We start from the raw sequence: 57,671 nt of genomic DNA, 5'->3' as shown, positions 1-57,671 counted from the left end.
ATCGGAATTGCCAATAAAATGTTGTCTTCAATTGATTCTGTCAGGTCAAGTTTTGCATCTTCGATTAACAAAATCTCTTCTGCAGACAATTGGTCATCTCTGAGTTGATATTGTTCTTTTGTCATAAACAATTCGTCAACAGCAAAGTCCATCGGTAATTCAACCGGTTCTAAAGAACGCGTAGATGGAACAGTCAGAGTCGTCTGCACAGTGTAATGAACCAGATAGCCTTTTTTATCAACTGAGACTAACCCTTGGACTGCAACAGGCGCAACATCTAGTATTAAATTGTCTCGCTCCATGAGTTCCGCTTTAAGATCAAGGGTCTCATGAAATGTTAACGGTGTCTCTTGGTATTTTCTCAATTCGAGTAAGGACCATTTCATTTTTCATCACTCCTAAGCAACAAAAGCAATTATACAGGGCAAAAAGGTCCTTGTCAATGAAATTTTCTTGACACCTTACACTTCATTAAAAAACATTTTTTTTATTTATTCGTTATGTTGTCTTATTTTTATTTACGAACAAATTTCCATGGCAACCCGCAACTAATAGAGAATCCATTTTTTTAACTAAACTTTTTCTCTATTACGTGAAAGACTCTCTGTAAATTTTGACTTTTTCTCCTTATTGTTTCGTAAACTCTATGTTTACCCCAAAAATTAACTGATGATTTTTAGAATAACATTCGATCATTCCTACAGAAGAACGATTTTTACTAACCAAGAATGATAACTAACGGTATAAAAACAGCAGTTTTGATCGTTTATCCGGCTAAATTCTTCTACAAGTTGTTCTGTGGCTTACATACTTGATGGTTTCTATTTGCTCAAGTATTCAAGATGAACTACAATAAACAATATTTATAAGAAAAAGGAGCAGACGCTTGTTATGAACACACGAGATATCGAATATTATGTTCAAATCGTCAAGCAAAAGAATTTTACCAAGGTAGCCAAGTACTTTCAAGTTAGTCAACCGACGATCACTTATGCACTTAAGCGCCTGGAAAAAGAACTTGACGCAGTTCTTATCACGAGAGATCGTTCACACCACGAATTAGTGATTACCCCTGCTGGCAAACAGTTATTTATCCATGCACAATCTATCTTGCAAGAGATCAAGATGGCAAAAGCAGAGATTACGCAATTACAGAAAAAGAAATTACGATTTGGAATGCCACCAATCATTGGCAATGAATATTTCCCGAAATTATCCAGTTATTTTATTAAATCTCAGCTAATGGACCAAATTGAGATTACAGATGGTGGTTCGAGAGATTTGTATGGCATGATCCACCAAGGAAGAATCGATTTAGCGATCCTAGGCTCCACCCAACCAATTATCGATCAAAAATTAGAGATCGAATTACTTTTAGACAAGCGTTTCATGATTGTTGTTGCTCCTACTCATCCTTTCGCTGACCGACAAACGATTTCTTTTAGCGACCTAACAGCTGAACAATTCGTTTTATTGAACGAGCATTACGTTCATCCTGCAGCTTTTAAAAAGTTAGCTAAACAGGCACATATTGAACCTAAAGTTGTTTACCAAAGCAATGACTTAGCCATATTGAAAAGCATGATTCGAGAAAATATCGGGATTGGTTTTTTAACTGAAATTGCTATTCACCCTGAAGATCATCTCGTATCGATCCCACTTTCCGATCAGCTCCAGCCGCACTTTCTGATTTCACTTGCTAAGCGTACTCAGCAAATTCCGACTCCTTTACAAGAAAATGTGGTTGAGGTCATCCAACAATTTATGAAAACTCAAAAGAAGAACAAATCTTAATTGAATGGCTATTAATAGAAATGAATAATAATTAACACTTTTGAATAAACAATAAATTATGATTGGACGGTAGTCTGCTGGTCCTCTCTAATTGACACCTTAGGTAACATCAGAAAAATTTCGTTTTAAACCCGTAGACTAAACACTAGAACGATCATTCTGCCACAATGAATGTTGTCTCATGATCCCTCTAAAAATCAACAAAAAAAGGATAAGACCTAGGTCTTATCCTTTTTTGATGATCAGCGAAGCCAATTAGATTGCTGTTGTTTCGCCACGGTATACAATACCACGACGTGAGTCTACAGTTACTAACTCGCCATCAGTGATTGTTGAAGTTGCATCTTGTGCACCAACGATTACAGGAATGTCTTGTGCAATTCCTACAACTGCTGCGTGTGAAGTCAATCCGCCTTCTTCAACGATAACTGCTGCTGCTTTTTCAATTGCAGGCATATATTCTTTATCAGTTGTTGGAACAACTAAAACCATGCCGTCTTTTGCTTTTTTGATTGCTTCTTCAGCTGATGAAGCAACAACTGCATTTGCAACGACTGATTTTTGACCAACGCCTTGAGCTTCTAATAATTTTGAACCAATCATTTGAATTTTCATTACGTTAGTTGTTCCACGTTCACCAACTGGTACACCAGCAGTGATCAAGATCAAATCGCCTTCTGAAGCAAAGCCTAAGTCAACTGCTTTTTGAGCAGCTAATTCAAACATTTCGTCAGTTGTTGTTGGTTTTTCAGCAACTGTTGGGTAAACACCCCAGTTAAGCATCAAACCACGTTTTGTACGTTCGTCAAAAGTAACAGCCAAGATGTCAGCATCTGGACGGTATTTTGAGATCATTTTAGCTGTATAACCAGATTCAGTTGCAGCTACGATTGTTTTAACGCCTAAGTTTTTAGCAGCGCGTGCTACAGATAGACCGATTGTTTCAGTCACATCAGTTTTATCAAATTCGTTTAATTGGAAAGTACCTAATTCTGATAATGCATTTTCAGCTTGTTGGTCAATACGAGCCATTGTTGCAACAGCTTCTACAGGGTAGTCACCGTTTGCTGATTCTCCTGATAACATTGTTGCATCAGTTCCGTCAAATACGGCATTGGCAACGTCAGAAGCTTCTGCACGTGTTGGACGTGGGTTTTCTTGCATTGATTCCAACATTTGTGTTGCTGTGATTACTGGGATACCAGCTGCATTACATTTTTTGATAATGCGTTTTTGAACCATTGGAACTAATTCGGCAGGAATTTCAACACCCATGTCACCACGAGCGATCATTACACCATCAGAAACTTTGATGATTTCGTCGATGTTGTCGATTCCTTCTTGTGATTCAATTTTAGGGAAGATTTGAACGTGTGTCATATCTTTTTCTTCTAAAATTTCACGAATATCTAAAACGTCTTGCGCTTTACGAACAAAACTTGCAGCGATAAAGTCGATATCGTTATCTAGACCAAAACGAATATCATCTGCATCTTTAGGAGTAATCCCTGGTAAGCTGATTGAAACGCCTGGTGCATTAACCCCTTTACGAGATCCTAGCATTCCAGCATTCTTCACTTCTACAACTAATTCACGAGTTGCTTCGTCTTTTTCAATGATTTCCATATCGATCAAGCCATCATCGAATAAAATGTGTCCACCTACATGAACGTCTTCAAATAGTCCAGGGTAAGTAACAGCGATTTTTTCTTTTGAACCTACATGTTCAGGATCCATTGAGATACGAGTTTTATCTCCTACTTCAAATTTGATGTATCCTGCACGACCAAAATCAGCTTCAGTTGTGCCTTGAACAGTTGTACGAATTTCAGCACCTTTTGTATCTAAAAGGATACCTACATCTTTACCTGTTTTTTTAACTGCTTCACGGACCATTGTCATACGTGATAATTGTTCTTCATGATCACCATGTGAAAAGTTAAAGCGGAAGACATTTGCCCCAGATTCAATCAATTTAGAAATAGTTTCTACTGAATTACTTGCTGGTCCTAATGTACTAACGATTTTGGTTTTTTTCATTTTACAAAACTCTCCCATTCAATTTTGTTTATTTAAAGCTGGTTAAAGCCTAAATACAAAGATAACAAGCTATACCTATTTTTAACTATAGCTTAAATTTAAAATAACAGGCTTTCAATCTTAGAATGAAAGTGAGTTATTTAAGTCATAAAGTGATAAGTCTGGTTTGTGTTTGTTGCTTTCTAGTGTTTCGATGATATCTGCAGCGACCATTTCATTGTCGCGGATACCCACACATAGACCACCTTTACCTGCACGAAGCAAGTCAACAGCATAAGCACCAAATTTGCTTGCTAACACACGGTCACGTGCGCTAGGTGAGCCACCACGTACTACGTGTCCTAAAATGGATACACGTGTATGGTAATCACCATATTCAGAAAGTTTTTCGGCAAATTCATTTCCGCCCATTACGCCTTCTGCTAAGATGATCAAGCAATGTTTTTTACCACGATCGCGGCCTTCTTGGATTTTTTTAGCCACAGATGCCATATCAAAATCATGTTCAGGAATGATAATTTCATCTGCGCCACCGGCAACACCTGACCATAATGCGATATCGCCAGCGTTACGTCCCATTACTTCAATAACAAACGTACGAACGTGTGAAGTTGCTGTATCACGAATGCGGTCGATTGATTCTAAAACTGTGTTGATTGCTGTATCAAAACCGATTGTGAAATCAGTTCCTGGAATATCGTTGTCAATTGTTCCTGGAACACCAACAGCTGGAAATCCACGTCTTGTCAATGCCATTGCTCCATGGTAAGAGCCATCTCCACCGATAACAACTAAACCTTCGATACCGAATTTTTTCAATTGTTCGATCCCTTTTAATTGACCTTCTTCAGTCGCAAATTCAGGGTAACGTGCAGAGTACAAGAATGTCCCACCACGTTGGATTTTATCACCCACATCTGCAACATCTAGACGACGAATATCTCCTGCAACTAATCCAGCAAATCCATAGTTGATTCCATATACTTCGAGCCCTTCATAAATCCCTTTACGAACAACGGCACGAATAGCAGCATTCATTCCAGGTGCGTCTCCGCCACTGGTCAAAATTCCAATGCGTTTCATAATAATCATTCACCTCATTAAAATACTTTATCCTAAGCAATGCTTAGGTTAATAACCTTCTTTGCGTTAACCACGACTAACATTCTAACATTATTTTTAGCAATTGTCTTGATTTACTGATAAAAAAATGAAAAAAAATGAAAGCAAATAGTATATTTTACCGTAAGTTATTTGAAAACAACATTTTCTGGTTGGAGCAAGTAAGCTAATTGACTCTTCAAGCTCTTACTTCCATCGACCCAATAAGCTTCTGCCAGCACTACTTTCCGTTGATTCTTTTCATGGTACATCACGACTGGAATGTACCCAGAATGTTTCTGAAAAATAGTTTGCAATTGTTTCATCGTTTGCGGATCATCAAATTCTTCTTTGATTCGTAAGTAGCAAGTCTGATCTTGATATTGTTCTTCTAATTCTACAGGATCAGCAAAATTTTCGCCAATCAATTGCAACTCTTGGTTGTATTTACTCGTTTCTGTTCGTCCTTGAACAAAGATCACTTTATTCAACTCAAACAATGAACGAAATTGTCGATAGGATTTGGGGAATACAGTGATCGTGATTTCTCCACTGATATCTGTTCCTTCAACAAAAGCCATCAACTCCCCTTTTTTAGTTCTGATTTCACGGATATTTTTAATCATCACTAATACACTGACTGTTTGTTTCGGAATAACTTCAGTAATTAACCGGATTTTTTTAGCTAATTTCAAGCGCTCATAGCCTTCTGTTGGGTGCCCTGAAAGATAAACGCCTAAATATTCCTCTTCTAATTGCAGCTTTTCTTCTAAAGAATAGTCAGCCACTTCTTCTTCTTTTAAAGCCATGATCCCTAGGAGATCTAAGCTTCCACCACTATAAATAATGTTTTGTATTTTTCCTTCTAAATCGAGCATCAATTGTTTTCGATTCGGTGCCAATTCATCAAATACGCCCACCGCTACTAATGACTGGATCAACTCTAATTTTAGCCAGCGTTTATCTAAACGAATCAAGAATTGATCCACTGATTGATAAGCGCCATTTTCTTTTCGATCTTTTAAGATATCCTCAATGAAGTCTTTTCGGACACCTTTGATCGCAGTTAGACCAAAACGAATCTCTTCTGGATTAATCAGCTCAAAGCCATAATAGCTCTGATTAATGGAAGGTGCTGCTAGTTTTAATTTTTTCTTTCTTGCCTCAGCGATGTATTCTTTTAATTTGGTCGTATTGTGTCGAACCGAATTTAGTAAACTAACAAAAAATGCGCCTGGATGGTGGGCTTTGAGGTACGCCATTTGAAACCCAACAAATGAATAAGCAAACGCATGCGAGCGATTGAAACCATAATTGGCAAAACGTTCGATATAGTCATAGACTTCGACCGCTTTTTCTTTCGAATAGCCCTGACTTACTGCCCCACTGACAAAGTGTTCCCGCTCTTTGTCAATCACTTCTTTTTTCTTTTTACTGATTGCTCGACGCAAAATATCCGATTGGCCCAAAGAAAAACCAGCCATCTTTGCAGCGATTTGCATAATCTGTTCCTGATACACGATGACACCATATGTGTTTTTTAAAATAGGCATTAAGGAATCATCAGGATAATGGATCGTTTCTTTTCCTTTTTTGCGGGAAATAAACGTATCGATATTTTGCATTGGTCCTGGACGATATAACGCATTGACCGCCGCAATATCTTCAATTGTTTCTGGTCCTAATCGGCGTAAAACATTGCGAATACCTGCCGATTCAAATTGGAAAACCCCTGTAGTGTCTCCTTGTTGAAAGAGAAAAAGTGTCTTAGGATCATTTAAAGGAATTTGTTTCAATCGAATTTCTTTCTTTTCTACTTTTTTAATAGCTTTCAATGCGTAATCAATGATCGAAAGATTTCGCAATCCTAAAAAATCCATTTTGAGTAGTCCGATTGCTTCCACGTCATTCATCGTATATTGAGTTAAAAATGCTTCATCTGATCCTTTTTGTAATGGAACCAGATCTAATAGATTCTTATCACTGATCACAACACCCGCTGCGTGAGTCGAGACATGTCGAGGCAATCCTTCTAAAATCGAAGCTGTTTTAAATAGTAATTGATTTTTTTCACTTAACTGAACTAACTCCACTAAGGGTTTCGATGTCCGATATGCTTCGGGTAAGGTAATTTTCAACTGATTAGGGATCGCCTTTGACCATCGATTGGCTTCGCTTTGTGATAAACCAAAGACACGAGCCACGTCCCTTAACACCATCTTAGCCGCCATCGTCCCAAACGTTGCAATTTGCGCCATATGGTATTGTCCATATTTTTCTCTGACATAATTCAAGACTTCTTCTCTACGATTATCAGGGATATCCAAATCGATATCTGGCATCGTATAACGTTCTGGGTTTAAGAAACGCTCAAAAAGCAAATCATATTGCAACGGATCGACATCGGTGATCTCCAAGATATATGCAACTAATGAACCAGCCGCTGATCCTCGTCCAGCGCCAGTCACGATTTTTTCTCGATGAGCAAACGCCATGACGTCCCACACGATCAAGAAATAATCATCAAAGCCCATTTGATGGATAATCGACAACTCATATGCTAGACGCTCTTGATATTCAGGAGTGATTTCTTCGACTCGCTCTGCTAATTTTGCGTGGCACAATTCATCAAGGTACTGACCAGCACTTTTCTGATCTGGTACTGGGTAATGAGGCAGCAGCTTTTGATGAAATTGAAATTCAAAGGAAACCGATTGAACTAAACGTTGCGCACCCTCTAGCGCATCAACCAACTGTGCTTCATTAAACCGTTGGATCATTTCATTTTCAGCAAGTAAAAAACCTGTTTTAGTTTCTATCTTTTGTTGGTTGATTGCTTCCATAGAAAGTTGGCTCCCAGCTCGAAGATGTTTCATCGTCTCAAGCGCAAACAGTTCTTCTTGTCTTAAGCTGGCAATAGGTTGTAATGCACATAAGGAATAATTGTTTTCTGCTAGGAACGTTACCCAACCACTTGGTAGTTCTGAGAAACTTTCAGTGATTCCAACATAAAAATCTTGTCGACCTACTTTTTCTTTGAGTGCTTGCCAATGGGCAGTAAAGGTCTCTGTTTGATTAAATTCAGCTACCACAGAACGTTGGGGAGGAACGACGAAAATCAAATGATCTGATTCTGTAAATTCTGATAATGCGAGACTTTCTTGAATCATTTTTTTACTCGACAGCTTCATCAATTGCTGGTAGCCAACGCCATCTTTCGCATATACCAATAAATCAAAAGCTTGGGACTCATAAGTATAAGTAAGGAGCATGCCGACAATTGGCTTTATTCCTTCTTTGATACATGTTTGATAAAACTCGGGTATCCCATACAGTACATCTTGATCAGTTATTCCTAGGACTGTATAACCTAGTGCTTTTGCCTTTTGGACATAATCTTGGATCCTGATCGTGCTTTGCAACAGCGAATAGGAGGTTTTTGTATATAATTGTGGGAAAAACATGGTCATTCCACCTTTTGTATAGTTAGACAATTAATCAATGCGTTCATTTATCTACTATGAGTATAGGATAAACGACAACGCATTTGTAATCATTCTCTTTGATTTGCATTTTTATTATTTTATCACATGGACTGGTTAAATCATAAAACTTGTTTTTTTACAACTAGCTTTCTTTACATTCAGCAAAATTCTGGTAAACTAAGCTTAGAAAAGAGGTGTTCTTTATGCGATATATCGTCACATTATTTTGGTCATTTGTCTTAGGTCAAGTCGTAGGTTACATTGGTGGGGCTCTTACAAGCGGTGGCTATGATTTTACTTTAACAACGATTATTTCATTGGTTGCAGGCGTTGTTGTCATTTTACTTGGTGCATTGGCAACTCCTAGAAAAGAAGCCTCATCACATTCATAAAAGCCAAATGAGGGTGGGACGCAGTCTCATCCTTTTTATGTATTTTGATAAAATCATTTCGCTTTCCATTAACTTTTTGGAGTGGAAAAGTTAAGCCTGGGACAAAAGATCGTCCCGGGCTCTTTATCATGCGCAAAAATGAATAATTGTTGTTCCTTGAAATAAGCCTGAATTTCTCAAAACATGAGCGGTTATTTCAACAAATTCTTCCCTAGTGTCATCGGAACTGCGAGGTTTTAAAGACAGCGACACACGATCTTTTCATCATCTGATCAGAAGCGTTGCCGAAGAACTTTTCTGAAGTTAAATAAAGATAATAGGATATTAGATAAAACAAAGAGGCTTGTAGCAATGAACACTGCGCGATAGTTAAAGGCATGCGCAACCGTCGAGCCCACCATCGGTCCAAAGACTTGTCCAAAATTACTACACATTTGATTGTAACTATAGATTCGACTCACTCCTTCTGGCGGCGTGATCTTACTGATGAGTGTATTGATGGATGGCATTAACGCTCCCGTCGAAAAACCAAGAATAAACCGTAAGATCCCCAACTGTAAAGGGGTCGCTACAATAGCCATGGGCAAGTAGCAACAAAAAGATAAGGTTAGCCCTGCAAGCAGTACTTTTTGGTTCCCTATTTTATCCCCTAATTTCCCTAGTTTAGGAGATGAAAAAACTGCAGACACACCTGAAACCGAAACGATTAACCCACTAACAAATAAAATATTTCCTGAATTCCCGCTTAGCTCACGAATATATAAGGTCAAAATAGGACTGATAGTTGTGATACCAATTTGAAGAATCAAAGTGGTCACAAATAATCCGATCAGAATGGATAAATGATCCATTTTGGCAAAGATTTCTTTTGTACTGATCATATCATTTTTTTCTACTGGTTGAAAATCTTCTTTTACCAAGAAAATGGTTAAAAGTGTTGTTACAAGTAATAATACCCCAGTAATCAAGAAAACATTCTCCATACCAAACCACTGTGCCAGCGCACCTCCCATAGATGGCCCAATCAAACTGCCGGCAATCGCTCCAGTCGATAAAGTTCCTAATGCCCAACCACTTTTTTCTTTTGGCGCTTGTGAAGCAATCATCGCAGTCGCGTTAGGAATATAACCTGATAAAATGCCATTTAAAAAACGCATGACCAGTAACCAATACGCATTGGGAACAAAGGCCAACGATCCCATCGTTACCGTCATCCCTGCGGCAGCTCGGATCATCATGAGCTTTCGTCCTTTACGATCTGCCAAATTCCCCCATATTGGCGCTACGATAGCTGAAGCAAAGGCAGTAACAGATATCGCTAGACCGGAAAACAACTCAACTTGATCACTTGGTGTACCCAATTGTTCTACATATACAGGAATAAATGGCATAACTAAACTAAAACTAGCCCCTGTAAAAAAGCAGCCGATCCAAGCCACGAATAAATTTTTCTTCCATTGTATCTTCATTGATCATCCTCATTTCTTTATGTTTCTTTGCAAAAAATTTCTTTTTGAAACAGCATAAATTATGTATTGTTACTATATAGACGAAAGGTTTTGTTCCGAGCAGTACTATCTTCTACTTATTTACTATCTTAACAGTGAAAATCTTATGTTACAAAAAAACACTCTTAACAACTATATAAAATCGTTAAGAGTGCAAATACTACTTTTTTCGAATCATTCAAATGGTGATGGCAAAAAGCGTTTTTTCTTATTAAATTTGTGCTACTTTTTATTGTAAACTTACTCATGTTGCTGTTTCCTGACTTTTTAGCTGGTTCTTTAAGAAAATAGTTCAGCTACCAGTTGGGCTGGTTTACATCGTTGCTAAAATAATAAAGTTAAGGATAAACAAGACCACAACGATCCATAATGGAATTGAAATTTCTTTGAATTTCCCTTTGATTACTTTGACGATCGTGTAAAAAATGAAGCCGACAGCAATCCCATAAGAGATGCTATAACATAATCCCATAAAGATTGAAGCAAAGAATGCTGGTAGTGCTTCTTCCAGGTCAAGCCAATTGATATCTGTGAATGAAGCCATCATCATCACACCAACTAAAATCAATGCAGGTGCAGTTGCTTGAGTTGGAACGATAGAAATCAATGGTGAAAAGAAACTACTTAATGCAAATAAGACTGCAACCACTACTGAGGTCAAACCTGTTCGTCCACCAGCACCGATACCTGCAGCAGATTCTACATAAGTCGTCGTATTTGATGTTCCAAAGATTGCTCCTACAGATGTCGCAATGGCATCGGCAAAGAGCGCTTTATCCATTTTTGTCTTGAAACCTTTGCCATCTTCTAATGCTTCTTCATCTTCTTTTGAGAAGATCCCCGTACGGCGACCTGTTCCAATGAACGTCCCAATCGTATCAAATGTATCCGATAAACTAAACGCAATGATTGTCATGATTACTTGTGGAATCTTTGAAGAATCACTAAATAATGATTGCATCCCCTCTGGTCCAAAAGCAGCACCAAAAGTCGTGCCTAATTCTTTGAATGAACTTCCTAATGAATTAGCTTGCCAATCAATCGTACTTAAATCAACGACCCCCATCATAATCCCTAAGATAGTGGTTGCCACGATCCCGATCAACATCGCACCACGAACATTTTTTACCACCAGGATCGCTGTTAAAATCAAACCGATCACAGCTAATAAAATCGGTGCATTATTGAAGTTGGCTAAAGCTGGAACGATCCCACCATTGATTGTGACATTCGTTGCCTTGCCTCCGTCAACCACCGAACTAGTGATTGCTGCCTGATCAGCTGAAAAAGAGAGAAATCCTGCATTTTTGATCCCAACATAAGCGACAAAGATCCCGATCCCGCCTCCAATCGCATGTTGTAGACTTTCAGGAATGGAATGAATGATCAATTTTCGTATTTTGGTCACAGTAATAAAAATGTTGACCATCCCACAAATAAAGACCATCGCTAAAGCTTGTTGCCAAGAATAACCTAATCCAAAAACTACTGTAAAAGTAAAAAAGGCATTTAATCCCATTCCAGGTGCTTGCGCATACGGTACATTTGCAAACAACCCCATTACCAAAGTACCAATGATCGAAGCGATGATTGTTGCTAAGAACACTGCCTGAAAAGGCATCCCTGATGCTGACAAAATGGTTGGATTTACAAATAAGATATAACTCATTGCAAAGAATGTCGTAACCCCAGCCATGATTTCTGTTGGTACATTTGTCTTATTTTTCTTTAATTGGAAAAACTTTTCCATAAAAAATTTCCACTCCCTGAATTTTTTTGACGTAAAATCAAATAATAAAATAAAATAAGTCAACTATTCCGTTTACGTCGAACAATTATTGATTATAATTATAATTCGTTCGCTTTTCAATAAAATCATTAAAAAAAGCAATAAAAAAATGCTTAATGTTCGTGTTTTTCCTTATAAATGGTTATTGAACAAAATGTATCCGTTCTCTTTAATTTAAAAAAGACTTCTTTTTCCCTTACATTTGCACCTTGTTAAAAAAAATATATGTGCTAGACTGAAACACATACTAGCATTGAAAGGAATGACATTTTTGAATAGAAAGCTCATTGCCATTGATTTAGACGGAACAACTTTAAATCCGGATTCAATCATTACTTCAAAAACTGAAGAAACATTAAAAAAAGCGATTAACGCTGGTCACCATGTCAGTATTGCTACTGGGCGCCCCTTCCGAATGAGTTATCATTATTATCAGCAATTAGGATTGTCTACACCGATGGTCAACTTTAACGGTGCTTTAGTACATATCCCTAATCAATATTGGGCTCATGAAAAAGAAACATCGATCGATAAACGCATCGTATTCGAGATTTTAGCTCAAAAACGCCAATTGAATTTAGATTTCATTGCTGCAGAAAATCGTGAAACTTATTTTATTGACAGCTTTGATTTTTTTGATGAAAAAATTTTTGCTGCATCAAATCCTAGCCCTCAAAATTTATTATCGCCTAAAAATCTGACAACTGATCCAACCTCTTTACTGGTTCGAACAGAAAAATGCTATGCTGAACAAGTTTCAGCTGAATTAACCCGTCAATTCGGTCATTTTGTTGATGTTCGTACTTGGGGAGGACCAATGGCCATTTTAGAAATCGTTTCTAAAGGAATTGAAAAAGCCAAAGGCGTTCATCGCATTGCCAATTACCTTGATATCGATCAAAAAGATGTCATTGCTTTTGGTGACGAACATAACGATTTGGAACTATTAGAATATGCTGGCTGGGGAGTTGCAATGAAAAATGGTACCGATCAATTAAAAGGCGTTGCTAACGATGTCACTGAACACACCAACCAAGAAGATGGCCTAGCTACGTATTTAGAAGACTTATTAGCCCTTTAAAATCAAAAAAATACCGTTCCAGAGAAAACAAATTGTATTTCTCTGGAACGGTCTTTTTAGTTGTTGGTCTTTTTATTTTGCCATGAACATATCGTAGTAAGTGTCCATGATTTCTTTTGCAATGACTAGATTCATATGATCTTTTTCATCTAATAAGTTCGGTAGAACGACACTAATTGCAATTTGTGGGTTATCACTCGGACCATAGGCCACGATATTACTATTTACTGTGGTAATATCTGGATGACCTTCAGCTACAGTTTCGGCTGTACCAGTCTTAGCAGACAAATCCATTTTTGCACTAGCTAAAGGTTTAGCTGTCGTATACGCATCTGTTCCATGAACAACTTGATGGAATCCTTCACGAAGGATCGACATATCAGCTGGAGAAATATCAACGGTATCTTCGACTTTTGTTTCCAGCTCTTTTTTCACCGGACCAAGGTTCCCATTTTCATCATTTCCATAGATTCCCTTGACTAAACGAGGTTGGATTCTCTTACCACCATTGGCTACAGTTGAAGCATATTGCGCTAATTGGATCGGTGTATAGGTATCAAACTGACCAAAAGCTAAGTCAGTAAAGTTACCTGGTGTGTACCATTGAGCACCATTATCTGCATTAAATTTCTTCATAAAATCAACAGAACGAGAAATCCCTGGTGATTCATTTGGTAGATCAATCCCAGTTTTTGTTCCTAAACCAAACTGTTTGAACGCTTTACGTAATTCTTCATAGGCTTTTGACTCTTCATTTAATGAAGGAAGTCCCATATTTGGTGTATATTCCAATCCCAGCATTTTCAACGCAACTTTGATCATATACGTATTCGATGATAGTTCAAGTGCTTTGACTGCATTGATTGCAATACGCCCGCTTCGGTTAAAGACCGAGCTCTTTTCAGAAGAGCCTTGTAATTTGATTGGCTCATCGACTAATACTTGGTTACCTGAGATCACATTCGTTTGCCAACCAGCAGTTAACGTACCTGCTTTGACTACTGACCCTGGAGTAAAGGCGCTAGTAATATTCCCCAAAGCATTTTCTGTCAACTCTTTGGACCCTTCTTGGTGGCTAAATCCTGTCATAGCCAATATCTCACCGGTTTGTGGATTCATCGCTACTGCATACGCCCCTGGCGAATAAGTTGCTTTTCCACTATCCACTAATTTTTGGTAGTTTGTCTTTAAGATATTTTCGACTTTGGCTTGGAAATCAGCGTTAAGAGACAACATGAGGTTGGACCCTTTTTCACCAGCAAAGATTTCTTTTTGATTCGTTACATTCCCATTACTATCGAGGGTTACTTCATATTGGGTTTTTGTTCCTTGTAAAACATCTTCATATTGCTTTTCAAGGTAACTTTGTCCCACACGATCATTACGAGAATAGCCTTTAGCTAAGTATTCATCTACTTCATCAGCTGGTAAACCTTGTTTTTCTGTTGTCACACTACCTAAAATACTTTTGATTGAGTCAGCAGCCGTGTATTGACGTGTCCAGTCGGTTCCTGTGGATACTCCAGGTAGTTCTGAAGCATGTTCGGAAACAACCGCTAATTCTTGATCAGTCACACCTGAATTTTTGATAAATACCGTGTTCAACTCATACGCACTATTCATGCGTTTAAAAATCGTCGCGATTTTTAATTGTTCTTCATTGAAGTTGATTTCACTATCGGTTACTTTATCAACTAACGCTTTGTATTGATCGCTGGAATCAAGTTGTTTTTCCTTTGCTGTTAAGCGTTCCGTTGCTTCTTTCAAATGCTTAGGATCAGCTAACCAAAAGTCTTTTTTATCTCGTTCAGTTAAATTTTCATCAACTGGCACATTGATTAATTGATTTAGTCTTGTCGCTACTTTAAGCAGATCCTCTGCCGTCATTTTTGTTCCTCTGGTGAAAGTAATTGCTTGATTCGCTTGGTTCGTCACCAATGGTTTACCTGTCGAATCGTAAATCATCCCCCTCGGAGAACTGGTTTGGATCGTTAGTGTCGATGATGATTTCACTTTGGCTTCCATTGCTTCGCCATTAACGATTTGTAGATAACCTAATCGTGCAATCAATGCGACGAATAATGTAAATATGATGAAAAAAAGAAAATTCAACCGAAAAGGGACATGTGAACGTCGAAATGTTTTGTTTTTCGGCTCTTGTGCACCTTTTTTCAATTTATCCATCCATGAATTGTTTAATAGTTTTTTCATAAACTCTCTCATCATTCCTATCTTTTTCCTACTTACGGTTATGTTTCATTGTACCTAAATTTCTTGAAATAAAAAAGAAGAAACGAAAATCACTAATAAATTCTTTAACTTATTTCAAGTTGATATTCTTTTTTTGTTTCACAGGATAAAATCGTGTCAAGTTTTCAAACAATTCAAACCTTTAAAAAATAAAGTTTTTTATTTAATTTATCATTTTCTTATCGTGAAACACAACAAATGATATTTTTACTGTGGAAAACTTTTTATAATGCTCTTACCGTTTTGAACCAAAGTATCCTTTAATTACTTGTCTGGTTTCACGAACTTTTTCCCCCAACTGTTCATTCTTTGTCATATATAAATAAAAAATAATATCGATAGTAACAAACTGAGCCAGCAAAGAATTTGTAGCAGCGCTTCGATTGGTAATTTCCTTTGGACGTGAGGTTTGTACAACAACATCCGCCAACTTACTTAAAGGATTATTTCCAAATTGCGTTAAAGCAATTACCTCAATGCCTAAATCTTTTGCGATTTCTCCAACTGCTACGACATCCGCGCTACTACCAGAATTGGAGACTAACCATAATACTTTTTTGGTTTCATTGCTTACTAATTGAGGAAGTAAAACATGGATATCTTTTTCAAAAATAATGGGTTTGCCTACTCTAGACCATTTTTGCAAAATGTCTTCCACCACTAAAGATGAAGCGCCCACGCCATATAGAAAGACTGTTTCAGCACTTTCTAGAGTCTCAACCACTTCTTGAATTTTTTCTTCATTTAAAATGTCCACCGTTTCTTTGATTGCCACTTGCGCATTATTTCCCAAAATGTGTTTGATCGAATAAAAAGATTCGTTTGGATGAATATCACTGAAGCCTTCAACGATACCGGTTTGTAACTCGGTCGAAATATTTATTTTGAAGTCAGTCAAACTTTGAAACCCAATTTTTTTAGAAAATCGGACAACTGTGGGCGCACTTAACCCAGCAGCTTCTGCTAACTCGTTCGCAGTCATCGTGGGAATTTTTTCTACATTTTTGATGATATAATCAGCGAGCTTTTTTTCAGTTGAAGAATACTCCTCCATCATGCTCTCAATACGGCTAATAACGCTCATTTGTCTCACTTCCTTTTTCTCTTCCAGTCTAGCTAAGTATACCATATCCCACTAATAAGATCGTGACGTCTGACAAGAAAATTTTGTCATCATCTGTAAATAAATGTTGGAGAAAAAGTATGAGGCTAAAAAATAATTGATGAGGTTCGGCTACAGCAATAGAGCCCAAGGCAAGCCTTGGACTCTTAGATAAAAGATTAATTTTTCAAGAAGAATGGACGATTGCAGCTCCTGGTTATCCTACCATTCATATGATAGTTGCACACTTTATCATGAAAATTTTGTTGTCTCACGTTGAATACTCTTGATAGAAGTCACGAGTATTTAACTCTAATTTATAAATGATGTCATGACAGAACTTTTAGAGTTGGTGTTCCGCATGTGCTGCTCCTAATTGATTCCTAGAAGTTGAGAAGTTCATAGCATGTTGGATTTTCTCACTTATTTGTGCTAGTCTTTCTTCCTTAGTATTCTCGAATGGTTGTATTGATCGACTGAAAAGTTGTTCTGGCATATTATTTCTATTTGACGATCTTGCTAATATTTGTTCCATTGTTAACAACACTTGTTTTTCTTCATATTTTTCTTGCTGTATTTTTTCTACTACTATTTTGTTTAGGTCTTGATTCCTCATTTTTTGGCTATTGGAATATAACAGTCGGTTGAAAAACTGCTTAAACAAATTTTTTCTGAGACCAAGTTTAGTCTGCTCTTCATTTCTTTGTTTCATTTTGATTTTCGTTATAGGTAAAATATTCTCCATTTCAGTCTTAGCACGAGGAGCTATTTCGATTTGATTCGTAAAATTACTTTTATGAGTAATCAAAGTTGTTTTGAACGCACGAATTTTTGTTGCCATTCTTTTCCGATCGTTTCTTATGTAACTGATCATTTTTGTTCTGAAAGAGCGGTCAAGCTTATGGATTTCCTGGTAAGTATTATTCAGTACTTTCTCAAGCGTAGAAAAATCTCGCCTAATCAATTCCAACATTCGTTTAGCGGGACCAACGGACTTCGAATTTTTTTGATTCGTGGATTTATGTTGACTCCTTTGTTTAATCGCATGTTCAATTTTTACGATTAAATTTACTGCTAAGTTCTTTTTTTTACGATTGGCTTGTTTTGACTGCATTTCGTTTGTTTGCTCGCTTAACTCATTTTGAGCTACGTTATTTCCTTTTTTATTTAGCCTTTTATTTGTAAAAAAAGTTCCCATTTTCAGCCCTCCTTTTTTCCTTTTCAACCTAATAATAGCATAAGATGAAAGGCTTGCTTATTCATCTTTTCGTAATTTCAGAAAAAAAGATTCTCATTATCGCTTTGTTGTTTCAAATTGCATGCTTTAGCTTTGACTCTTAAAAAGATATGGGAGAAGCGTAATAATCCGCTTAGTAAAAAAACGATGGTATCAAAAATCGTTTTCGATTTTCGACACCATCGGTTTGATCTTACATTCTAGGGTAGTCAAGTCACTTTTCCGACTATTGAAATTAACCTTGTCTACTATAATTTTGGACTTCAGCAACCATCGCATCAACGAACATGTTGAGATCTTCAACTGAAGTTTCTTTGCTTCCATATCGGCGAATATTGACCGTTGCATCAGCTACTTCTTTATCACCAACGACTAGTTGATATGGTATTTTTTGTGTTTGTGATGCACGAATCTTATAACCCATTTTTTCATTGCGGTCATCTACTTCGACACGTAGACCTTTCATTTGTAGACGTTCCTTGATTTCATAAGCATAGTCACTATGCGCTTCAACTGAAACAGGAATGATTGTTGCTTGGATCGGTGCTAACCAAGTTGGGAAAGCTCCTTTGTAAACTTCAGTTAAATAAGCAACAAAACGTTCCATCGTTGAAACGATCCCACGGTGGATAACTACTGGACGATGTGTATTTTCGCCATCTTCACCAACATAAGTTAAATCAAAGCGTTCTGGAAGCAAGAAGTCTAATTGGATCGTTGATAATGTTTCTTCTGTTCCTAAAGCTGTTTTGACCTGAACATCCAATTTTGGACCATAGAAAGCAGCTTCTCCTTCTGCTTCGAAGTAATCCAATTCCAATTCATCCATTGCGGCTTTTAACATCACTTGCGCTTTTTCCCACATAGCATCATCATCAAAATATTTATCCGTGTTGTTCGGATCGCGATAGCTCAAACGGAAACGATAGTCTGTAATATTGAAGTCAGCGTAAACTGCGACCATCAATTCCAACGTACGTTTGAACTCATCTTTGATTTGATCAGGACGTACAAAGGTATGCCCATCGTTCAATGTCATTTCACGAACACGCTGTAAACCTGATAGCGCACCTGATTTTTCGTAACGGTGCATCATGCCTAGTTCAGCGATACGGATTGGTAATTCGCGGTAGGAATGGATCGCATTTTTATAGACCATCATATGATGCGGACAGTTCATCGGACGAAGAACTAACATTTCACCATCACCCATATCCATTGGTGGGAACATGTCTTCTTGGTAATGATCCCAGTGACCTGATGTTTTATACAATTCTACATCTCCCATGATTGGTGTGTAGACATGTTGGTAACCTAAGCTGATTTCTTTATCAACGATATAACGTTCAATTGTTCGACGAATCGTTGCACCTTTAGGTAACCAGAATGGTAAGCCTGAGCCAACTTGTGGTGATACCATAAATAGATCTAGTTCTTTTCCTAACTTACGGTGGTCTCTTTCTTTTGCTTCTTCACGTAGACGAATAAATTCTTTTAAGTCTTTTTTATCAAAAAATGCTGTCCCATAGACACGTTGCATCATTTGATTGTTTGAATTTCCACGCCAGTAAGCTCCAGCTACAGATAATAGTTTGAAGACTTGGCTACGACCGGTTGATGGGACATGTGGTCCACGGCATAAATCGATAAATTCTCCTTGTTGATAAGCAGTGATTACTTCCTCATCTGGTAATTCACTGATCAATTCTACTTTATAAGGATCACTTGCAAAGATTTCCAGAGCTTCTTCTTTAGAAAGAACTTTACGTTCGATCGGTAAGTTTTCTTTCACGATTTTCATCATTTCTGCTTCGATTGCTGGAAGATCTTCGGCACTGATTTGGTTTTCCCCGTTGTCTGTGTCATAGTAAAATCCTGAATCGATTGCTGGTCCGACACCGAAATGGATATTTGGGTACAAGCGTCTCATAGCTTGTGCCATCAAGTGTGCGGTTGAGTGACGTACCAATGCTAATGCATCTTCGTGGTCAGGTGTAACGATCTCGATTGATGCATCTTCTTCGATCCCACGATTCAAGTCAATCAATTGACCGTTCACTTTACCGGCTAATGCTTTTTTAGCTAAACTTTTGGAAATACTCGCAGCAATCTCAGCAGTCGTGATTCCCGCATCAAACTCTTTCACTGCGCCATCTGGAAAAGTAATTTTTATCATTAAAATAGCCTCCTTTGATTTTTTGATTGAATGAGTTGACACCAATAAAAAAGTCCCAGCACCTCATAAAAGAGATACTAGGACGAAAGATTCGTGGTTCCACCTAATTTCGAACGTTTACACGTTCCTTGAGCGTTATAACGGTACGACCGCCTTTGTTTCAACAAAGGTTTCGAAAGTGGTCCTCCTTTGGTTTTCTTCTGGAAAAGTTTCAGCCTGGCTTTTCCTCTCTTATCGAAGACTCTCAAATTCAGTTGTCTTTCTCATCAATCAACTATGTGTTTATTTAACCACTAATAAAAAGAAAAATCAAGTGTGGGTGTGACTTATTTTTTCCATTCACCATTTACACCATAAGTGCCTTTTTTCATTTCATTGATAATCACATGGATATGTTCTTTTGGTGCTTGGGTATTTTTATGAACAGCTTCTGTAATATCTTTCATCATATTTTCTAATTGTTCTGGACTACGTCCTTCAACTAGTTCTACGTGTACAAATGGCATTGTCTCGTCTCCTTTTAATGATTGCTATCTTAAATGTAAGTGGTCTTTTCAACCCTTCTTCTATGCTATGATCATACCGCAAAAAAAGCAAAGAGAAAAGGTCTTTTCTGATGTTACGTGTGGGATCGCTCATTTTTAGCCCGCAACGCACTTAAAATCGAAACAGTGTCTACCACTTCTTGGAGAACCGCTCCAAACAAAGCGGGGATTACACCCGTACTAGCAACCAGCATTAAAAAAACACAAATAAAAATACCGATTAAAACAGATTGTTTCGCTACTTTCATCGTATCTCTGGAAATCGTTATAGCAGTAGCAACTTTTGTCAAATCATCTTTTAGTATCACCGCATCAGCACTTTCGCTAGCTGCCGTTGATCCGTGTGCGCCCATGGCTATTCCAACATCTGCGATCGTCAAAGCTGGAGCATCGTTGACCCCATCGCCCACCATCGTTACGGGACGTTCACTTTCGGGAATACTCTCAAGGATATTCAATTTGTCCTGCGGCAAACAACGAGCATGAACAGCCGTGAGCCCAACCTCCTTTGCAATTGATTCAGCGATAGCCGGTCCATCCCCTGTGATCATCATCAAATCCGCTACACCCATTGTTTTCAATTGTTCAATCGTTGCTTGTGCTTCTGGACGCAGCACGTCTGAAAATAAGATCGTACCCGAAAAATGGTCATCAATTGCAACATAGATAGCTGTTTTAGTAGATTGGCTTTCTTTGGCACCGACAAATGAAGCTCTGCCAACTTTAACGAAATGTCCATCTACTCTAGCTTGTATTCCTTGCCCCGTGATCTCTTTTAATTCATTCACTGGCAATAATTTTTCGCTATCGACTTCATGGACTAGTGATCGGGCTAATATATGACTTGATTCTTGTTCGGCACTTGCCGCATAGACCAAGAGCATTTCTGATGTTACACCAGCTTCTGGATGAATACTTGCTACTTCGAGGACCCCTTTAGTGATGGTACCCGTTTTATCAAATGCAACTGTCTTGGTTCGTGCTAATTTTTCCACAGCAGTTCCTGTTTTGATGACGATTCCGTTTTTACTTGAACGACTCATTCCAGCCACTAAAGCAATCGGTGCAGCTAAAATCAAAGGACAAGGTGAAGCAACAACGAGAACTTCTGCGAAACGAACAGGATTCTTCGTGACCCACCAGGAAATACCTCCGATCAAATAAGCGATCAATGTAAAAGGCACCGCATAGCGATCCGCTAAGCGAACAAAATGAGCTGGTTTTTCTTTCGATTCTTCGACCAATTTAATAATTTGTTGGTATTGACTATCAGCTGCTCTTCTTTCAACGATCATTTGAACGGAACCGTCCCCATTGACTGAGCCAGACATCAGTTCATCGCCTGCTTTTTTTAATACAAGTTTGGCTTCACCCGTTAATGAAGACTCATCAAATTGCGACTCACCTTTCACTACCTTTCCGTCAACGGGCACTAATTCTCCTGGTTTCACCACTAATAAATCATTGATCTCAACAGCTTCTACTGGAATATCTTTCAATTGGTCATTCATCAATTGATGCGCTGTGCGTGGTGTATTGTCCAATAACGTTTGCAATTCTCGACTAGCTTTTTTATTGGCATAGTCTTCCAAACTGTCTCCGCCAGTCAACATGATCAGGATCATCAAACTGGCCCAGTACTCTCCTACCACTAATGTCGCAACAATCGCTGTGATAGCAAGAATGTCCACACCATATTTACCTGAACGTAATGTTTTAATCATCTCAATAAACATAAAGAAAGCCAAAATGCCACCCGTGATCGCGATAATCAGAAATGCAAGTGTGGGTCGTTTAAAAATAAATTCGCAAATAAGTGCCGTCATTCCAATCAAAACGGTGATTGAAAATTTTTTAAAATGTGTCATATTGTTCACTCCCTACAATTTTAGGATACTGACTTAGAACTAGAATGAAAACTATTTACACTTAACTGAAAACAACTCTCACTCTCATTGATTTTCTTCTTTCACTTTCTTTCGAACAAATAGTCAAAGATACCTTTTTCTCACTTTTTGTGCTATACTTTTAATTCGTTATTTACGGCGGAAGGAGTAATATACGCAATGAATGAAAGACAACTAGAACAACAACACGTGGATGAAACCATTCAGTTGATCCAGCTTGAGCAAAAGCTATTAAACACTAAACAACAATCTCTTACCCAAGAGACGCAAGATTCTACGAAAGACACCGCCAGCCATAAAATCAGAGGTGGGTCTAATGAATCCTTTTATGAATCAGCTGTCGAATACCGCCAACATGAGCAAGAATTGCTTTTAAAATACCATACGCTTGAATCGCAGCAAAAAAGGCTCCAAACGTTAACAGTTATGGAAGACAACCCTTACTTTGCCCGAATCGATTTTAAAGAAGAAACAGATGCAGAGACACTTTATCTAGGAATCGCTTCTTTAAGAGATCTCTCTGAAGAAACAATCGTAATCGACTGGCGTGCCCCAATTGCTAACCTTTATTACGAAGGGGAAATTGGACCAGCCTTCTATGAAACAGATACTGAAAAAATCAATGTTGAATTACTGCTGAAACGTCAGTTTAAAATCTTAGATGGAAAAATTATTTCGATGGTGGATACTTCTGAAGTGATCAACGATGATTTCTTACTAGAGATCCTAGACGATGCCTCAAGTGCGCATATGAAAAATATCGTCTCTACGATCCAAAAAGCCCAAAATGCCATTATTCGTGATACAACAAGTCAAGTGATGTTGATCGAAGGAATCGCTGGTAGTGGAAAAACATCCGCTTTATTACAACGGATCGCCTTTTTACTTTATCACAATCGAAAATGGTTAGATGCCGAGAACGTTTTACTTTTTTCTCCTAATCATCTTTTCTCTGACTATATTTCGACTGTTTTGCCTTCTTTAGGTGAAAGTGGTGTACCTACGCAAACCTTCAAGTCTTATTTGGAACAGTTATTACCTGAATTTTCATTGTTAGAAGAAGAGCAACAAGAAGTTGGTTTTTTATCTGGAGACAAGGACCCGATCCAAACCTTCAAAAGCGGTCTTCAACTAATCCATCAGATTGATCGTTATATCGATCATATTACTGGTTTTGGTCCCTTGTTTAGAGATATGAAAATTAACGGTCGGACGATTTTAGCAAAAGAATCGATCCGCAAATGGTATCAAGAAACCAATGAACTCTTACCGTTACATCAACGTCTCTCCTTGTTGCAAACAAAATTATTAAAAAAATTGGGTGGACTCCAAAAAGATGAGATGCGTCAAAAATGGGTCAAAGAATTAGCAGAAGAACAATTGCAAGACTTATATGCGAATGATCCGAACCTTGAGTATACGGAGCAAAAAGAACAGTCTTTACGGAAAAAACTAGCGAATCAAATCGTGAAGAAAAGATTCCGTCGAATCTACCGCGGAATCAATCAGTTTCAATTTGTCAATTTGACCAAACAATACCTTCACTTTTTACAAACCGTACCTCAGGCGCTGTTGGCTAAAAATGACATTAGCGCAACGATGTGGAACGATCATTCAGCCTTATTAAAAGAGAAGCTTCGTCAACGAGAACTACGACAAGAAGATGCAGTATTATTCTTCTTGCTGATGCGTCGCATCCATCCAGTGTCTGTGATGCAAAAAGCTCGCTATATCTTTATCGATGAAATGCAAGATTTCGCTCCCGCTCAGGTAGCTCTTTTACAAGCGATCTATCCAAAAGCTAATCTCACTTTTTGTGGTGATCTAAATCAAAATGTTTTCGGCAATGAAACGATTACTGGCTCTTTGGATCAACTATTTAAAGACCAAGAAATCACACACTTCCAGTTAACGACCAGCTATCGTTCAACAAAAGAGATCACGGATTTTGCGAATCATTTTCTTACTGAGGAAAATCAAGTAGAAACGACGGCTCGCAAAGGTACGCTTCCTTCTATCGTGAAAGGTTCCTCCTTAGAAGAACGATTAAATTGGTTAAAAACTACGCTTGAAACGACTCAAGAAAATACCCGTTACTGGCGTACCGCAATCATTGGTAAAACACAGACTGAGTGTGAAGAACTCTATGAACAGTTGCCCGAATACTTAAAAGATCGTATCCAATTGATCTCTGATGAAACAGATTTTATGAAACGACAAATCGTCCTACTACCAGCATTCTTGGCAAAAGGGCTCGAGTTTGATCGCGTTTTCTTATGGGGCATCGATGACACAAACTTTGCCACTGACCAAGATCAATTAGTTCTTTACACCATGTGTACAAGAGCCATGCACGAACTCGTTTTAGTTACTTCTGAATCTGAAAGTCCTTTGATTGAATCCATGGACCCAGCATTATATACCACTATCAATATATAAAAATAAAGGGTTGTGACAAAATTTTTGTCACAGCCCTTTATTCTTAATAAACGGTGTTAAAGAAGTAGCTTCAAGAATAAGAAGCTAACCACTTAGTCACAACCTCGCCTTTTAAACAAATGATTCAGTATCTGGATACTTTAATTTAACTAATGAAATAATCATTCGCAATTCTTCTATATTTTCAGGATACTCAGGATCAAAGACTTTACTATGACGCCCAATCCCCCCGTTATCTATCAGCCGATAAATTCGATTCCAATCAATAAACTGTTCGATTGATCGGAAGTTACTGATCGGATAGCCTCCACTATCAAGGATTTCTGATAAACGAAAAGCTAGATAAGCACTGTCGATCACTTTTACTTTTTTAGAATCATATTTTTCATTTTTTTCAATTAAGATTTTTGTTGGTTGATGTTTTAAGCTCCATTCTAACAAACGAAAGAAAGCTTCCATACGATAATTTTCTTCAAATAATCGAAAGGTTGAATCTGAACGTCTAAAAAGTAAAGGGATTAAATAATTTCTTTTGTAAATCAACATGGGGACGCGATCAACCATACATTCCAGATAGCGATTAAGGTAACCAGTACCTACGTAATTTCCTAAACGATAACCTTCTACACCATAATGGGCATATTTTTTTGCTAATTTTGAACAGTCTGTGATATTCACAGCTAACTCTTCGATCTTTTGGTAACCGCTTAAAATACGTTCAAAAGGCTCTAAACTAATTTTTGCTTCCATAAAATTTCCCCGCCTACATCCACATTCCTATGTATCATTTTTCCAATAATACGTCTATATCAATAATAACACAGGACGAAACAGAATAAAAAATAAAACATACGAAAAAAAGATAAAATCATTGATTCGTCATAAACTACTGTTTTTTCAGAACGAATGATCTTCTTTTAAGCGTAAAAAAATAGTCTGAGAGACGAATCGTCCCAGACTATTTAGCAGGTGTAAAAACGAAAAACGGATAAATCGCAAGTCGAAAGCTATCCGATGCTTTCACAACCTTCATTCGTTTTTATCGTTTAGTCTTCCAATGCTACATTATGGAAAACATGTTGAACATCTTCCAACTCTTCCAACGCATCAATCATTTTTTCAAATGTTTCTTGGTCTTCTGGTGAAAGTGTCACTTCATTTTGAGGAATCATTTGGATCTCAGCAATTGAAAAATCAGTGATTCCTTTTTCTTTCAATGCTTCTTGGATACTGTGGAAGTCAGCAACTTCACCATAAACGATGATTTGTCCATCTTCTTCCATGACATCACGTACATCAATCTCTTTATCCATCAAATATTCAAGGATCTCATCTGCATCTTCGCCGGCAAAACCAAAAATCGCTGTATTGTCGAACATGTAAGAAACAGCTCCAGAAACACCCATATTTCCGCCGTTTTTACCAAAAGCAGCACGTACATCAGCAGCTGTACGGTTCACGTTGTTTGTTAAGGTATCAACGATGACCATTGAGCCATTTGGTCCGAATCCCTCATAACGTAATTCAGAATAAGTTTCATCTCCCGCACCTTTTGCTTTTTCAATTGCACGGTCAATAATATGTTTAGGTACATTATAAGTTTTCGCGCGTTCAATGACGAAACGTAGTTTTTGGTTAGCGTGTGGGTCTGGATCACCTGATTTTGCTGCTGCATAGATTTCAATCCCGAATTTTGCATAAACTCGGCTATTATTTGCATCTTTTGCGGTTTTTTTCGCTACGATGTTTGCCCATTTACGTCCCATATTCTCACTTCGCTTTCTAATTTTGATCGTTCATTTCTGATAGTGGTTAAGCACAAAAACGTCCTGTTCCATTATACTTGTGAATCTGGATTCTGTGAAGTATTTTTTCTAAATCTAGTCATTTTTTAGGGAGGTGTTTCCTTGTATGATCGATTATAGTCGTCTCTTGGAATAGCTACTCAACAAGCTAGACAAAGAATTTTTTACAAAGCGGCATATTCAAAATATTGAACTAAACTTTCATTCAGATTAGTCATTTCACTTTGTTCCCACCAACCAGGTTTATTTCGAAACATAAGGTCTTCTTCCAAAATTTTGTTCAGGTATCGCCCCACCGAGTTGATAGATTTGATCACTCCGAACCAAAAGGTGTGCCAATTCTGCTTCTTTTTTGCCGATTTTTGAGATCAAGGGTATCTCTTTCTTTTCTTTTAAAAACTGTTGTCCTGCCTTGGTAAATCCTAAAATATTCAAGTAACATTTGTCTTGTTGGTCATGGATTTCCTCATGATGGATGTTCAATAATACGTAACAAGCTAAACGTTGGATTCTCGTCCAAGTATATCTTTTCGTCTTGACTAAAGTGACAAATTCCTCGAAAGAACTGGCTTTCTTCGCAGCCGATTGCATTCTCACCTCAAGTCCTTCCGTCATCTGATAGATAGTTTTCAAATTGGCTAGCTCCGTAGAAAGCAAACGATAACGTAACAAGGGCCAGTAATTCGCCCATGTTTGTTGCGAACCTGCTTCGATCATCGCTGCGGTGGCAGCAGGTATAAAATTCGTTACGGAGCGTTGTTCACTGAGCGCTTTGCGAATAGCGGTCGCACTTGCGATGGAGGAACTGCTCCATTCTTCATCGTGATAACCAGCACTTTTTCTGGTAATCGGTACTAATTTCATTGGCTGGGCATACTGGGCATTTTCTTTCGCATAGCTTAACCCTAAAATGTGATTAGGAGAAGAAAAATCGAGAGCGATTTCTGGATAAAGTGTGTTGAACACTGCTGTCATCTTCTGCGGATAGCTCATTCCTTGGTCAGATAAACGTTGAAATTCACGGTCAATCCTTAATTGGTTTTGCTGTACAAATTTCCCAAAAGCTTCGTAATTAAATGTCGACTCTTCTTCTGTACCAAAACAAAGATGTGTACAGCCGAGCATCTGTAATAATCGCACAGCTCCTTTGGCAAAGTAATCTGCTGATTGCACAGACCATTCTATCGGTAGTTCAATGACCAAATCCACTCCGTTTTGGAGGGCAGCAGTTGCTCTGGACCATTTGTCGATAATTGCAGGCTCACCACGCTGTAAAAAATTTCCACTCATCACTGCTATCACGATATCTGCGCCCGTTTGTTCACGAGCCATTTCCGCATGGTAGCGATGCCCATTATGGAAAGGATTATACTCAACAATAATGCCACAAATTTTCATCACATTCCCTCCGTTTCTTAATAGGAATAAAACAAACAGTTCATTCTTTCGGTCAATCCTAAAATGATCAATTTGGTTTTTAACTGTAAAAAAATAAGCAGGAGAAATCGAAAAATCGTTTCTCCTGCTTTTCAAATGACGCTTCAGCTTATTTTTCATCAAGATATTTCTAAAGTATTTTTTTCATTTTTTTAGCAGAAAAACGTCACTATTTGGCGTAGACTTTGTTGATGATTTACTCGTCTTGGCCATTATTCGTTACTTTTATACTATTATAATACTATCTGAAACAACGCGATTCACGACAGTTTTTTTGCGATTACACCTCGCGATAAGGTAATGTTTCGTATTCAACAAAAGACTTTTTTCGTGTCCTATTCCTTATATGCCACAAAAAAGAGACGTTTTGTATCTTCTTTTGGTTGTTCATCGGTGAAATCACCAAACGCTTCTACCTTAGAAAAACCACTATTTTCTAACATTCTTAAATAATTATCCAAAGAATAAGTTTGCTCTTGATGCAGTTCGTCTTCTCGAATGAACTTACCTGCTTCTTCGGGATCTTCCACGAAGAAAGTCAAGAAATGTTCAATACTATGCTTTTCCTTACCTGGGTAGCTATCCCATAAAAAGGCAAACTGATCATTTTGATAATGGTAACTATATTCAGGAAAAACCGTGTCGATTTGATAGATAGAATGAACATCGAATATAAATCGTCCATTTTCTTCCAACGCTTGATACACTTCGTCAAATACTTGCTGCACTTCTTGTTCATTCTTCATATAGCACAAAGAATCTGAGAAACATGTGATTGCTTGGTATTGACCAATTTCTGACAGATCAAGCATGTTTCCCTCAACAAATTGGATTGGTGTTTCCTCTTCAAAGGCACGTTGGCTAGCAATCATCAACATCTCTTCTGAAAGATCTAACCCTGTAACATGGTACCCAGCTTTAGCAAAGGCAACAGCTAGAGCACCTGTTCCGCAAGCTAATTCTAAAATATTACATGTTTCACTTGGTAAGTGTCGTTTTGAGAAATCTAACCATTGTTGATATAAGGTTTCATCCATTACCTCATCATAAACGAAAGCAAATGTTTCGTAAGCCATATTAATCGATCCATTCATTTAGGTCAACAAGTGGTGCATCTGACCATAATTTTTCTAAATTATAGAAACTTCTTTCTGGCGCATGGAAAACATGGATGATCAGATCTCCTAAGTCGATCAGGATCCATTTCCCGCCTTCTTTTCCTTCGATACGTTTTACTTCGTAATTGTTTTCTTCTTCTTTTTCAATGATTTCTTCTGTAATTGCATTTAGTTGTCGTTCACTGTTTGCCGAACAAATCATGAAGTAATCTGCTAGTAAAGATACTTCTCTCACATCTAAAGCAACGATATCTTCTGCACGTTTTGAATCGGCAGCTTGCACTGCAATTTGTAGTTGTTCTTTGCTATTTATAGTAATTTCCTCCTAATGGGTAGAGATTATTTTTTAGCTACCCAATGATTATATGTTTCAATTGTTTTTGGATAAATCTGTTGTTCTTGTTCAATCAAGTGAGCTAATGTGTGCTTTGTCTCAAAAGCTACCGCTTCGTCTAAATCAATTAACGCTATTTCACGCGCATCTTGGACTCCAGGAAACAAACGACCAGGTTCAATATAATCTGCTACATAGATGATTTTATCTAATAAAGACATTTCAGCCGCACCAGTGGTATGAACTCGAATGGCATGAAGGATCTCTTCATCTGTGATACCAAGCTCTCTTTCAACAAAAGAGGCGCCAACTAAACCATGCCAAATCGCATTTCCATAATGAAGAAGCGCTGGGTCATAGCCATCTCGCTTGATAACTAAAATAAATTCATCATCAGGCCGTTCTTTCGCATAATCATGTGTCAAAGCAGCAATACTAGCTTTTTCTAATGAACAGCCGTATTTGCCGGCAAGGGCAATCGCCGTCTCTTCCACACCAAGAACATGCTTGAAACGTCGTTCACTCATTCGCATTTGGACTTTTTGCATCAACTCTTCTCTTGAGTAAGTTGTGTATTTATTACTATAGTCCATCTTGATATAGCCCTTCTTTCTCGATATACTCAATGACCTTATCCGGTACTAGATAACGAACGGAACAACCTTGCTGGATCTTCTGCCGTATTTTAGTTGAGCTGATATCAATAGTTGGCACATCGACCCAAATCACTGGGTAAGGCGTTTCGGTTGAGTAACCCGCTCGTCGAATACCAACAAAATTGACCATTGTCATTAATTCATCGATTTTATACCATTTTGGTAGATATTCTACCATGTCGCCACCGATAATAAAATAGTAATCGGTATTAGGGTTGTTTTGTGTCAGAGCTTTCATCGTATCATAAGTATAGCTTTTGCCTTTTCGAGATAACTCGATCGGTTCAATAGCTAAAAAAGGATTATCTGCTATCGCAAGTTCAAGCATGTTTAAGCGATGATTGGCAGCGATTGTCGTTTTTTCATCCACATGTGGTGGTTGATAAGAAGGCATTAAATAGACCTCATCCAACCCTAAATTTTTTCCTGCCTGTTCTGCCATAACTAAGTGTGCCAGGTGAACTGGATTAAAAGTACCACCTAAAATTCCCACCTGTTTGCGTTTTTCAAAAATTTGAGGCATCTCTTGAGGAAATACTTGAGATTCGACAAAAGCTTCCGCTTGCGATTTCATATTAACCACTCCTTAAATTGCGTTTACTTCTTTAGAGATACGTTGATATTTTTCCTTTGAAGAGGGTTTGTATAATACAAGAACTCGTCCAATGATTTGAACAACTTGACATCTGACTGTTTCTTCTAAAATACCAGCTACCTCTTCAGGAATCTCATCGGTATTTTGTAATAGCGTTACTTTGATTAACTCACGTTTTTCCAGCGCTTCTTCAATCTGAACCATCATGGCAGAATTGATTCCACCTTTACCAATTTGAAAAATCGGTTGTAAGTGGTGTGCCTGGCTTCGTAAAAATCTTTTTTGTTTTCCTCTTAAAGTCATATTCTTCCTTCTTCCTTAAATCAAGGCCTTTCGTTTCATCACATTCACACCTTTTGGCGCCCAACCTGCGACGACTGCCGGTTGTGTCACTGTGATCCATCCTAAGCCAGCAAATACGATATCTGTTTTTTCTTTTACCGAAAATTCAAAACGAACCAATTCGGGAAATTCATTTACTTCATCGGGACGAGGTGGTTGTAATAATCCACCGACGTGTTTCACATAAAATTCATCGGCTTTTGCTAATTTCGTTCGATGAATAGTGACATCATTTGAAACATAAGCAATAAATGAACCGCGTTGCCCACTGATAAAATCAAACCTTGCTAAACCGCCGAGAAAGAGTGTCTGTCCTTCATTCAATTGGTATCCTTTAGGCTTGATTTCTTTCGTTGGTGCAATGATCCTTAAATCTTTTTTTCCAAGATAATGCGCCATTTGATGTCGATGGATAATCCCAGGAGTATCAATCAAGAAGTGCCCATCATCTAAAGGAATCTCGATCTTATCTAAAGTTGTCCCTGGAAATTGAGAAGTCGTAATCACATCTTTGACACCTGCTGTGTTCTTGATGATTTGATTGATCAATGTCGATTTACCGACATTTGTCACACCAACGATATAGACGTCACGACCTTCACGATACTCTTCGATTTTTTTGAGTAGATTTTCCATTTCATTCGCTTTTTTTGCGCTTGTCAATAATACTTCAACCGGACGCAATCCAGCTTCATGTGCACGCTCTTTCATCCATTGGATCATTTTTGGTTTCTTCAGCGACTTAGGTAAAATATCCACTTTGTTTCCGACCAAGAGCACCGGGTTATTACCTACAAAGCGATGTAGTCCAGGGATCAAAGAACCATTAAAATCAAAGATATCGACAACATTGACGATCAAGGCATCTTCTTGTCCTAGTTCATTCAGCAGGCGCAAAAAATCATCATCTGTCAGTGAAACATCTTGGATCTCATTATAATGTCTTAACCGGAAACAACGTTGGCAATAGACCTCACCTGATTCTAGTCCTTTTTCTAATGCTGCTTTTGGTGTATACCCTAATTCATTAGGATGGTCGGTTTGGATCGTTGCTCCACACCCAATACACTGTAGTTCTTCGTTCATTCAATTCCACCTCGCCAGCCCATATCAGGATTGTGTGCTAATAAATAGGCCATGATTTTGCGTTCCCAAAAACGATTGAATCGTGTTTTCCAACTATCCGTTTCAATAATTGGTTTAACCAAGATACTTCTGATACCCGAACGATTAGCTGCTCGGATATCTGTCATGATTTGGTCACCGATCATCACAATTTCATCATCTGAAAGATTCAACATTTTTTTTGCTCGATTCATTCCTACGGCTAAAGGTTTTAATGCCCGAGCAACATACGTCAATTCAAATTTATCGATCGCTCGTGCTACTCGTTCAGAGCTATTGTTTGAAACAACCACTACTGGAATACCAGCATTTCTCATTTCTAAGATCCAGTCGAGTAATTCCTCTGTCCCATCAGGATTGTTCCAAGCGATCAACGTATTGTCCAAGTCAGTCAAAACTGCTTTAATCCCTAAGTTTTTTAATTGTGCAGGGGTTATCTTGTAGATGGCATCGACCATCCATGTTGGTTTATATTTTGAAAACATTTTGTCTCCTCATCTGCAAAAAATGAAGGAGCACGAAATGTACTCCTCAGCCCTATATTATACTTCATTCTTTCCAAAAAAACTACCTCTACACCTGAATCCTTCTGAATAAACAACTATTAACCTGAAATGATGAACAGACCGAAGTCACCAAACACTTTTAAAAGAGAAGAAATCATCCGTCTGACTACACTGATAAAATAAAAACTCTCCAAACACGAGAAACTGTTTCGAGAGTTTTCATTCGATTTTTTATTCTTAGGATGTTACTTGTTTTTATAATATTTTGGATAAAAATGCGACTGTTCGTGGATGACTGGTTTGTTCAAAAATAGCCGTCGGTGTACCTTCTTCAAGAATGGTTCCTCCATCCATAAAAAGAACTCGATCACTGACTTCTTTTGCAAAGCCTATTTCGTGAGTCACAATGATCATAGTCATCCCTTCACGAGCTAATTGCAGCATGATTTCTAACACTTCTCCGACCATTTCCGGATCAAGAGCTGAAGTCGGCTCATCAAATAGCATGACGTCGGGTTGCATGGCTAAAGCTCTCGCAATGGCGACCCGTTGTTGTTGTCCCCCAGATAAAGACTGAGGATAAGTATCGGCTTTTTCTAGCAGACCTACTTTCTTTAGCAGATCTCTAGCAATCTTTGTTGCTTCTTCTTTTGATTGCTTTTTGACTTTGATTGGTGACAAAGTGATGTTTTCTAAAACCGTCATATTAGGGAATAGATTAAACTGTTGGAAAACCATTCCCATTTTTTCTCTTGTTTTAAAAATATCATTTTGCTTGTCGGTAATTGTCATTCCTTCAAACTTGATTTCACCAGAAGTTGGTATCTCTAATAAGTTGATGCATCTTAGTAACGTGCTTTTTCCCGAGCCTGATGGTCCTAAAAGTACCACGACTTCTCCTGGATAAATTTCAGCGGAAACGTCTTTCAGTACTTCCTGTTCACCGAATTTTTTATTTAAATGTGTAATTTTGATCAATGATTTGGCCATTTATTTTCACCCTTCATCCTTGGTATCCTTTACCTAATTTTTTCTCCCAACGATTTAGTAACCGAGAAGTAGCAAACGTCATGATGAAATAAACGGCTGCTGCTATAAAATAAGGCTCTAATGGAACATACGAATTGGATATGACGATTTGCGCCGCTCCCATCAGTTCATTGATTCCGATCGCAGTCAACAGGGAAGAATCTTTGATCAACGTAATAAATTCATTGCCTAAAGGAGGCAAAATATTTCTTAATGCTTGTGGTAAAATCACATAACGCATCGTTTGAGCTGGACGCAACCCTAATGAATAGGAGGCTTCTGTTTGACCGTTGTTCACTGCCAGGATCCCCCCACGGATGATCTCTGCCACATAGGCACCGGAATTTAATGATAACACGATCATTCCTGGAAGCAGGCGGCCAAGATCAACAGTTAAAACACCTACTTCTAGATCTTTTGAAGGAAAAAATCCTTGAAGCAATAAAAAGCCGATCATGATTTGTAGAAGCATCGGTGTTCCTCGTAACACTTCGATATAGACATTAGCTAAAACATTCAACGGTTTCTTTTTGGACAATTTTAGTAACGCCATAAGTAAACCGATACCCGTTCCCAAGATCACTGTGACGATCGAAATCATGATTGTTATTCCTGTACCTGATAAAAAATAAGGGAAATATTTATCTAAAAAAGAAAAATCCACTCTGCCTGACCTCTATTCTGCCGCTGTTTTTTCAGCTAATTCGTTATTTTGTTGAATAAATTCTTCAATTTTCCCTTCATCATTCAACTTTTTGATAATTTGGTTTAATTCTTTTTGTAGTTGACTGCTTTCTTTAGGTAACGCAATAGCAAAGGCTTCATCAGGAGCTGGCTCAAGTGAAATATCAGCGATCATTAGATCAGGATTTTGGGCGATATATGATTCGGCGATCGTTTTTTCAACGACTGTCGCAGCTAATGAGCCTTGGTTAACTTCAACGATCATGTTGGGAACTTTGTCGATTGTCACAAGCTTCGCACCTTTCAGTTGCGTCTTAACTAATTCCTCTTGAATTGATCCCTTTTGAGCACCCACATTTTTATCTTTTAGGTCATTCGCATTGCGATAGATTTCTTTATTTTTTTTGTTGATGATCACAACTTGTGGTGGGTTGTAATAATTGTCTGTGAAGTCAAATTGTTGTTTTCTTTCATCTGTGGCAGAAATCGCAGAAATAGCGAGATCTGCTTTCCCTTCTTTTAAGGAAGCTAAAACGGTATTGAAATTCATATCTGATACTTCAGCTTTTACTCCTAGTTCTTTTGCGATTGCTTTAGCTAAGTCAATATCAGATCCTACGATTTTATCTTTCCCGTCAACCATCGTATGAAACTCAAACGGCGCGTAATCAGCCGACGTAGCTACTTTTAGTACCCCGCTTTTTTTAATCGCTGCTAACTGATCCTTTTCCTGACCTTGAGCAGTCGTATTGCTGCTGCCACATGCACCTAAAGTCGCTAGTGCAAACAGTACCGTTAACATCCCAAAGAATTTTTTCATGTCATTTTCCTCCTACGTTAAAACTTTTGTATTAAGTGAAGTAATTATAGCATGAAACTTTCAAAAAAAAAGCATTTTTTTGTATATTTATTTAAAAAAATGTATTTTAAGGCGGATATATTGTATATAAAACAAATAAAAGAATAATTATTTTAGAATAGTTTTCAATAAAATGAAAAAGAGCTAAGAATGAAAAAGTCATCTTAGCTCTTTTACAGGTGTAACCACAGATAAGGTTAGTTAATCTCCCGCAAGAAGATAAAAGTCATCAAACATTCAAGAAGGAAATTTTGGAAATTCTACTTCTTGATGCGAAACACTCTTTATGTGCAAATAATATTTATCAGAGTTCAATTAGATCTGGGAATCAAATTCCATGTCTGATTACTAGTATTTTTCATTGTTCTACTGATAATAGGATTAAAATCAGTTAGATTATTGTCTTCTAGATCCTATCTACACTCACATTAGAATCCTTATCTTGATACAAAAACAGCGGGAATCTAGTCCGTTATAACCGCCGTTCACTCTGAGTGTATTCTAGTCTGCAGTTGGATTGTTTGCGCAAAATTCATTCACACTATTGGAATGCTAGTAGAACCTTGCACTTATCCAAAGAAAAGAAACGGAGACAAAAGCAGCATCTTCGGAAAATCAGTCGGAATTACTTGATACTAAACATGTTTGTTTCAACCCCTTCTGTGCTCAACTAAGTTTCCTATTCTAAGTAATTCTCAATCAGCTTGTTTGACCAACTAATTATGCAACTGATTAATTCTAAATAATCTTAGAATCATCGTATGGTCTCTAAACAGATCTTATTTTACTAAATATAAACCTCTGTACACATTCCGGTATTCCTCATTTAGCTCAACCTGTTTGAATTTTGAGCGTATCTTAAATCAAGAAAACTGAGACATTGATCAGATTTTTTCTAATCAATGCCCCAGTTTTTAGACTTACATGAATTTGTTTTTTCCTTAATTAACAGAAACTGTTTGGTTTTCAGCCAATAAGTTGCCACTGCCATCATAGAAATTCATTGTTACTTGATCATCAGCTTTGATTAGATCTGGCTTCACATAATAACTGATTGCCCCATCCTTAAAGCTCCCACCTTTACTGATCAGTTTACCATTGACAAACAAGTGTCCTTGGTGAACCTGGGTATCAGAACCATAGGCTCCTTTGATCGTTTGTGTGCCAAGTTTATAAGTCAATTCGTTGATTTCAGCTGTTGGTGTTTGAATAGTGACCTCAATCTCTGATCCTGGAATTTGTTGTCCTCGATTGTTGGCACCCATCAAGACTACTTGATCATCTTCTGATACTTTAAGGTTTCCTACATAATAACTGAACTTGCCATCTTTGAAGCTGCCGCCTTGACTAACTTTTTCGCCATTGACCAATAAGATTCCTTGGTAAACATCGCCTGTGTAGCTTCCTTCGATCACTGTACTGATTCCCACACGATGGGCTTCTGTTAATTGACCCAGTTGTTCTCCTATAGTCACTGATTGTGGGTCCCCTAGTGGTGTATCAAATTTATCATAGCCTTGAATCGTTGCTTGATCTCCTGCTTTGATGATTTGAGAGTTCACATAATAGCTAAACTTGCCGTCTTTATAGGTTCCTCCCCAGCTAACGACTTCTCCGTTCACTACTAGTTTTCCTTTATGGATATCCCCCGTGTAAGTTCCAGTAATGGTTGAATCACCTAGCTTATAAGTGTCCACCTGATCAATTGATCCTGAAGATTCGGAAATCACTTCAATCTCTTTGGAATCTATCAATTCCTTCTCTTTGTTGTAGCCATCTAATACGACTTTGTCGCCGACTTTTAATTTGCCAACACCGACATAATAACTGAATTGACCATCTTTGAAGCTACCGCCCCAGCTGACAACTTTGCCATTAACGGTTAATCGGCCGAGAGACATATCCCCTGTGTAGGTTCCAGTGATATTGACATCTCCTACATGATATTCTTGTGGTTTCAACTCACTTTTCACTAGTTCTGCCACATAAGTTCCTGCCGTTAAATCCCCAGTGCCGTAATTTGCCATAAAGTCAGCAGGTGAATAGCCTTTGGACTGACCATCTTCACGAATCCAATTTCCTGTCAGCTGATCCCCTTCGTTCAGTGCTTTCGGTGCTGATAAACCAGTGTCTTCAACCGCCTTAAAGTGATCACCTAGTGTTAATTTAGCAAGAGGTGTATTCTTAAACATACTTTCCATCGTTGTTACTTTGCTAGTGTCAAAGCTACTTACATCTAGACTTGTTAAGTTATCCATATCGTAAAACATTACACTCATATCTGTTACATTACTAGTATCAAAGTCACTTAGATCTAGGCTTGTTAAGTTACTCATACCTCGAAACATATTGCTCATAGTTGTTACGTTACTAGTATCAAAACCACTTACATCTAGACTTGTTATGCTACTCATACCGAGAAACATCCCAGACATATTTGTCACGTTACTAGTATTCCAACCATTTACATCCAAATTTGTTACGTTGTTCATACCTGAAAACATCAAACTCATATCTGTGACTTTACTGGTATCAAAACCACTTAAATCTAAACTTGTTACGCCGTTATTATAAAACATATAAGACATATCTGTTACTTTGCTGGTGTCAAAGCTACTTAAATCTAAACTCGTTAAGTTACTCATACCTTGAAACATATAGCTCATGTTTGTTACGTTACTAGTATCCAGTTGATTTAACCCTTCAATTTCAGTTAAATTATTAAGATACTTAGCTCCGGTAACATCACTACTAAATAAGTAGGCAGAATCTTCTGGAGCAACTACTTTTCCAGCCAAGACAATTTTCTTGATGGCTTCACTATCTACTTTGTCGCTGTTCCAAGGTGATTCTTCATAGCCACTTAATTCACCTGCTTCGATCGTCAATACCCCTGTATTTTCATCAAACATATACGGACTAGTGCCCCACGTGCCTGTTTCAACGGAAACATACGTGCCAGCAGTCAGATCACCGGTGCCATAGTTTTTCATGAAATCTTCTGCTGTATAAACCTTCCCTGTGCCATCTTCTCGCTTCCAGGCAGAAGTAAGTTTTGCATTTTCGGAGCCTGATTCTACAAATTTAAAGGTATCTCCTAGAATTAATTTCTTAAGTGGAGTATCAACAAACATCTCACGCATATCTGTCACTTTGTGGGTGTCAAAGTTGCTTAAATCTAGACTTGTTACGCGACTTAAACCTTGAAACATCGTATACATACCTGTTACATTACTGGTATCAAACCCACTTACATCTAGGCTTGTTATGTTACTCATATTTTTGAACATATAATTCATAGATGTTACGTTACTAGTATCAAACCCACTTACATCTAGATTTATTACGCTACGCATATCGGAAAACATACAACGCATATCTGTTACGTTACTGGTATCTAGTTGACTCAACCCTTCGATTTCAGTTACATTCTTAAGTTGCTTACCAGTGTAAGTTGAACTAAACAAATAGCCAGAATATTTTGGAGCCACTACTTTCCCAGACAAGACAATTTTTTTGATTGCTTCATAATCCACTGTTCCGCTGTTCCATGGTGATTTTTCATAGCCACTTAACTCACCTGCTTCGATCGTCAATGTCCCTGTGTTTTCATCAAAATTATACGGACTGGTACCCCACCAACCTGTAGCAGAAACGTACGTGCCAGCAGTCAAGTCACCGGTGCCATAGTTATTCATGAAATCTGCTGCTGTATAAACCTTCCCTTTACCATCTGCTCGCTTCCAGGCAGAAGTAAGTTTTGCATTTTCGGAGCCTGATTCTACAAATTTAAAGGTATCTCCTAGAATTAATTTCTTAAGTGGAGTATCAGCAAACATACCACCCATATCTGTCACTTTGCTAGTGTCAAAGTTGCTTAAATCTAGACTAGTTAAACTGCTCATACGGCGAAACATATCACCCATATATGCTACGTTACTGGTATCAAAGCCACTTATATCTAGACTGGTTAAACTTTGCATACCGAAAAACATAGAATCCATAACTGTTACTTTACTGGTATCAAAGCTATTTAAATCTAGACTTGTTAATCTACTCATACTGTCAAACATAAACGCCATTTCTGTTACTTTACTGGTATCGAAGCCACTTACATCTAGACTTGTTACGTTGCTCATACTGTAAAACATAGCATCCATATTTGTTACGTTACTGGTATCAAAACCACTTACATCTAGACTTGTTACGCTGCGCATACCGTGAAACATATACTCCATATTTGTTACGTTACTGGTATCCAGTTGACTCAATCCTTCGATTTCAGTTACATTTATAAGGTACGAATAAGAAAATAGGCGTCTAGAATCTTCCGGAGCAACTACTTTTCCAGACAAGACAATTTTCTTGATTGCTTTAGCATCTACTTTTTTACTGTTCCATGGTGATTCTTTATAGCCACTTAACTCACCTGCTCCGATCGTCAATACCCCTGTATTTTCATCAAAAGTATACGGACTGGTACCCCACGTGCCTGTTATCTTAGAAGCTGCTGCCACGTTCGCTTTTTGCGCTACTTTTGGCGCTTCAGCTGTTGGATTAGTTGCATCCCCTTCACTTTCGGCAGTCGCTGCTGTTGCTTGTTCTTGTTCTGTTGCTTGGTCTTGGGTGTCATCCGTTGCTTCATCAGTTGTTGCTAATGAATCACTAGCTGTAGTGGTTGAATCCGTTGGGTTTACTAACGGATCTGTGACGTTTTGTATCGTTTGATCGATGACTTCTTTTGCTTCATTCGCCTGTGTTTGTTCAGTAGCAGTTTCAGCTGTTGGTGTCAAAGTATCCGCTAATGCCATCGTTGGTGCGATCCCGGTATTTCCCATCACACCAGCCACCGCAAACATCGTTAATAGCTGTTTTTTACGTTTTGCTGTTAATTTTTTCTTACTCATATTTACTCCTTTTTTGCTCTTATTTTTGATCATTACTTTCTCGTCAATACCACTTCATCAGCTTTAGGTGTTTCCCCTGTTTTCAATTGATATCTCTTTCCAATGTCCATTTTGTTACCGAAGCTGACAAAATCGTATGGATCATCTCCCCTGTAGGATTTATTTTACTTGTTCTAATCAAGAGTAAACGCTCAATATTCCCAATTAATATTCTTGAATCTTGATCGTTTACCATAACTGTTTTGTTGTATATATTTTTTTCATTGATTGAGAAAATCAATCAATCTTTCTACTAATTATCATCTGAAAAAATTTTTCATCTACATGTTACGATTTATGTAAAGGTTCATACGTGGCAGAATAATCTGCAACCTTTTAGACAGGAGAAAGATTTAAATACATCAAAAAAGGAAGTGGAGACAAAAGTAGTTAGCATCAAGAAATAAGAAGGGATTCCCGAAAATGGACAAGAAACACAAAAACTAGTTTTTTGCTGTTGATTGTTACCTACTTGGTGCTTCTCAAATTTTTCGTAAATTTCAGCAGATTTTCCGAATACGCTGCTTTTGTCTCATGTTTATTCGTTTTTAGAGATACTAGAAGCGACTGAGACAAGTTCTGTCCCAGTCTCCTTAAAAAATTATAGAGCCCATATTCATGCCAACCAAATGGTAGACACATAATTATATTCAACAGAGCGATTATCGCATTCCCATTTATGAAATCTCTGATGAATGATAGAGGATAATTTCCAATCCTTGTATTCCAATGTTTTTTAAAAAAGCAGAAAGGGTAATAAAAAAACTATCAACGTGAAATAACAAAAAAATCTGAGACAGAATGAGATTCATTCTGACCCAGATTTGATTTTACACCATTCATCAGTCCTTATTGACAAAGAGCCGAAAAATTCAAAAAGCAATCGACCTCCAAAGCTACTCCTGTCATCTAACAGGAAACGGTGGGTAGGTCGATTGCTTTATTCATTCAATTTGGTGCATAACTGTTTGTTTTATTCTTTATAACTGTTTAAAATTTACGGAATCTTTGATAACGTCGTTCAAGCAACTCTTCAGTGGAAGTTTGACATAGTTCGGTCAATTTTTCAATCAATGATTTTTGTAACATTCGACTGACTTTTTCTTTACTTAAAGCTTGCCCATTTACTGTTTCCGGTATCACACGATCGATGACATCTAATTCTAATAATTCAGCTGCCGCAACTTTCATTAATTCAGCCGCTTCAGCTGCTCGACTACCATCTTTCCACAAAATCGACGCAAAACCTTCAGGAGATAAGACAGCATAAATCGTCTGTTCAAGCATCCAAACTTCATCAGCTAAGCCAAGAGCCAATGCTCCTCCGCTTCCACCTTCACCGATGATGATTGCAATGATCGGTACTTTTAGATCAGACATCTCTAATAGGTTTCTGGCAATCGCTTCTCCTTCACCACGTTCTTCTGCACCGACACCACAATAGGCACCAGCAGTATTAATCAGTGTGATAATAGGACGATGGAATTTTTCTGCCTGTTTCATCAGACGAAGTGCTTTACGATAGCCTTCTGGATGAGGCGAACCAAAATTTCTGCGAATATTTTCTTGAAGGTCTCGTCCTTTTTGGATCCCAATAACTGTGACAGGTTTTCCATCTAATTTGGCAACCCCACCAACGACTGCTTCGTCGTCTCCAAATAAACGATCGCCATGAAATTCTTGAAACCCCTCAAAGATATCTTCAAAAAAATCAAGACTCGTCCAACGATCCTTTTCACGCGCCAGTTGAACGATCTCATGTGCTGTTTTATCCATGATTTATCCAACCTTTCTGCGTATGCATTTCCAACAAATGATGGATCGTTTCTTTTAGTTCTTTTCTAGGAACGATTTGATCAACAAATCCATGGGTAAGTAGAAATTCTGCTTTTTGGAAATCTTCCGGTAATTCTTGTTTGATCGTTTGTTCGATCACTCGTCTACCGGCAAAACCAATCAAGCTTTGGGGTTCAGCCAGGATCACGTCGCCTTCCATTGCAAAACTCGCTGTTACGCCGCCTGTAGTTGGATCGGTCAATACTGTTAGATAAAACAAACCGGCATTGCTATGACGTTTGACAGCTGCTGAGATTTTTGCCATCTGCATCAAAGAAAAAATACCTTCTTGCATTCTGGCTCCTCCAGAAGCAGTGAACAAGACAACGGGTAAGCCAGCTTTTTCAGCCCGTTCAAACAAACGGGTGATTTTCTCACCTACAACGGTTCCCATACTGCCCATGATGAAATTAGAATCCATGACACCAATCGCAAATGGCAGACCGTGAATCGTTGCTTTTCCTGTCAATACCGCTTCATGCAATCCTGTTTTTTCTTGCATAGTTTGGATCTTTTCTTGATAATCAGGGAAGTTCAAGGGATCTTTTGTTACTAAATCCGTGTCCCATTCTTCTAAACTTTTTTCATCGATGATCAATGCTAATCGTTGCCAAGCACCAATACGAAAGTTATAACTACAATGAGGGCAAACCTTCTCATCACCAATATCTTTTGTATAAATGATGTGTTTACAATTAGGGCATTTAGCCCACATATTATCTGGAATAGACGGCGCATTCGTTGGTTGTTCTGCTCGATTAGGATTAATTCGAATGTATTTTTTCTTTTTGAATAAAGCCATCTACTCTTCTCCTATCTCTGTTTCAGGTGTCCAGTTCGGTAAAAAATCTTCTTGTAAAAAGGCGGTACTATAGTCCCCTGCGATGACTGCTGGATGACTGATTAAATCCATTTGGAACTCCGCGTTCGTGATCACTCCATCGGTAACCACTTCGCTTAACGCTCGCTGCATTTTCATCAATGCCTCAAAGCGAGTGTCTGCATGAACGATCACCTTAGCGATCATTGAATCATAATAAGGTGGAATCGTATAGCCGGAATAAACGGCACTATCAACTCGAACACCCATGCCTCCTGCTGGCAACAAAAGGTTTTTGATTGTTCCAGGTGATGGTGCAAAATGAAAAGCTGGATTTTCTGCATTGATCCGACACTCAATGGCGTGACCAGAGAATCGCACATCTTCTTGTTTGATTTCCAACGGTTGCCCCGCAGCAATTTCAATTTGTTTTTTTACCAAGTCAATGTTTGTAACCATCTCAGTTACCGGATGTTCGACTTGGATCCGCGTATTCATTTCCATGAAATAAAATTCTCCCGCTTCATCCATTAAAAATTCAATCGTTCCAGCATTTTCATAATTAACCGCTTTGGCTGCACGAACTGCCGCAGCTCCTAATTCTTCTCTTTTATTCTGAGAGATGACCACTGAAGGGGATTCTTCTAATACTTTTTGATTATTTCGTTGAAGAGAACAATCTCGTTCGCCTAAATGAAGGACATGCCCATAATGATCACCAAGGATCTGTACTTCAATATGTCTTGCTGGATAAATGATTTTTTCTAAATACATTTCATCATTTCCAAAAGCCGCTGCTGCTTCTTGCTGCGCAGAAGAAAAATGTTGCGGTAATTCTTCTTTTGATAAAACTTTACGAATCCCTTTTCCGCCACCGCCAGCGGCAGCTTTAAGCATGACCGGATAACCAATCTTATCCGCTACTGTTAGTGCTTCTTCAACTGTTGATAATACGCCATCACTTCCTGGAATAACAGGTACATTGGCTTCTTGCATCAAGCGACGTGCATTGATTTTATTCCCCATCGCATCGATCGTTCGACTCTTTGGACCAATAAAAGCAATATTACATTCTTCACACATAGAAGCAAAACGGCTATTTTCAGATAAGAACCCAAAACCTGGGTGAATCGCTTCTGCTTTGGTCACGATGGCTGCACTCAAAACTGCTTGGACATTCAAATAGGAGTCCGTCGCTTTTGCAGGACCAATACAAATTGCTTCATCTGCCAATTGAGTATGCAATGCGTCAGCATCTGCTTGTGAGTAAACAGCAACAGTCTGAATACCAAGCTCACGACAAGCGCGAATAATTCGTACGGCGATTTCGCCACGATTAGCTATCAAAACTTTTGAAAACATAACTCACCTATCCAATCATAAAAGTTAATTCAGCTTCAGCAACTTTTTTGCCATCCACTTTTGCAATTCCTTTACCAATACCAGCAGAAGATTTGATTTTCGTAATTTCTACTTCAAGATACAGTGTATCCCCTGGAGTGACTTTTCGACGGAATTTTGCTTTGTCTAAACCACCAAAATAAGCAGTCTTTCCTTTAAATTGTTCCAAGGATAATAACGCAACTGCTCCTGCTTGTGCCATCGCTTCAACGATCAAGACACCTGGCATCACAGGTTCTTCTGGAAAGTGACCTTGGAAAAATGGTTCGTTGATCGTCACATTTTTCTTTGCAATGATTCGTTCGCCTTCCACCATTTCTTCGACACGATCAATCAGCAATAGCGGATAACGATGTGGTATGATTTCTTTAATTTCTTGAATGTTCATATTGCTCCTCTTTCCTCTTTTGCTTAATTTGGTTGAATTCTAAATAGTGGTTGATCGTATTCAACAACCGCTTCATTTTCAACAAGAATCTCAACGATTTTCCCATCGACTTCGCTTGTGATTTCATTCATCAATTTCATTGCTTCAATGATACAAATCACTTCACCTTTTTTGACACTATCTCCCACTGACTTAAATTGTGGTTTATCAGGGGCAGGTTGTAAGTAGACGATTCCAACAATCGGTGATTTTACCTCGACACCTTCGAAACTTTCTTGTGATGCTTCGACAGATGCTTGAGGTGCTTCACTAACTGGCGTTTGTTGGATTGGTGTTTGAGGTACTACCGTATCTCTAGGCGCTTCTGTAGCTACTGGCATTGGAGCCATTGTTCCCATTCCACGACTAGATTCATTTTTATTCATATATAATTCAAATTGACCTTCTCTTAAATCAAATTCAGTTAAAGTAGATTGATCGAATTGACTGACTAATTCCTTGATCTCATTGATATTCAAGATTATTCCTCCCAGCGTTTCATACACAAGACCGCATTGTGACCACCAAAGCCTAACGAATTGCTCATTGCATAAGTCAATTGCGCTGGTTTGCTTTCATTGATGACAACGTTCAAGTCAATTTCCGGATCTTGTTTTTGGACATTGATGTTTGGTGGAATAAATTGATGTTCCAGCGCCATTAAAGTAGCTAACGCTTCAATCCCTCCAGCTGCACCTAATAAGTGTCCAGTCATGGATTTCGTACTGCTGACATATGTTTCTTTGAATGAATCACCTAATGCCAGTTGGATCGCTTTTGCTTCTGCTTGATCATTAGCGGGTGTACTTGTCCCATGGGCATTGATATAGCCAACATCTTCTGGCTTAATACCCGCTTCATCCATGGCTAATTTCATTGCTTTGGCAGCGCCTGAACCATCTGGTGTAGGAGCAGTCATATGGAACGCATCACAATTAGCGCCGTAACCAACGATTTCTCCATAGATTTTTGCACCACGAGCTTGAGCATGTTCTAAAGATTCGATCACTAAGATACCCGCTCCTTCGCCCATCACAAAACCGTTACGTTCTTCATCAAAAGGAATCGAACCACGAGTAGGGTCTTCAGCATTCGATAGAGCTGTTAGTGCAGCAAAGCCGGCAATTCCCATTTCACAAATTGTTGCTTCTGCCCCACCAGCTAGAATGACATCTGAATAACCATGTTTGATATTGCGGTAAGCTTCACCAATAGCATTCGTTCCGCTCGCACAAGCAGTAACGATTGCTGTACAAATCCCTTTAGCACCTACACGTAGTGCAATGTTGCCGGCAGCCATATTTGCAATAGCCATTGGAACAAACATTGGTGAGACACGTTGCGCGCCTTTTTCGTGTAATCGGATCACTTGGTTTTCGATCGTTGGCAATCCGCCGATACCGGAACCAACAATGACACCAAAACGATCTTGATCGATTTTCTCTTTATCTAGACCGCTCATCCCTAATGCTTCTAGTGCTGCATAGATCCCATAAATCGAGAACATATCCATACGTTTGCTGTCTTTTTTCACAAAATATTTGTCGTATGGAAAATCCTTGACTTCACCTGCTAGTGTAATCCCAGTTTCCGTGGCATCAAATTTAGTAATAGGGGCAATCCCATTCGTTCCTTTTTGCAAACTATCTAAAAAGCTTTCAGCATCATTACCGATTGGTGAAGTGACACCATAGCCTGTAATTACTACTCGATTCATTATTGTTTTCCTCCTTTTTATCCGTGCATCACGAGACCGCCATCAACATTGATGACCTGTCCTGTGATATAAGGACTCTCTGCTAAGAAAATCGCAGCATTCGCAACATCTTCCACGCTGCCAAAACGTTGCATTGGAATTTGTTTTACTACTTGCTCTTTGACTTTATCAGATAACACTTCGGTCATATCCGTAGCGATAAAACCAGGAGCAATGGCATTACATGTAACACCGCGTGCAGCTGCCTCACGAGCAACAGATTTTGTAAAACCAACGACACCAGCTTTGCTTGCTGCGTAATTTGCTTGTCCGACGTTACCAATCAAACCTGAAACACTTGACAAGTTGATAATTGCACCTTCACGTTTTTTCATCATTTTCTTTAAAACGTGTTGTGTCATATTGAATGTTCCTGTTAGGTTGATATCTAAACAAGCTTTAAAATCTTCTGCTGACATGCGCATCAATAATTTATCGTTCGTAATCCCTGCATTATTGATTAGAATATCGATTGATCCTAATTGTTTTTCTGCTTCTTCTACCATCAAACCAGCTTTTTCATAATCTGAGATATCGCCAGAAACACCGATGCAGTTCACACCTTGAGCTTTGATCTCATTGATTTTTTCTTCTGGAATTGCTTTTCGTCCATTTAAAACGATGTTTGCGCCTGCTTTTGCAAAAGCTAGCGCCACAGCAGCACCAATTCCTCTTGTGCTACCTGTTATAAATACGTTTTTTCCTGTTAGCTCCATAACATGCCTCCGATACTTGTCATTGTTTCTTCTAAAGTTTGTTGATTTTCTACTCTTAAAACCGGAATCGTTTTATCGATTTTCTTCATAAAGCCACTTAATACTTTACCTGGTCCAACTTCGATCACGCGTTCCACACCAAGTTCTTTTAATTGATGGATGCTTTCATAAAAATGTACCGGCTTCATCACTTGTTGTTCAAGCAGAGTCGGTATCCGATCTTTGTTCATGATTTCAGTTGTCGTATTACTGATGACAGGAATTGTTGGCTCATTAAAAGTGATCGTTTTTAGCTCAACGGCTAATTTTTTTGCTGCTGGCGCTAAGATTGCTGTATGAAACGGACCACTCACATTAAGTGGAATCATTCGTTTGATGCCTTTTTCTTGCATGATTCTTACTGCTTCATCCACTGCTTGTTCTTCACCGCCAATTACGATTTGTTGGGGTGTATTATAATTTGCAGGAGAAACAATTCCTAATCGTTGAGCTTCCAAACAGCTTTCTTCAATCACTTCTACAGGTGCATTCATAACAGCTACCATTTTCCCACTACCAAGTGGTGCAGCCTCAGTCATAAAAGCCCCTCGTTTTGCCACTAAAGCGACTGCTTCACTAAACGACAAAGCTCCACTAGCTACTAAAGCGGAATATTCGCCTAAACTTAATCCTAGAGCAGCTTGAGGTGTAATCCCTCTTTCTTTCAACAAACGATAAAAAGCAATGCTGACCGTTAAGATTGCTGGTTGCGTATAAGCGGTTTGATTGAGTCGTTCATTTTCTGAAAAACACAATTCCGCCATATCATAGCCTAGAATATCACTTGCTTCATTAAACGTTTCTTTGACGATAGTTTCTTGATAGAGATCTTGTCCCATGCCTGGATACTGAGCGCCTTGTCCGCTAAATAAAAATGCTGTCTTCATGTATTTTCTCCAATATTTTTAGGATATATGCTCATGTCTTGATTTATTAAAAAGGACCAAGACACTCCTATTTAAGGAAAATGTCCCAGCCCCCAACCTAATCTTAATGATTATGCAGTTTGTTTTTCAACATAAGTTACTAAATCTTGAACTGTTTTGATGCCGTCTTCTGTTTCGATTTTCACGTCAAATTCGTCTTCGATTTCATTAATGATTTGGAATAAATCCAAGCTATCAGCTTCTAAGTCTTCTTGGATGTTTGTTGTTAATTTGATTTCTTCTGTTTCTTTTCCTAACTCTTCTGCAATAATTTCTTGAATTTTTTCGAATACCATACTATATATTCCTCCGATATTGTTTACAATTTTATGTTTTATCAGCTTACAGTTCCATGAGGATACTTCCCCATGTTAAACCTCCACCGTAACCTGTAAATACTACTTTTTGTTTTTTTCCTAAAGTGATTTGCCCACTAGCTACCGCTTCATCTAATAGGATTGGAATACTTGCAGCAGAGGTATTTCCGTATTTATCCATATTGGTTAAGAATTTTTCTTGCGGTATTTTTACCTTGCGTGCAATTTTCTCAATGATTCTAAGATTTGCTTGATGTAAAAGCAGATAATCAACTGACACATTTTGAGTGATGTCTTTAATGTTTTTTGCAACGTCTCTTACAGCAAAATCAAAGATATCTCTTCCTATCATTGATAAATAAAAAGAGCCTTTTGCATCCTTTACATACACCGGTGATCCGTTCGAATGATAGCCAGCTGTGAGTGACGATCCTCGAGTGCCATCTGCTTCCAGATGTTCTGCAATTATTTTCTGCTCTGTACCAGCTTCAAGTAACACACCACCAGCACCATCACCAAACAGGACAGCCGTTGAACGATCAGACCAATCGATTAATTTGGATAATGTCTCGCCACCAATCACTAATCCTTTATTTGAACCGCACCGAATCATTTTCTCTGCCATGCTTAAAGCATAAACAAAGCCTGAACATGCTGCACTAAGATCAAATGCAATTGCATTTGTTGCACCAAGTTTACCTTGAACCTGGACAGCCACAGAGGGTGTCGTAAAATCAGGAGACATGGTTGCTACAAGAATGAAGTCAAGTTCTGTCGGATCGATGTTCTTTTTTTTGATGAGCTTTTCTGCTACTAAATAGCAAAGATCAGAAGTTTCTTGATCTGTGACGCAACGCCTTTGTTTGATACCTGTTCGCGATGAAATCCATTCATCTGAAGTGTCCATCATTTTGGAAAGATCATCATTGGTAATGATTTTTTCGGGAAGGACACTAGCTGTTGCTGTGATCGTTCCAAATTGTTCCATTAAAAATCCTCACTTGTAATCTCGCAAAAAATCATGCAAGTTTTTCAATGCAGCCAGTAAAGCTTGCTGTTCGTCGGTAGCCATGCCATCCAAGATATTTTTGACCATTTCACGATGAAAGTGCTGATGGACACGATATAAAAGTTTGCCTTTTTTTGTCAGTCCTAATTTCACCACTCGTCGATCATCTTCACTTCGAATGCGTTCAACATAGTCTTTCTTTACTAACTTATTGATAGCAGTGGTCAAGGTCCCAACAGTAATCGACAGTTCTTTGGCTACTTCTGAAGTCGTTTTTTTCTTGTACATACCGATTGCCTCGATCGTATGCATCTCTGTAATTGACAAATCTTTGAACTGAGATTTTTTTAATTCAGATTCTTCGATTGTCAAAATATCATTGAAGACACTAACAAGATAATCATTTACTGTTTTCAAATCTGGTTCCATGTTCCACCATCCACTAATTAGTTTGATTATCAAATCATTTGATGTTCAAACTATATCTTAACTTTTTTCAAAATGCAACCTAAAAAGCTCATTTTTTTCGATTATGAACTTTTTCTAAGAAAAAATTCATTTTAAAATCCTATTAAATCAACAATCACCCATTTAAACATTAAAAATATTTCTCAAATAAATATTTTGATTATCAAACTATTTTTACTTAATACTCAGCAAACGAAAAGGTTGTTCCTTTGCCGTAAATTTGATATAGTATTTTTTGATAAAAAAGGAGAAAGAACGTTGAAAGAAAAAGTAAAAAAACTCCCCTTGCTTCCTGGGGTATACTTGATGAAAGATCATACCGGAACTGTGATTTACGTTGGAAAAGCGAAACAATTAAAAAATCGTGTAAGTAGTTATTTTCGTCATAGTAAACAACATTCAAAAAAAGTTCGCCGATTGATTCATCATATCGCTGACTTTGATTTTGTCGTCGTGGATACTGAATTAGATGCACTATTGTTAGAATGTCAATTAATCCAGTACTACCGCCCTTTTTACAACCGTCAAATGAACTATTTTAGTAACTATAATTATTTACATATTACAAATAATGGTTTTTCCCTTTCGGATATGCCACTTGCCCGTACTTACGGTCCCTTTCGACTTTACAAAAAAATGCCGGCTATTTTACGCATCATTGAAGAAACCTATCAGATGCCGTGGCTGTCTGAAATCAGCCTTTTAGCTTTAAATACACAATTACCGGAAATGAATCAGTTGTCATTTAAACAAAAGAAAAAAGAGATTCAAAATCTGTTGCAAGGGCGCAATAAAAAACTAATCACTTACTTGAAGAAAAGGCAAAATCATTTTATCGAACAATTGAATTTTGAAAAAGCTGCCCAAATCCAACAAGATATTGAGTTATCCACAGCTTTCATTAAAAGAATACAGGCGCAGAAACTATTTCTAAGGACGCCTAAAATCACTTTCCATTTACCTCTGGCAGCGGACGAAACGAAACAAAAACATTATTTGATTTGTTACGGTCAACTGGCTGAAACGGCCATTACGTCTAATGATGAATCTCCTTATTTTTATTATGAAAATGCAAAAGCTGGTTTGTCCTTGAAGCGACAGTTGCAAAAAGAAGAAATTGACCCCGTCCTTATACTAATGAGTTACCATAAGAAAATTCTCGCCCAAAATGAATTGTAAAATAAAAAGAAACCTTGAACTACCAAACATTGGTCTACAGTTCACGGTTTCTTTTCGTTGTTTTATCCATTTAACCAATTATTCCCCTAATCTTCTCACTAGCCGAAAAAAATCTAAGGAAAAATAGGCGTCACACTTTTTCTTCTGTTCATCGGAGCAGTCTCTTGCTGATACGAACGCTTGTGGATAGAACACGCCCATCCTGGTCACTTCAAGAAGACTTCTTACGAACGAAGCCTGATCCATTAAGCCATAAAAAAAGCAGCTCTAAAGCACCAAGAGAAGATTTTCTAAAAAATCCTCTCTTGGTTGCTCAGAGCTGAACGCTTCTTTCATGATCTTTTATTGGATCAAGTCATAAATTTCCATTGCAACGATATCGATATTGTCAAATTCATATTGTTGATGTGAATCTGTTTCAGTTAATTCAAATGTTTCAGTTGCTTTGTCATAAGTAACTGTACATTTTTCAACGCCCTCTTTTTCAAAACGACGGACTTGCAGTTCATTATCTGCTGATTCGACCATTGCCTCCAGTCGTTTAATGATTGCAACTAATTGTGAATGTGCCATCGGAGGTCCTCCTTTTCTTATTTCTGTTATATTGTAACAAAAGCACAGACGACTTGCATTGATTTTCTCCAAAAAAAGCGAGTTTTTTAAGATTTTTTTTCTGGGTTCTTTCCTTCAGGCCACCAAAGCTTAATCAATGCTTGAGTACCGTCATTTTCAAATCCCTGATCTGCTAATTGTTCATATAATTTTAAAGCTTGCGTTGTCGCTGGTAACTTCAATGCCATTTTATCTGCTTCATCTAACGCAATTTTCAAATCTTTAATAAAATGTTTAACAAAAAATCCTGGCGTATAATCCTCTTTTAAAATACGAGGAGCATAATTACTTAATGACCAGTTTGCGGCACTGCCTCCTGAGACTGTTTCAATGACTTTTTCAAAGTCAAGTCCTGCTTTTGAAGCATATGCAAGTAACTCGGTCATACCTGTCATAGTCCCTGCGATCATGATTTGATTTGCCATTTTCGCATGTTGTCCTTTCCCTGCTGTCCCATGTAAAGTAAAAGTAGATCCCATCACTTGAAACAAAGGTAAAACTTTTTCATAGACACTTTTTTCACCACCAACCATGATTGTCAAAGTGGCATTCTTCGCACCCAGATCTCCACCTGAAACTGGTGCATCTAAAGCAGCTGCGCCTTTTTCTGTGGCTGTTTTTGCAATTTTTTCTGCAAGCGTTGGGGTACTAGTTGTTAGATCAACCAAAATTCGATCTTGGACATCCGTTGCAAAGATCCCATTTTCGCCATAGTAAATTTCTTCTACATCTTGGGGATAACCAACCATCGAAAAGATGATCTCACTATTTTTAGTGACATCTTTAGGTGTTTCAGCCCAAATGGCTCCCTTTTTGACTAGCTCATCCGTTTTTGCTTTTGTTCGATTATAGACAGTTACTTCATGTCCTGCGTTCATAAGATGCTCAGTGATTGCGCGTCCCATGACTCCTGTCCCGATAAAACCTAATTTCATATTCGTGACCTCCTAAAAATCAAAAAATCTTTGTCTCTATGCTAAGTATACGCCAGAAACAAAGATTTTTTTAGGATAAATACCTAAATTTATCGTTTAAATGAATTTAATTTGATTTTTATTCTTTCGATGGATGCCTCTTCTTCTTTTCGTTGCATTTCTTTTTCATGATAGATAATCATATCTTCATAAAATTCAATCATCGCTTCGCCAAAGTGCGTAGAGGAAATATCATATAATTTTGATTCCAATACTTTTTGGTCACGAGGGACTTCACTTTTTATATAATCAATAAGTGCTGGTGCGAAATCCTCATCGGTTTCAAATGTTTTCCCAAGGGAGGGATGATCAAACAAACGATTAAGATAAGCATTTCCCTCAATTACACAAGGTGTCCCTGAAGCCATTGCTTCCGTATAAGTTAAACCTTGTGTTTCTGAAGTTGAGGCACTAACAAAGTAATCAGCTGCTTTATAATACAATGCCACATCTTCGTTATCGACTTCTCCAGTAAATTGGACAAATTCATCCAATGCTAGTTCGTTGATTAGCTCTTGCAACTCTTCAAGGTAAGGCCCTTTGCCAACGATCACCATTCGTGCATTGGGATACGCTTTTAGAACTTGGGGAAACCCCTGGACCAATGCTTGAATATTTTTTTCATAAGAGATACGACTTAAAGATAAGATCATTAACTCATCATCTTTGATATTCAGCGATCCTCTGATTTCTTTGATAGCTTTTTGCGTGATTCCTTCCCTTTTAAATTTCTCAATATCGATCCCTGTAGGAATCACTCGAAGTGGTGCGACAACACCATAACTTCTTAATGTATCAATTACTCGTTCACTGGGACAGACAACTCCTGTTGTATGGTTAACAAATAAGCGGGAAAGATATCTGACATGAGATTGACGTATCACTTTGCCTTTAGCAATATAGTGTAGATAATCTTCATACATCGTATGATACGTATGGATCAATGGTATTTTCAGCTTTTTAGCAACCATTTTACCTAAAATCCCTGCACCAAATTCTGTATGAGTATGAATCAGTTCTAATTCAAGTTCCTTCGCTACTAAATAAGCGTACCACATACCTCGTACCACTATTCGCCGATCTTTAAAGGAAACGAATGGAACACTCGGCATACGAATGACGTCTTTTTCTATTTTATCAGCATTTGGATCGGTTGTCGTAAAAATATAGACTTCATGTCCATGTTTTTCTAGTTCATTTTTTAAGGTTTTGATCGATGTAGCAACTCCGCTTACCTGCGGAAAATAGGTATCGGTAAAAAAGCCAATTTTCATGATTTTTTGCCTCCAAACTACCCTTTATTATTTTGTCTTTCATTTATGGAAGAATCTGCTTCTTCTAACACTTGTGTATACACCAGTTTCAGTTGCTCACCAATTTTCTCAATACTTCGTGCTTGGGCAGTCTGATATCCAGCTGCCACTAGACTAGGAACTTCTTCTTCCACGATCTTTTTGATCAATACGGTAAATTCTTCATTAGAGCGACCCATGTAACAATTTTTTTTATCTTCTAACCAGCCATCATAGACTGGAATGTCTCGTACAAGAACATTTTGCTTACTTGCTAGTGCCTCTAATACTACAATTCCTTCTGTTTCTTCATAAGATGGGAAGAAAAAAAGGTCAGCGCCTGAGTATGCACCCTCAATAATTTCTCCCCGAATATATCCTGGAAAGATCACATTATCTGGGTGTTCTTCTTTCACAATCTGTCGGATATTTTTTGGGATCGAATACATAGGTACATGTCCAAACCAAATAAATGTATATTCTGGGAGTTTTTTTGCAATTTCTACAAAATCAATGATCCCTTTACGAGCAAAAAAAAGGCCAACACAGATAATCACTTTCTGATCTGGTGATAATTTGAAATAGTCGCGAAATTTTTGTTCTTTGATTGGATCTGGTTGATATTTTTTTAGATCAATCCCATTTGATATCGATTGGATCGGTAAATCTATGCCGTAACTTTCCAGTAATCTTTTAGAATATGGCGTAGGTGTGATGAGATAATCCGCCTTTTGATATAATCCCACTAAATATTTTTTTACTAATGGCGATAATTGATTAGAGCCAATAAATGAGTTACGAAAATCTTCCTCTGTTGAGTGAGCATGATAGACGATCTTCTTGCCGTCTTTTCTTGCTTTATTGACCATATTGTGACTATTGATACCATATGTATTGATGTGTAAGATATCATAGTCATCTTTACTATCTAGCGTGTAGGGAATCCCCATTTCTTTTAGAGCACGTTTTTGGTGGTCAAGCGCTCGTCCAATACCAGATTTCGCAAGTATTTTTTCACTTTCAAAATATAATAATACCTTCACCTTACGTCCTCCTTCATTTATATAGTATAACATAGCGCTGAACCTGTCACTCAAACTTAAGCCCTATTTTAAAATAACTCTATTTTTCATTCCTTATTTTTACCTATATGTAAAAATCCCATTGTAAAAAGCTGATACAGCTACTATCGCTGTACCAGCTTTTACTCGTATTATTATTTTACGTATTCATTTACAAGTTCAACGACTTCTTCCATCGTGTCACATTCTTTCAAAGCACGATCAGCAAGTTCAGCCATCTTCGTTGTATCTAAACGTTTCATTAAACTACGTGTTTTCAAGATTGATGTTGCACTCATTGAGAATTCATCTAATCCCATACCTACAAGTAGCGGAACTGCGGTTTGATCCCCAGCCATTTCGCCACACATACCAGCCCATTTACCTTCAGCATGCGCTGCATCGATCACGTTTTTAATCAAACGTAAGATTGATGGGTTGTAAGGTTGATACAAGTATGAAACACGTTCGTTCATACGGTCAGCTGCCATAGTGTATTGGATCAAGTCATTCGTTCCTACTGAGAAGAAGTCAACTTCCTTAGCAAACTTGTCAGCTAAGACAGCTGCTGCTGGAATTTCGATCATGATGCCGACTTGGATCGTATCAGATACTTCCACGCCTTCATTCAATAATTTTTGTTTTTCGTCTTCAAAGATTGCTTTTGCAGCACGGAATTCTTTAAGAGTCGCTACCATTGGGAACATGATACGTAAGTTTCCATGAACAGATGCACGTAATAATGCGCGCATTTGCGTACGGAACATTTCGTCACCTTGTTCTGACAAGCTGATTCGTAATGCACGATAGCCTAAGAATGGGTTCATTTCATGAGGCAATTGTAAGTAAGGTAATTCTTTATCGCCACCGATATCCATCGTACGCACGACAACCGGTTTACCTTCCATACCTTCAAGAACTGCTTTATATGCTTCATATTGGTCATCTTCAGTTGGGAAATCAGGAGAATCCATGTACAAGAATTCTGTACGGTAAAGACCAACCGCTTCCCCGCCGTTATTATGAACACCAACTAAATCTTTTGGTGTACCAATATTTGCTGCTAATTCAAAATGTTTGCCATCAGCAGTAACAGTTTCAGCATTTTTTAATTTTTCCCATTCTGCTTTTTGAGCAGCGTATTCAGCACCGATTTTTTCAAATTCAGCTTTTTGTTCAGCTGTAGGATCAACGATTACATCGCCTTCAATCCCGTTAACAGCTAACATGTCGCCTTCTTTGACTTTAGCAGTGATTTCTTTTGTACCTACGATCGCTGGGATTTCTAAAGAACGTGCCATGATCGCTGAGTGTGAAGTACGTCCGCCGATGTCAGTTACAAACGCTTTAACAAAATTGCGATCTAATTGAGCAGTATCACTTGGTGTCAAATCATGAGCAACAACAACTACTTCTTCGTTAATCATTGATGGATTTGGTAATGTCACACCTAGTAAATGCGCTAAAATACGTTTCGCAACGTCGCGGATATCAGCCGCACGTTCTTGCATATAAGCGTTGTCTTCCATAGCTTCGAACATACTGATATACATATCAGTTACTTCTTTTAATGCTGATTCAGCGTTTACGCTGTTATCATTAATGTTTTGTTTAATTTGACCAACCATTTCTGGATCAGACAGAACCATCAAGTGTGCGTCAAATACTTGCGCTTCTGCTTCACCTAAGCTTTGCGCTGCTTTTTCACGAATTTGTTGCAATTCTTCAGTAGATTTTGCTAAAGCATCATCTAAACGAGATGCTTCAGCTGCTGTATCTTCTACTGTTGTCTTACTGAATGTTAAATCCGGTTGAACTAGCAGGTAAGCTTTTGCAACGGCAACGCCGTCACTAGCGGCAATCCCTTTTAGCATTTCAACCATTATTCAGATAATCCTTCTTTCTTCATTGTATCAACGATAGCTGCCATTGCGTCTGCTTCGTCAGCACCTTCAGCTGTGATTGTAACGTCAGAACCTTGACCTACACCTAAAGACATAACGCCCATGATAGATTTCAAGTTTACTGATTTACCTTTATACTCTAAGTTTACATCAGAGTTAAATTTGCTTGCTGTTTGTACTAATAATGTAGCTGGACGTGCGTGGATTCCAGTTTCTGCTACTACGTGAAATTCTTTCTTTTCCATATTAATCGGTCTCCTTTAAGTGAGTGTTGTTTTTATGTGAGGGTTTTCTTTTTTAGCAGTTTACTAAGAACACTAATAAGTAGTACCCTTTCATTTGTAAAGATTACCATTTTTTCCCGATAGATACAACAGTTTTCATTTAAATTCAACTAAAAGTGTGGAAAATAATTAGCACTACTTTTAAAAATATGAATACATAGGATAACAACCGTATTCATTCTACCTCACTTCTTTTTTTAGTTGCTTTGATTCTCTTTACTGATCCCTCAGTAAAGAAGCAAACAAAACTAGACTCTGCCAAGCGAAATATCTCCTTCTATTTATCATTTTTATCGAAGAACGACTTATTCATTTCTTCATTTATTTTGAAAAACTAAATACTTGCACGCGTCCTAAAATTTAGTATA

Annotated in this window: 48 protein-coding genes (1 of these 48 only partly in view); 5 read left to right on the top strand and 43 right to left on the bottom strand. The window is 38.0% G+C overall.

Going from position 1 to position 57,671, the window contains the following annotated elements:
* Positions 1–386 carry the 5' portion of a YceD family protein gene (locus IGK21_RS04580; protein ID WP_010719638.1) on the bottom strand. It extends 184 nt beyond the left edge of the window, so the window shows 386 of its 570 coding nt (coding positions 1–386); the start codon lies at positions 384–386; its stop codon lies off the left edge, out of view.
* 505 nt (positions 387–891) lie between these two features.
* Here IGK21_RS04580 and IGK21_RS04575 point away from each other — a divergent pair.
* Positions 892–1,794 (top strand): LysR family transcriptional regulator, encoded by a 903-nt coding sequence (locus IGK21_RS04575; RefSeq protein ID WP_053765615.1) that lies wholly within the window; start codon positions 892–894, stop codon positions 1,792–1,794.
* 255 nt (positions 1,795–2,049) lie between these two features.
* Here the strand turns inward: IGK21_RS04575 and pyk are convergent, their stop codons facing one another.
* The 3 genes from pyk to dnaE all read right to left on the bottom strand — a co-directional run bounded on the left by pyk (position 2,050) and on the right by dnaE (position 8,399).
* Positions 2,050–3,834, bottom strand: a complete 1,785-nt coding sequence (pyk, locus tag IGK21_RS04570; RefSeq protein WP_010719640.1) for a pyruvate kinase — start codon at positions 3,832–3,834, stop codon at positions 2,050–2,052.
* 120 nt (positions 3,835–3,954) lie between these two features.
* Complete coding sequence (gene pfkA, locus IGK21_RS04565) at positions 3,955–4,917, bottom strand: 6-phosphofructokinase (protein ID WP_010719641.1); 963 nt, start codon at positions 4,915–4,917, stop codon at positions 3,955–3,957.
* Positions 4,918–5,084: 167 nt separating this feature from the next.
* Positions 5,085–8,399: a DNA polymerase III subunit alpha gene (gene dnaE, locus IGK21_RS04560; protein ID WP_181914883.1), complete on the bottom strand. Its 3,315-nt coding sequence runs from the start codon at positions 8,397–8,399 to the stop codon at positions 5,085–5,087.
* A gap of 224 nt (positions 8,400–8,623) precedes the next feature.
* Here dnaE and IGK21_RS04555 point away from each other — a divergent pair, with 224 nt between their 5' ends.
* Entirely contained in the window at positions 8,624–8,812 is a 189-nt protein-coding gene (locus tag IGK21_RS04555; protein WP_010719643.1) for a YjzD family protein, read from the top strand.
* A gap of 272 nt (positions 8,813–9,084) precedes the next feature.
* Here the strand turns inward: IGK21_RS04555 and IGK21_RS04550 are convergent, their stop codons facing one another.
* Positions 9,085–10,281, bottom strand: a complete 1,197-nt coding sequence (locus IGK21_RS04550) for a multidrug efflux MFS transporter (protein WP_034700532.1) — start codon at positions 10,279–10,281, stop codon at positions 9,085–9,087.
* A gap of 352 nt (positions 10,282–10,633) precedes the next feature.
* On the bottom strand, positions 10,634–12,070 hold the full coding sequence (locus IGK21_RS04545) for an NCS2 family permease (protein WP_034700533.1): 1,437 nt from the start codon (positions 12,068–12,070) through the stop codon (positions 10,634–10,636).
* 310 nt (positions 12,071–12,380) lie between these two features.
* Here IGK21_RS04545 and IGK21_RS04540 point away from each other — a divergent pair, with 310 nt between their 5' ends.
* A complete protein-coding gene (locus IGK21_RS04540; RefSeq protein WP_301554821.1) occupies positions 12,381–13,190 on the top strand; it encodes a Cof-type HAD-IIB family hydrolase in 810 nt (269 codons plus the stop codon).
* A 72-nt stretch (positions 13,191–13,262) separates the two neighbouring features.
* Here IGK21_RS04540 and IGK21_RS04535 read toward each other — a convergent pair whose 3' ends face one another.
* From IGK21_RS04535 to IGK21_RS04510, 6 genes are all read right to left on the bottom strand, one after another.
* Entirely contained in the window at positions 13,263–15,416 is a 2,154-nt protein-coding gene (locus tag IGK21_RS04535; protein WP_010738122.1) for a peptidoglycan D,D-transpeptidase FtsI family protein, read from the bottom strand.
* A gap of 259 nt (positions 15,417–15,675) precedes the next feature.
* Positions 15,676–16,524, bottom strand: a complete 849-nt coding sequence (locus tag IGK21_RS04530) for a MurR/RpiR family transcriptional regulator (RefSeq protein ID WP_034700537.1) — start codon at positions 16,522–16,524, stop codon at positions 15,676–15,678.
* 361 nt (positions 16,525–16,885) lie between these two features.
* Positions 16,886–17,740, bottom strand: coding sequence for a hypothetical protein (locus IGK21_RS04525; protein ID WP_181914882.1), 855 nt, complete (start codon positions 17,738–17,740; stop codon positions 16,886–16,888).
* Positions 17,741–18,014: 274 nt separating this feature from the next.
* Positions 18,015–19,955, bottom strand: coding sequence for a threonine--tRNA ligase (thrS, locus tag IGK21_RS04520; protein WP_181914881.1), 1,941 nt, complete (start codon positions 19,953–19,955; stop codon positions 18,015–18,017).
* 326 nt (positions 19,956–20,281) lie between these two features.
* The gene (locus IGK21_RS04515) at positions 20,282–20,461 is read right to left on the bottom strand and encodes a 2-hydroxymuconate tautomerase (protein WP_002287649.1); all 180 of its coding nucleotides are present in this window, start codon (positions 20,459–20,461) and stop codon (positions 20,282–20,284) included.
* A gap of 113 nt (positions 20,462–20,574) precedes the next feature.
* Complete coding sequence (locus IGK21_RS04510) at positions 20,575–22,368, bottom strand: heavy metal translocating P-type ATPase (protein ID WP_181914880.1); 1,794 nt, start codon at positions 22,366–22,368, stop codon at positions 20,575–20,577.
* Positions 22,369–22,566: 198 nt separating this feature from the next.
* On the opposite strand from IGK21_RS04510, the gene helD reads away from it, so the two are divergent.
* Positions 22,567–24,846 (top strand): RNA polymerase recycling motor HelD, encoded by a 2,280-nt coding sequence (gene helD / locus IGK21_RS04505; protein ID WP_181914879.1) that lies wholly within the window; start codon positions 22,567–22,569, stop codon positions 24,844–24,846.
* A gap of 111 nt (positions 24,847–24,957) precedes the next feature.
* On the opposite strand, the gene IGK21_RS04500 is transcribed toward helD, so the two are convergent.
* The 25 genes from IGK21_RS04500 to fabT all read right to left on the bottom strand — a co-directional run bounded on the left by IGK21_RS04500 (position 24,958) and on the right by fabT (position 49,958).
* Positions 24,958–25,596 (bottom strand): hypothetical protein, encoded by a 639-nt coding sequence (locus tag IGK21_RS04500; protein WP_010719653.1) that lies wholly within the window; start codon positions 25,594–25,596, stop codon positions 24,958–24,960.
* Positions 25,597–25,892: 296 nt separating this feature from the next.
* Complete coding sequence (locus IGK21_RS04495) at positions 25,893–26,612, bottom strand: YebC/PmpR family DNA-binding transcriptional regulator (RefSeq protein ID WP_063626840.1); 720 nt, start codon at positions 26,610–26,612, stop codon at positions 25,893–25,895.
* A gap of 282 nt (positions 26,613–26,894) precedes the next feature.
* On the bottom strand, positions 26,895–28,049 hold the full coding sequence (locus IGK21_RS04490) for a nucleotidyltransferase (protein WP_010719655.1): 1,155 nt from the start codon (positions 28,047–28,049) through the stop codon (positions 26,895–26,897).
* A gap of 374 nt (positions 28,050–28,423) precedes the next feature.
* Entirely contained in the window at positions 28,424–29,164 is a 741-nt protein-coding gene (locus IGK21_RS04485; RefSeq protein ID WP_010719656.1) for a class I SAM-dependent DNA methyltransferase, read from the bottom strand.
* Between the two features lies 1 nt (position 29,165).
* Positions 29,166–29,489, bottom strand: coding sequence for a ribosome silencing factor (rsfS, locus tag IGK21_RS04480; RefSeq protein ID WP_010719657.1), 324 nt, complete (start codon positions 29,487–29,489; stop codon positions 29,166–29,168).
* 56 nt (positions 29,490–29,545) lie between these two features.
* Entirely contained in the window at positions 29,546–30,133 is a 588-nt protein-coding gene (yqeK, locus tag IGK21_RS04475; protein WP_181914878.1) for a bis(5'-nucleosyl)-tetraphosphatase (symmetrical) YqeK, read from the bottom strand.
* Positions 30,123–30,770 (bottom strand): nicotinate-nucleotide adenylyltransferase, encoded by a 648-nt coding sequence (locus IGK21_RS04470; RefSeq protein WP_126344383.1) that lies wholly within the window; start codon positions 30,768–30,770, stop codon positions 30,123–30,125. Before IGK21_RS04470 ends, yqeK begins: the two co-directional genes overlap by 11 nt.
* A gap of 12 nt (positions 30,771–30,782) precedes the next feature.
* The gene (gene yhbY / locus IGK21_RS04465) at positions 30,783–31,094 is read right to left on the bottom strand and encodes a ribosome assembly RNA-binding protein YhbY (RefSeq protein WP_010719660.1); all 312 of its coding nucleotides are present in this window, start codon (positions 31,092–31,094) and stop codon (positions 30,783–30,785) included.
* A gap of 15 nt (positions 31,095–31,109) precedes the next feature.
* Positions 31,110–32,219 (bottom strand): ribosome biogenesis GTPase YqeH, encoded by a 1,110-nt coding sequence (gene yqeH / locus IGK21_RS04460; protein WP_010738128.1) that lies wholly within the window; start codon positions 32,217–32,219, stop codon positions 31,110–31,112.
* A complete protein-coding gene (locus tag IGK21_RS04455; protein ID WP_010719662.1) occupies positions 32,216–32,743 on the bottom strand; it encodes a YqeG family HAD IIIA-type phosphatase in 528 nt (175 codons plus the stop codon). Before IGK21_RS04455 ends, yqeH begins: the two co-directional genes overlap by 4 nt.
* A 276-nt stretch (positions 32,744–33,019) precedes the next feature.
* Positions 33,020–33,754 (bottom strand): amino acid ABC transporter ATP-binding protein, encoded by a 735-nt coding sequence (locus IGK21_RS04450; protein WP_010738129.1) that lies wholly within the window; start codon positions 33,752–33,754, stop codon positions 33,020–33,022.
* A 13-nt stretch (positions 33,755–33,767) separates the two neighbouring features.
* A complete protein-coding gene (locus tag IGK21_RS04445; protein WP_010719664.1) occupies positions 33,768–34,457 on the bottom strand; it encodes an amino acid ABC transporter permease in 690 nt (229 codons plus the stop codon).
* A gap of 12 nt (positions 34,458–34,469) precedes the next feature.
* Complete coding sequence (locus tag IGK21_RS04440) at positions 34,470–35,297, bottom strand: transporter substrate-binding domain-containing protein (protein ID WP_010719665.1); 828 nt, start codon at positions 35,295–35,297, stop codon at positions 34,470–34,472.
* Between the two features lie 980 nt (positions 35,298–36,277).
* Positions 36,278–40,243 carry a BspA family leucine-rich repeat surface protein gene (locus IGK21_RS04435; RefSeq protein ID WP_181918549.1) on the bottom strand — a complete coding sequence of 1,322 codons (3,966 nt, stop codon included), beginning with the start codon at positions 40,241–40,243 and terminating at the stop codon, positions 36,278–36,280.
* 1,029 nt (positions 40,244–41,272) lie between these two features.
* Positions 41,273–42,058, bottom strand: a complete 786-nt coding sequence (locus tag IGK21_RS04430; protein ID WP_010738133.1) for an acetyl-CoA carboxylase carboxyl transferase subunit alpha — start codon at positions 42,056–42,058, stop codon at positions 41,273–41,275.
* On the bottom strand, positions 42,051–42,920 hold the full coding sequence (accD, locus tag IGK21_RS04425; RefSeq protein ID WP_010719670.1) for an acetyl-CoA carboxylase, carboxyltransferase subunit beta: 870 nt from the start codon (positions 42,918–42,920) through the stop codon (positions 42,051–42,053). Before accD ends, IGK21_RS04430 begins: the two co-directional genes overlap by 8 nt.
* A complete protein-coding gene (locus IGK21_RS04420; protein WP_010738135.1) occupies positions 42,921–44,300 on the bottom strand; it encodes an acetyl-CoA carboxylase biotin carboxylase subunit in 1,380 nt (459 codons plus the stop codon).
* A 7-nt stretch (positions 44,301–44,307) separates the two neighbouring features.
* Positions 44,308–44,727, bottom strand: coding sequence for a 3-hydroxyacyl-ACP dehydratase FabZ (gene fabZ / locus IGK21_RS04415; RefSeq protein WP_010719672.1), 420 nt, complete (start codon positions 44,725–44,727; stop codon positions 44,308–44,310).
* A 23-nt stretch (positions 44,728–44,750) separates the two neighbouring features.
* Positions 44,751–45,245 carry an acetyl-CoA carboxylase biotin carboxyl carrier protein gene (accB, locus tag IGK21_RS04410; RefSeq protein WP_010738136.1) on the bottom strand — a complete coding sequence of 165 codons (495 nt, stop codon included), beginning with the start codon at positions 45,243–45,245 and terminating at the stop codon, positions 44,751–44,753.
* 2 nt (positions 45,246–45,247) lie between these two features.
* Positions 45,248–46,483 (bottom strand): beta-ketoacyl-ACP synthase II, encoded by a 1,236-nt coding sequence (fabF, locus tag IGK21_RS04405; RefSeq protein ID WP_010719674.1) that lies wholly within the window; start codon positions 46,481–46,483, stop codon positions 45,248–45,250.
* A 17-nt stretch (positions 46,484–46,500) separates the two neighbouring features.
* A complete protein-coding gene (gene fabG, locus IGK21_RS04400; RefSeq protein ID WP_010719675.1) occupies positions 46,501–47,238 on the bottom strand; it encodes a 3-oxoacyl-[acyl-carrier-protein] reductase in 738 nt (245 codons plus the stop codon).
* On the bottom strand, positions 47,229–48,164 hold the full coding sequence (gene fabD / locus IGK21_RS04395; protein ID WP_181914875.1) for an ACP S-malonyltransferase: 936 nt from the start codon (positions 48,162–48,164) through the stop codon (positions 47,229–47,231). The genes fabG and fabD overlap by 10 nt, the downstream gene beginning before the upstream one ends.
* A 110-nt stretch (positions 48,165–48,274) precedes the next feature.
* Positions 48,275–48,499: an acyl carrier protein gene (locus IGK21_RS04390; RefSeq protein WP_005876288.1), complete on the bottom strand. Its 225-nt coding sequence runs from the start codon at positions 48,497–48,499 to the stop codon at positions 48,275–48,277.
* Between the two features lie 46 nt (positions 48,500–48,545).
* Positions 48,546–49,508, bottom strand: a complete 963-nt coding sequence (locus IGK21_RS04385) for a beta-ketoacyl-ACP synthase III (protein WP_010738138.1) — start codon at positions 49,506–49,508, stop codon at positions 48,546–48,548.
* A 9-nt stretch (positions 49,509–49,517) separates the two neighbouring features.
* Complete coding sequence (fabT, locus tag IGK21_RS04380) at positions 49,518–49,958, bottom strand: fatty acid biosynthesis transcriptional regulator FabT (RefSeq protein WP_010719678.1); 441 nt, start codon at positions 49,956–49,958, stop codon at positions 49,518–49,520.
* 345 nt (positions 49,959–50,303) lie between these two features.
* On the opposite strand from fabT, the gene IGK21_RS04375 reads away from it, so the two are divergent.
* Positions 50,304–51,176, top strand: coding sequence for a GIY-YIG nuclease family protein (locus IGK21_RS04375; protein ID WP_181915173.1), 873 nt, complete (start codon positions 50,304–50,306; stop codon positions 51,174–51,176).
* A 342-nt stretch (positions 51,177–51,518) separates the two neighbouring features.
* On the opposite strand, the gene IGK21_RS04370 is transcribed toward IGK21_RS04375, so the two are convergent.
* The 6 genes from IGK21_RS04370 to IGK21_RS04345 form a co-directional block, all read right to left on the bottom strand.
* Positions 51,519–51,749, bottom strand: a complete 231-nt coding sequence (locus tag IGK21_RS04370; protein WP_010719680.1) for a YkuJ family protein — start codon at positions 51,747–51,749, stop codon at positions 51,519–51,521.
* Positions 51,750–51,835: 86 nt separating this feature from the next.
* The gene (locus IGK21_RS04365) at positions 51,836–52,723 is read right to left on the bottom strand and encodes an NAD(P)-dependent oxidoreductase (RefSeq protein ID WP_010738140.1); all 888 of its coding nucleotides are present in this window, start codon (positions 52,721–52,723) and stop codon (positions 51,836–51,838) included.
* Between the two features lie 89 nt (positions 52,724–52,812).
* Positions 52,813–54,036: a glycosyltransferase family 4 protein gene (locus IGK21_RS04360; protein WP_010719682.1), complete on the bottom strand. Its 1,224-nt coding sequence runs from the start codon at positions 54,034–54,036 to the stop codon at positions 52,813–52,815.
* Between the two features lie 17 nt (positions 54,037–54,053).
* The gene (locus IGK21_RS04355; protein WP_014834761.1) at positions 54,054–55,097 is read right to left on the bottom strand and encodes a glycosyltransferase; all 1,044 of its coding nucleotides are present in this window, start codon (positions 55,095–55,097) and stop codon (positions 54,054–54,056) included.
* 173 nt (positions 55,098–55,270) lie between these two features.
* Positions 55,271–56,998 (bottom strand): phosphoenolpyruvate--protein phosphotransferase, encoded by a 1,728-nt coding sequence (gene ptsP / locus IGK21_RS04350; protein WP_010719684.1) that lies wholly within the window; start codon positions 56,996–56,998, stop codon positions 55,271–55,273.
* Entirely contained in the window at positions 56,998–57,264 is a 267-nt protein-coding gene (locus tag IGK21_RS04345) for a phosphocarrier protein HPr (RefSeq protein WP_010719685.1), read from the bottom strand. The genes ptsP and IGK21_RS04345 overlap by 1 nt, the downstream gene beginning before the upstream one ends.
* Positions 57,265–57,671 lie beyond the last annotated feature (407 nt).

This window comes from Enterococcus sp. DIV1421a (assembly GCF_051711025.1).
In the GTDB taxonomy this organism is placed as follows: Bacteria; Bacillota; Bacilli; order Lactobacillales; family Enterococcaceae; genus Enterococcus_B; species Enterococcus_B hirae.
The sequence above is the reverse complement of the archived record's forward strand: the minus strand, read 5'-3'. Positions and strand labels throughout refer to the sequence as shown.

Coding starts and splice junctions, on each gene's coding strand:
- IGK21_RS04575 (WP_053765615.1), top strand. CDS start 892: ATGAACACACGAGATATCGAATATTATGTTCAAATCGTCAAGCAAAAG.
- pyk (WP_010719640.1), bottom strand. CDS start 3,834: ATGAAAAAAACCAAAATCGTTAGTACATTAGGACCAGCAAGTAATTCA.
- pfkA (WP_010719641.1), bottom strand. CDS start 4,917: ATGAAACGCATTGGAATTTTGACCAGTGGCGGAGACGCACCTGGAATG.
- dnaE (WP_181914883.1), bottom strand. CDS start 8,399: ATGTTTTTCCCACAATTATATACAAAAACCTCCTATTCGCTGTTGCAA.
- IGK21_RS04555 (WP_010719643.1), top strand. CDS start 8,624: ATGCGATATATCGTCACATTATTTTGGTCATTTGTCTTAGGTCAAGTC.
- IGK21_RS04550 (WP_034700532.1), bottom strand. CDS start 10,281: ATGAAGATACAATGGAAGAAAAATTTATTCGTGGCTTGGATCGGCTGC.
- IGK21_RS04545 (WP_034700533.1), bottom strand. CDS start 12,070: ATGGAAAAGTTTTTCCAATTAAAGAAAAATAAGACAAATGTACCAACA.
- IGK21_RS04535 (WP_010738122.1), bottom strand. CDS start 15,416: ATGATGAGAGAGTTTATGAAAAAACTATTAAACAATTCATGGATGGAT.
- IGK21_RS04530 (WP_034700537.1), bottom strand. CDS start 16,524: ATGAGCGTTATTAGCCGTATTGAGAGCATGATGGAGGAGTATTCTTCA.
- IGK21_RS04525 (WP_181914882.1), bottom strand. CDS start 17,740: ATGGGAACTTTTTTTACAAATAAAAGGCTAAATAAAAAAGGAAATAAC.
- thrS (WP_181914881.1), bottom strand. CDS start 19,955: ATGATAAAAATTACTTTTCCAGATGGCGCAGTGAAAGAGTTTGATGCG.
- IGK21_RS04515 (WP_002287649.1), bottom strand. CDS start 20,461: ATGCCATTTGTACACGTAGAACTAGTTGAAGGACGTAGTCCAGAACAA.
- IGK21_RS04510 (WP_181914880.1), bottom strand. CDS start 22,368: ATGACACATTTTAAAAAATTTTCAATCACCGTTTTGATTGGAATGACG.
- helD (WP_181914879.1), top strand. CDS start 22,567: ATGAATGAAAGACAACTAGAACAACAACACGTGGATGAAACCATTCAG.
- IGK21_RS04500 (WP_010719653.1), bottom strand. CDS start 25,596: ATGGAAGCAAAAATTAGTTTAGAGCCTTTTGAACGTATTTTAAGCGGT.
- IGK21_RS04495 (WP_063626840.1), bottom strand. CDS start 26,612: ATGGGACGTAAATGGGCAAACATCGTAGCGAAAAAAACCGCAAAAGAT.
- IGK21_RS04490 (WP_010719655.1), bottom strand. CDS start 28,049: ATGAAAATTTGTGGCATTATTGTTGAGTATAATCCTTTCCATAATGGG.
- IGK21_RS04485 (WP_010719656.1), bottom strand. CDS start 29,164: ATGGCTTACGAAACATTTGCTTTCGTTTATGATGAGGTAATGGATGAA.
- yqeK (WP_181914878.1), bottom strand. CDS start 30,133: ATGGACTATAGTAATAAATACACAACTTACTCAAGAGAAGAGTTGATG.
- IGK21_RS04470 (WP_126344383.1), bottom strand. CDS start 30,770: ATGAAATCGCAAGCGGAAGCTTTTGTCGAATCTCAAGTATTTCCTCAA.
- yhbY (WP_010719660.1), bottom strand. CDS start 31,094: ATGACTTTAAGAGGAAAACAAAAAAGATTTTTACGAAGCCAGGCACAC.
- yqeH (WP_010738128.1), bottom strand. CDS start 32,219: ATGAACGAAGAACTACAGTGTATTGGGTGTGGAGCAACGATCCAAACC.
- IGK21_RS04455 (WP_010719662.1), bottom strand. CDS start 32,743: ATGTTTTCAAAATATAAACCAACATGGATGGTCGATGCCATCTACAAG.
- IGK21_RS04450 (WP_010738129.1), bottom strand. CDS start 33,754: ATGGCCAAATCATTGATCAAAATTACACATTTAAATAAAAAATTCGGT.
- IGK21_RS04440 (WP_010719665.1), bottom strand. CDS start 35,297: ATGAAAAAATTCTTTGGGATGTTAACGGTACTGTTTGCACTAGCGACT.
- IGK21_RS04435 (WP_181918549.1), bottom strand. CDS start 40,243: ATGAGTAAGAAAAAATTAACAGCAAAACGTAAAAAACAGCTATTAACG.
- IGK21_RS04430 (WP_010738133.1), bottom strand. CDS start 42,058: ATGGATAAAACAGCACATGAGATCGTTCAACTGGCGCGTGAAAAGGAT.
- accD (WP_010719670.1), bottom strand. CDS start 42,920: ATGGCTTTATTCAAAAAGAAAAAATACATTCGAATTAATCCTAATCGA.
- IGK21_RS04420 (WP_010738135.1), bottom strand. CDS start 44,300: ATGTTTTCAAAAGTTTTGATAGCTAATCGTGGCGAAATCGCCGTACGA.
- fabZ (WP_010719672.1), bottom strand. CDS start 44,727: ATGAACATTCAAGAAATTAAAGAAATCATACCACATCGTTATCCGCTA.
- fabF (WP_010719674.1), bottom strand. CDS start 46,483: ATGAATCGAGTAGTAATTACAGGCTATGGTGTCACTTCACCAATCGGT.
- fabG (WP_010719675.1), bottom strand. CDS start 47,238: ATGGAGCTAACAGGAAAAAACGTATTTATAACAGGTAGCACAAGAGGA.
- fabD (WP_181914875.1), bottom strand. CDS start 48,164: ATGAAGACAGCATTTTTATTTAGCGGACAAGGCGCTCAGTATCCAGGC.
- IGK21_RS04390 (WP_005876288.1), bottom strand. CDS start 48,499: ATGGTATTCGAAAAAATTCAAGAAATTATTGCAGAAGAGTTAGGAAAA.
- IGK21_RS04385 (WP_010738138.1), bottom strand. CDS start 49,508: ATGGAACAATTTGGAACGATCACAGCAACAGCTAGTGTCCTTCCCGAA.
- fabT (WP_010719678.1), bottom strand. CDS start 49,958: ATGGAACCAGATTTGAAAACAGTAAATGATTATCTTGTTAGTGTCTTC.
- IGK21_RS04375 (WP_181915173.1), top strand. CDS start 50,304: ATGAAAGATCATACCGGAACTGTGATTTACGTTGGAAAAGCGAAACAA.
- IGK21_RS04370 (WP_010719680.1), bottom strand. CDS start 51,749: ATGGCACATTCACAATTAGTTGCAATCATTAAACGACTGGAGGCAATG.
- IGK21_RS04365 (WP_010738140.1), bottom strand. CDS start 52,723: ATGAAATTAGGTTTTATCGGGACAGGAGTCATGGGACGCGCAATCACT.
- IGK21_RS04360 (WP_010719682.1), bottom strand. CDS start 54,036: ATGAAAATTGGCTTTTTTACCGATACCTATTTTCCGCAGGTAAGCGGA.
- ptsP (WP_010719684.1), bottom strand. CDS start 56,998: ATGGTTGAAATGCTAAAAGGGATTGCCGCTAGTGACGGCGTTGCCGTT.
- IGK21_RS04345 (WP_010719685.1), bottom strand. CDS start 57,264: ATGGAAAAGAAAGAATTTCACGTAGTAGCAGAAACTGGAATCCACGCA.